Genomic DNA, 57671 nt, shown 5'->3' with positions numbered 1-57671 from the left:
ACGATCGGACAGCGTTCCCTTTACGCCAGGAGCTGCCGCAAACACCCCGCCGGCGTGAGGCTCATGTTCAAGCTGATCCTCTTTCAGGTTGTTTCGGGCGGTGGTGATATACAGTGTCCTCAAATCTTTTCCGCCGAAGACACATGACGTCACCTGGCTGGCGGGCACATCGATTTCTTCCAGCCGCTCTCCTGTTTCAGGGTTCCAGCGGCTCACCTTCCATCCCCTGAAATGAGCGATCCAAAGCATTCCTTGCGCATCAATCGTCATGCCGTCGGGACGGCCGTCATCCCCTGTAAAACGGATAACCGGACGACGGCTGGAAATCGCGCCGCTTTCTTTATCATAATCAAACGCGCTGACCTCAAGCGTCGGCGTATCAATGTAATACATTACTGTGTGATCCAAGCTCCACGCCAGGCCGTTGGATATGCTGATCTGGTCCAGTTTCTCCGTACAGGTGAAATCATGGTCCAGGCAATAGAGCGCCGCATCCCCCTGCTGTTTGGAATAAGCCATCGTACCGGCCCAGAAACGTCCGGCAGGATCGCATTTGCCGTCATTAAACCGGTTACCCGGAAGGTGATGCTCCGGGTCTGTTACTGGGGCGAATGTCTCCTGGTCAAAATCAATGTTATAAAACCCGTGCTGCATGGCTCCGATCAGTTCCGTATTTTTATGTACCACGACAGCCCCCGGCTCCTGACCGGCATTTATCGTTTGATTGTCCTGATTTTCCGGGTTATAGCGGTGGATGTTTTCTCCCATAATATCGACCCAGTATAACACATTTCCATGCTCATCCCAGGTCGGACCTTCTCCGAGCAGTGCTTTTTCATCTATAATGAGATCCGCTTTCTTGTTCATTTCCTATCCTCCCTGTATCACATGTTCCGGTGTCCGTCCTTTGACTCCGTCCACGCACTGCCGGGCCGCGTCCACGGCCATCGCATGCCTTGTTTCATGGGTCGCGGTTCCGATGTGCGGGAGTGTCACGACATTATCCATGGCCAGCAGCGGGTTTTCCGGATCGACCGGCTCCTGTTCAAACACATCCAGGCCGGCTGCGGCAATTTCTCCATCTTCGAGTGCCTGGATTAAATCTTTTTCCATCACAACCTGTCCCCGGCTTCCATTCAGAAACACAGCATGACGCTGCATGCTGCGGAATGCTTCCGCATCGATCATTCCGCGCGTTTCTTCTGTTAAAGGCGTCAACAGCATCACTATATCCGAGGACTGCAGGAGATCCGGCAGGTCCGCGTAGGACGCCCCGGTATTCTTTTCCGCTTCTGGTTTCTGACGGCGGTTGTAATACAGCACATCCATATGAAATCCGACAGACGCGCGGCGTGCCACTTCTTCGCCAATCCGTCCCATCCCGATAATGCCCAGTGTTTTATGATGCACATTGGTACCGAAATGTTCCGAGGTCAGCGGTTTTGTCCATCCGCCGTTTTTGACCATGCTGTTCAGTTCCGGTATGCGCCGTGCAGTGGCGATCATCAGGCCTGTCATCGTATCGGCCATGGTATCAATCAGCACCGATGGAGTGTGGGTCGCCGTAATGCCTCTTTTTGTAATCGCTTCCATATCAAGGTTATCATAGCCGACCGACACATTGCTGATCACTTTCAGCTTCGGCGCGTGCCGAAGCAGCTCATCATCAATGGGCAGGCCGGCACCGTATAAGGCATCTGCTTCTGCCAGCTCCTGATAAAACCTCTCTCTTTCCTTTTTCGGACGAACCACTTTCACATCTGCATGGTCCTTCATGAATGCAAGGACATCTTCCGGCGGTTCCACATACGACAAGATGACTGCCATTTCCCTCATCCCCTTCCCTGTAAACTGTCTTCTGCTTCTATTTTATCACACTTCTGCTGCGATGGGTCGGGAATAGACCGCTTTGTTTTTCCCGGAGGTTTTCGCCTGATACATTAAGGTATCCTTGTATTTTGTTTGAATCACCTCATCAACGGGAAAATCACGTACTAACATTCCTAAAGAGGTGATACAGAGATGGAAGGTAAAGAAGGCTGGAGCGACAAAATCAAAGGTGCCGTCAGTAAAGTAAAAGGAGAAGCAAAAGATCAAATCGGCAATGCAAAAGAAGATACGGAGCTTCAGGAAGAAGGAAAACGGGATAAATCAAAAGGCGACCTCCAACAGGATGTTGGTGAAATAAAAAATAACGATGAAAATAAAAAGTAACCGAAAAAACCGTCCCGCTTGCAGCCAAGCAGGACGGTTTTTTCGGTTCTATTTAAATCGTCGTGGAAGTCAGGCCGTTAATAAACGCGATGCTTTCAATCGCAATCATTTCTTTATCATTGTCAAGCACGGCGACGTGATAGCTGTCATGCATCGGAATCATCCGCTTATTTTCAGAGGAAATCGTGTAGTATATATCTTCACTGTTGGCAGGCGGTACGACATGATCCACATCGGATACAAAAATCCGTGCCGGTACCCGGATATCCATTAAACGATCACGGGTTTCCAGCATCAATGCAGAGAACTCACGGTAAGATTGGACCGGCGTTTTTTCATATACGATTTCATGCACGTTTTCCTGTTTGATGTCCGGCGGCCCTGTCTCCACAAATCGTTGATCCGGGAGCTGCTCCGGGCTGACACCGGGAATTTCAATAGCTGCATTGATCACAATAATGCCTTTTATTTCAGGGAACTGTTCCGCCAGATGAAGCGTCAGCGTTCCCCCCATTGATAAACCTGCCACATAAATATCGGTGCAGGTTTCCTTTAAAAAGTGAAATCCTTCTTCGACCGAATTACACCATTGCTGCCAGGAGGTTTGTTCCAGATCTTCCGGATGCGTGCCATGTCCAGCCAGGCGGGGGCCGAAAACGGTGAATCCCGCTTCATGAAAACTTTCTCCCAAAGGGCGCATGCTCTGGGTCGATCCCGTGAATCCATGAATAACCAGTACACCGGTGTCATTTCCTTCAAAATAGAAAGGTTCCGCCCCTTCCATGACCGGGTAGTTTTCTTCCATCTTTCTCCCCCTCCCGAAAATGGTACAATACTACTTTCCTCACAGGATAGCGTAAAACCTTCCATTTGTCATGAAAAAATGTCATCGTTCACATATTTTTTACATCACTCTCCGCCGATTTTGGGGTCAGGAATGAATGGATCGCTCGATTTTTTCCACAGTCTCCTTCGGAATATGCCATCCATGATCTTCTTTCATAGAATGAACCACCATGGCGCCAAAGGTGAGAATCACTCCTGCTCCGATCACCACAAAAGGCGGCAGCCACGGATTCTCCATCGTCAGCATAGACATCCCGAGCCCCCACCAGAACAAGCCAAATGCCATAATGAATGGCAGGATGGAAGGATTCGGCATATGGATGGCATCCACAGGAGTTGCTGCTTTCATATGGCCTTCTCCATGAACTTTTTCATAAAACCACGGATCCAGTGCTCGTACCTGGGGAACCTGCGCAAAATTGTACTCCGGCACAGGGGATGGCACCGACCACTCCAGCGTTCTTGCATCCCATGGATCTCCGGTTCTTACCCGTTCCCCTTTCCAGGCGGAATAGATAATATTGATGACGAGAACGATCACTGCCGCCGTCATTAAAAACGTCCCCATCGTTGAAATGAAATTATACGTATTCATTCCTTCCCCGTCCATGTAAGTAAAGTAGCGCCGCGGCATGCCGATGATGCCGAGAATGTGCTGTACAAAAAAGGTGACGTGAAAACCGATGTACATAAGCCAGAACATCAGTTTTCCCAGTGTTTCATTCAGAAGATGGCCGAACATTTTTGGATACCAATAGTAAAGACCGGCCAGCAGTCCGAGAATGATGCCGCCGATAAAAATATAGTGAAAATGCGCAACGACAAAATACGTGTCGTGATAGAGATGATCCACCGGTGCCATCGCCACCATCACACCGGTCACCCCGCCGAGCACAAATGTCGGAACGAACGAGGAGGCACACAGCATGGCTGTGGTAAATGTGATTTTCCCGCCCCACATCGTGAGCAGCCAGTTGAATATTTTAATGCCCGTCGGAATTGCGATCGCAAAGGAAGAAACGGCAAACACCGAATTGGAAATCGGACCGAGCCCGACCGTGAACATATGGTGCACCCACACCATAAAGCCCAGAAAGGCAATGAGAAGGACGGCAAACACCATTGTCGTATAACCAAACAGACGCTTGCGCGAAAAAGCCGGTACCACTTCTGAGATAATACCGAACGCCGGGAGTACGAGAATATAGACCTCCGGATGGCCGAATATCCAGAAGATGTGCTGCCAGAGGATGACATTCCCTCCTGCATCCACCTGAAAAAACTGCGCGCCGAACAAGCGGTCCAGCATCAGCATGGCAAGTCCGGCTGCAAGAGGCGTAAAAGCAAATACAATGAGGATGGAGACGATAAGCGTCGTCCAGCAGAACAGGGGGAGACGCATCATTGTCATCCCCGGTGCCCGCATATTAATGATCGTCACAATAAAATTGATTCCTGAAATCAGCGTACCCAGTCCGCTTACCTGCAGTCCAAGCGCATAAAAATCCATCCCGGAGGACCCGTAATCACGGGTGGATAACGGTGTGTAGGCAAACCAACCGGCATCCGGACCTCCTCCCAGGAACCAGCTAATGCTGAGAAGCAGCCCGCCGAAGAAAAAGATCCAGAACCCGAGCGCATTCAAAAACGGAAATGCTACATCCCGTGCTCCGATCTGCAGCGGTACGATATAGTTCATAAAAGCAAAAATCAGCGGTGTAACAGCCAGAAAAAGCATGATGGTTCCATGCATTGTCAGCATTTCATTGTATGTCTGTCCGGACAGAAAGGACTGTTCCGGATACATCAGCTGCAGCCTCATAAGAAGAGCCATCACTCCGGCTTTCATAAAAAAGAGGGTCCCGCCGATTAAGTACAGCACCGCTATTTTTTTGTGATCCACCGTTGTCATCCAGTCCCAAAGAACACTTTTTTTCTGATATGCTGCTTCCATCATTTATTCAACCTCCCGGATTCATTGTTTCCAACCCGGAAGACTCCTATACCGAGGCTTACATAAGAAAAACGAAACATTGTAAAGTCATGCCGGTCTCGTGTTTTTGTTCCAATTTACCCCCAGGCTCAAATCAATCTGCTGCATAAAAAACAGGCAGCTGCTTTTGCTGCCTGTTTTCCTTCATACATATAGAACAATAATATAATAGCAGTTAGGATTCCTTAATTGTCATCAGTTTTACGGAATGTGGAAATAATTCCTCTTTAACTTTATCATAAAACTTTCGCGCCTGGCTCTTGCATTCAAATGTTACTTCCTCGTTCTCGATATCTCCCGCGTAAGGCTCCAACCCTACTTCATTGCCCTGTTGATCGACAGCTACGATCAAATACTTTTCATTTTCCATTGTTCTTTCCCCTTTTCTTTACTGGTTCTTTCCACAAGTCACATACTGATTCATAAACGTTTCAATATCCGTGTGGTTCGAAGCTCCATCGTATTTGTCACGAGTTTCAGTTCCTTCCATGACATAAAGGGAAGGGAAACGGTTCACGTCGAGATATTGAATGACCTCTTCTTCCTTGGAAGAAATGATTTGAATGTTTACTTTCTCTGTGCTGCATTGATTGCTTTTATTTAACAGTGCTTTGTAATAAGGCTGCTCCGCTTCCATATTTTCATCATCAGAAAACAATAACATGGAGGTTTCCGCGTCAAGCTCCTGGAGCATAGCGGGCTGGCTTTGCGCGGCGCAGGCGGTTAACGGCAGAACCAAAAACAACAGGACGGCCGCCATCCGCGGTGCAGTGCTCGGCATATTCAAGTTCTTCCTTTCTCTCACGCCTTTTCAAAAGACCCGCATATCATAACTATTTTATCATATACCTTGTCCGGCGGGAGATAAAACTTGTTTCATGGAAACATACGATAATTTAAATCTTTCTTCCCAGGTCGATCGTTGAATAAGAATTTTTCGTTTATGATTCCAAAGACTCGGGTATATTCCAGTAAACTTGAAACCTACGTCAGGCAGCAAAGGAGAAACGTCATATGGAACACATCCAGCACCGAATATCTTCCTATTGCAACGTGGTTCAACGAGACGTTAATGTCGAGTTTTCCATCTTACTTACGGGAGGAAATCTGGAGTTCTGTACGACATGTACAGGTATTGAAGAAAAATGCCGGGAATGCCCTGTTGTTCAATATAATGAGTCCTATCCGTCTTCCATACAGAAACGGCTGCCACCAGTGTGACAACCGTTTTTTTTAATGGGGATGAGGATCTGCGAGGCTGCAGTCTTCCGCCGTGAATTCCGTTTCGATCGTAATATGCTCCAGCGGGTAGTGTCCCAATGCTTCTTTGATGGAAGATTTGACACGCATGACTTCCCCTTTGCTGATATCTTCACAGAGGACGACGTGGGTCGAGAGAACGTGCTGCTCCCCATCGAGCGACCAGATATGCGTATGATGCGTATCCTCCACATTGGGAATGCTGCGGATGCTCTGTTCGATGGCAACTGCATCCATTTCTTCCGGGACCGCGTCCAGGAAAAGGAACAGCGTTTTTTTCAGGTTCTTTAACACGTTCATCAGAATATATAACGTGATCAGAACGGACAGCAGCGGATCCAGAATCGCAGCATCCCAGAACATCATGACGACACTGACGATAAAGACCGCGACCCAGCCGAGCACATCCTCAAGAAGATGCCAGGAGACCACTTTTTCATTCATCGAATGTCCGGACTTCATTTTCAGCACAGCCGCCCCATTTACAGTCATGCCGAGCAGGGACAGCAGAAGCATCCCTCCGGCGTTCGGTGATTCCGGATTCAACAGACGGGGAACCGCCTCCGATAGAATAAACAAGGACCCCGCGGTCAGCACAAGGCTGTTAATTAAGGCGCCAAGCAGGGAAAACCGGCGGTACCCGAACGTAAACGTATCATTGCTTCGTTGTTCCGATTTATGCTGGAGAAACCAGGCTGTCCCGAGTGAAAGCGAATCACCGAGGTCGTGAATGGCGTCCGAAATGATCGCCATACTGTTTGTCAGAATGCCTCCAATCAGCTCAATAATCGTAAATCCGAAGTTCAGAAAAAAGGCGGTCTTCATGTTGGAATGGCTGTGATGATGGTGATGGTGATCGTGGCTCATCAGCTTCCGGCCTCCACAGCGGTGCTTTCGGCTTCTCGTACGGTCAGCTCCTGCTGATGGTCGCCGGCCAGCTTCACCATCTCTTCTACATGGCTGTCATCGAGCGAGTAATAAACCAGTTTGCCTTCTTTACGGTATTTTACAAGGCCGAGCTTCCGCAGATACCGCAGATGATGGGACGTAGATGCGGTAGAGGCGCCAAGCAGATTGGACGTATCGCACACGCACAATTCCCCCTCTGCCTCCAGGGCCTGAAGCACTTTCATGCGGCTCTTATCCGCCAGCCCCTTAAACATCACAGCCATCCGCTCCACCTGCTCATCATCTATGGATGCCTGCAGGCGCTTTACTTTTTCCTCGTCCACACAGGTGACGTCACATACATCGTCCCTTGCCATAGGATTCATCCCTTCTTTTCTGTCCATTTCATGCTGTCCTCATTATACTATATTCAAGTGTATATTTGAATGTCTGCTGAAAAAACAGGTTTATCTGTCCGTCAGCGCTTTGTTCAGTTTTTTCATTTCATTGTAGAAATAAATGAAGAAACTGAGCCATATGACCAAATAAATGACGAGAAACATTCCCATACCGATCATAAAGCCGGGTATAGTAAATGGAATCCACCCGATCACAAAGGAAAGGACAAAATACAGGGTGGTGACGGTTATAAAGTGAATCACCGTGCGTCCGGCGAGACTCATGTCTTCTTTCGCAAAAATAAGGGCCCCGACGCTGAAAAACCAGCCGCAGAACATGCTTCCGAGCGAATTTGTCACAAAGCTTCCTGCATCCAGCTCTTCAACACCACCGAAAAAAATGAAGCCGTAATGAATAAAAATACTGACCAATGCACCGAAGCAGATACCGATAAAACTCTGGTACAAAAAAGTTTTCATCGTTTATCCCTTTCCTTTCCATTGTATTTTTTCCTTAATGCTGTTCACATATTTTCTGGAGACATATTCTTTTTCCCCTGTGCGGAAATACACACAGAGAGACCCGCTGAACGACGCTTCAAACTGTTTTAATTCATCAAGATTCGCGATAACCGATTTGGATAACCGCGCGAACTGCCCAGCCGGAAGTTGGTCTTCCAGCTCATACAGCCGCTCTTTCATCTGAAACGTTCCTTCTTTCGTCTTTGCCATCACTGTTTTTTCAAAGGTATAAAGGTAAATAATGTCCGGCGCCCGGAAAATATGCCGTTTCTCTCCATCCATGCCGGCAAAATAGACCCGTTCCTGTTCCTTGAGCCGGCCGAGAAGCTGTTCCACTTCTTCATCCCATACATGAGACCGGATCAGCACTTCCTTTTTTTCCAGTTCTTCATCAATCTCTACACGGATTTTCAACGGTCTCCTCCTTCCTCAGCTGTTTTCAGTATATAGAAGACAATAATCATTCGTACAGCCGGTGCCGCCAAGTGGTCGCCATTCCGTTCCGTCCTGCATGAATATTTTACTGAGAAATTGGATTAATAATGGCGGGCGCAAGGGTAAAGAATAACAGTATACAAATTGGAGGGGTTGGAGAGCATGAAAGAAGTACAGGAAGACAAACACAGTGATTATGTCCTGCGGTACCTCGTGCGGCTGGCGGATAACGGAGCGGAGATGGATATCACGCTGAATGTCGGAGGCGCTACCATCACCGGGGTATTGATCGGGAATGTGAAGTATCTGGAAGAACTCGAACGCACCCTTCACCGGGGTAACAGTGACCTGGAAGGAAAGATGACAACGTTTTTTGAAAAAATGGCGGACAAGTTTCAGCGGGAAACCGACCAGGATGAATACGAAAGCGGATATCTCCACCTCCGCAAAGCAAAACTGGTTGATTCCCAAGGGAAAGTGCCGATTCACGGAAGCCTTTGGAGAGGAAAGATTTCCGACGTCAACGGCTTCAGTTTTGAATCCGTGCAGTAAAAAAAGCGGGCCGGCCGGGTCCGCTTTTTTCTGTAATCCAAAGGGGACGCGCTTTTGTAGACATTTTCGGGCGCAGAATGTCTGCAATTTCTGTATTAGAGCCATAAACCTTTACACCAGAGACGAAAATGGTTCGAACAGAGCGATACGGGACACCTCCCCCCTTTTCCAGTAAAAACCTGTCCACTACATAGGAATAGTGGACAGGTTCTGATCCAGAATGTCTTGATCCAATTAAGATTCAGCAGATCCGGCGGCGGCCTGTGCAGCTTTGGCTTCTCGCCGTCTTTTATGCAGAATCGGCTCGGTGTAGCCGTTCGGCTGGCGCCGTCCTTTCCAAATTAAGTCGCAGGCGGCCTGGAAGGCGGTGGAGTGTTCCAGGTTATCTGTCATGGGGACATACCCCTCCACTCCCTCGTTCTGTTTATCAACCACAGCCGCCATCCGTTCCATCGTTTCCTGAAGCTGTTCTTTCGAGCATATCCCGTGATGAAGCCAGTTGGCGAGAAGCTGGCTGGCAATGCGGAGCGTCGCCCTGTCTTCCATTAATGCCGTATCATGAATATCCGGAACTTTGGAGCAGCCAATACCCATTTCCACCCAGCGGACAACATATCCGAGAATGCCCTGTGCGTTATTGTCGAGCTCCTCCTGAATCTCTTCGGGGGTCCAGTCCGGATTTACGGCGGCGGGCACCTGGAGCATCTGTTCATACAGCGTATCCAGCTGTCCATTCAGCCCCTGCTGAATCTCTCTTACATCCACCTGGTGATAATGCACAGCATGCAGTACAGCCGCCGTCGGGGACGGGACCCAGGCGGTATTCGCCCCTGCATTCAGCTGTCCTGATTTCTGTTCCAGCATCGCATTCATCCGTTCCGGCATGGGCCACATTCCTTTGCCGATCTGAGCGCGGCCCTTCAGCCCCGCCTGCAGACCTTTCAGAACATTGGCCGTTTCATACGCCGTAAGCCATGTAGACGTTTTCATTTCTTCTTTTCGTATCATCGGTCCAGCTTCCATCGAGGTATGAATTTCATCCCCGGTTCTGTCCAGAAATCCGGTATTGATAAAAACGACCCGGTCCTTCACTTCCCTCAGGCAGGCCTGCAGGTTCAGCGAAGTGCGGCGCTCTTCATCCATCAGCCCGATTTTCAGGGTGCGGCGCTCAAGTCCCAGCAGATCTTCCGTCCGCTCAAACAGCCCGTTCGTAAAAGCAGCTTCTTTTGAACCGTGCAACTTCGGTTTCACAATATAAATCGAATCCGCGGCCGCATTCTTGTAACGACCGTTCTGGAGAATATCATGCTTGCCGATCAGGCTTGTTACTACCGCATCCAGGATTCCTTCCGGTATTTCCCGGCCTTCTGCATCAAGAATGGCAGGGGTTGTCATCAGGTGACCCACATTACGGATAAACATATGGGAGCGGCCGGAAAGCGTCAGCTCATCGCCTGCCGGTGTATCATAAGTACGATCCTGGTTGAGCACCCGGCTTACGGTCCGGTCCCCTTTTTGAAACGCGGCGGTCAGATTGCCTTTCATGAGGCCGAGCCAGTTCCGGTAGACCTGTACTTTGTCTTCGGCATCCACTGCCGCTACCGCGTCTTCACAATCCATAATCGTTGTCACCGCTGCTTCCAGCACCACATCTTTCACACCGGCAGCATCCGTCTGACCGATTGGATGAGACGGATCGATCTGGATTTCCACATGAAGATCGTGATGTTCGAACAACACTGCCGCAGGCGTCTGTGCTTCTCCCTGGAATCCTTTGAAACCGGAAGGATCTGCTGGTTCTGTCAGCGTTCCGTCTGCGAGTTCCACCTGCAGTCTTCCACCGGAAACGCTGTAAGCCGCTGCGTCTCTATGAGACCCGTGCTGCAGCGGCACCGTGTCATCCAGCCATGCTTTTGCCCAGGCAATCACCTTCCGGCCCCGCTCCGGATTGTACTCCTGCGTCATACTGGCTCCGCCTTCTTCCGAAATTACATCCGATCCATAGAGCGCATCGTACAGGCTGCCCCATCTGGCATTGTCAGCATTCAGAGCATATCTCGCATTATCCAGAGGCACAATCAGCTGCGGGCCCGGTTGATCCGCTATTTCTTTATCCACATTTTCGGTTGTAACCTGGATGTTTCCGGCCTCCGGCTCCAGATAACCAATGTCTTTCAGAAACGAACGGTAGGCGCCGAAATCATAGTCTCTCCTGTTCTCGCAGTGCCATTCATCGATCTGATTCTGGAGGTGCTCCCGCTTTTCCAGGAGCACCCGGTTTTCTGGCGCCATTTCTTTCACTATACGGCTGAGACCATTCCAGAAAACTTCCTTGTCCACCCTTGTACCCGGAATTGCTTCTTCATTAATAAAGGCATAAAGTTTCCGGTCCACCTGCAATTCCCCTGCCTGCACAAAGTCGTTCAATACCGTCCCCTCCTCCATCATTGTAATAAAACAGAAATTTCAGTAACCGCTCACTCTGTTTCTGTTATAGTACAGTTTCTGCCTTCCATTAAACCATTCCCTCCGTAATAATTCAATCCCTTTTTTCGATTTCATTAAAAAAGCTGCGTCGTTCCTAATCTATCAATGGTCCGCACTAGAATTGCCCGTATTTTAACCAAACACTATTCCCGGGTCGGATATGGAAAACGTTCCTATTACGAATAGAGGATAGAGGATAGAGGATAGAAAACAGAACCCAGAATTTATATGAAACATTAAATAAGTTTCCTTATGTAAATGGCAGCCTCTTTGCTGATCATGGATTGGGGCTAGAGAAGGGATCCGGAAGCGGTGTATGTGACCGATGAGGATAATGACATCTGGGACAGAAATGCCTTGAAGGTGATCGGCCGACATACATATCCCGCAACGTTAATTGATGCGGTCCATATCGTGCTGTATGGCACATTGGAGAAATGGTCGGCAGCGGAGGGCGAAGAATTGCGTTTGCAACAGCAGACCGTTCCTTTGTTCGAAGATTCGGTTTAAGAGTAAAAAGATGCAGCAGCAATGGAAAGAACAAGCATTGAAGTGGATCAGAAATATTGGGACGGCATGATTTATGATAGCTCAGGAGAAGTTGCCGGCAGCAGAAAAACTTCATTCGATACAGTGGATTGTTTACCGGATCAAAGACAGTATCCTCCAATATCCCTCTTACTTTTCCATAATTTTCTCTCCATTCCAGAATCATTTAAAATAACTCCGATTCCTCATATTCAACTTTTCTATCCTATTTCTCATACCAATTATTTCAAAACAATTAATTTTACAAAACTACGACACCTACCTTATTCAAGATAGGCGCCCGATTTTTTTAAATATAGGTAAAGACCATAATCTGTTGGTACAGAAGCATACCCCATCTGTCTTAACATAGCTGTGATATTACCACGGTGATATGTTCCATGGTTAACGACATGAGGTACTTGTTCAAACACACTAGTTTCCATAATGTCGCCATTCGGATTCTCAATTTTGAGGGGCTTATCTAAACCTTCCAATTGGCTAAGGAACGACTTATATATTTTTGATAGTTTAAGAAACTTCGCTTCCATCTCCTCCAATCCTTTTGACTCCATTTCCCCTTTTAGCTGCTCTTGTAACGTCAAAGCATGTTCCATGTTTTTACCGGAGAAAACCTCAATCCAACCAAGGTCAGACAGATAAACATGGGCCAAAACACGGGATATCGAGGAAAATACACTTTGAATTTCTTTACCATAAACATTGTTTGGAAGTTCTTTTAGTCGATTAAAAATTTGTCCATTTGCCCATTCGTTATAGTCATATAACTGTAATTCAAGTCGTTCCATTTGAGGTTTCTTCCCTTCATGTTTAATTTAGCGCCAGCCCATTTACACAATACCATTTTTATTATTAGTAACATCAAAAAGCTCTCTTTTCTTACATTTACATCATATAAAATTTTAAAAACTGCTATTTGAAGGATACATTTTCACTCGTTATACTGGGTAATATTCTTTATTAGAATGGCAATTATGTCTACTGATTTTCGTCATTTCTTTAATTTTTCTTGAATCTTTGCAGGCAATTCAGCAGATTGTACTTCTTCCCAAGTGCGGACATAGGCACCCTTCGCATTAACTTTCAAGAATGCATATTTTTTTAGTACTGCACTGGTAGAGAAAGTAATGGTTTGCTTCCCACCTTCTTTCGTATAACCTGTTAATGTATAACGATACCGGTGATCGGTATGAGTGGGTTCATCATTAATTTGCACATAGATAACTTCCTCGGAAGCCAAGGGGTTGAATCGATCCGTCATTTCCTGTGGAAGAGCATTATAGCCAATAACACCAATGATACCGACCAGTATTAAAATGATGATCACTTTAGTCATTTTCTTCATGATATCGACATTCCTTTCTCTTTTTTTATTAACGATAAATGGACCGTTTTAGATTTTTTACGTAATTCATTCGAATCACAATAAAGTAAAGCACTTGCAAGATAATACAACCAACAATGGTCAGGATGGTCGACTTTAACACGTTCCCAGTTCCCTTATCATACGCATGCAAGGCAAAGCCGGTATCCACGATGGCCAACAAAAATGGCAGGAAAAAGAGAATCGCTAATTCTATTGTCACGCTTCTAGCCATTTCTTTTTCACTGAAACCAATTTTCGCGAGCGCTTTATACTTGTCCTGGTCTTCCTGCAGATCGGAAAAAATCCGGAAGTAAAGAAAACTTGCCGCTGCAAAGAAAAATACAATTCCGATAAATAAACCGATAAACAAGCTTAAATTAGGCATTTGAACCATTGCATAATACCGCATGGCCTTTGATGAGAAATCTCCTGAAACATCTGTGCGATCACCGCTTACAAAATCCTTGATTGATTGACTTATACCTAAAGTGTTTTTCCACTGATTCAGCTGATAGCCATAGAACGTTACTTCCTGGTGTGATGATTCCAGTTGGGCAAATGTGTCAGCGTTAACTACCAGAACACTTTCAGAAAGAAGAAGCGGTTTTCGTATCGATTGTATGTCCATCGTCATGGATCCATCTATAAAATGAAATGTAGACGGCAGCGTTTCTTTGTCCTCGTATACACCTTGAAAATAAATGCCTGTACGGTTCTTCAATGAAGTCTGTTGCCATTCCGGTATGACTTTTGACAATGTTTTCTGAGGAATGACTAACATAGGCGGAACCGTACCGTTGTTTTTTTTGAAACGTACTCGAACAGCATCGATTTGATCCAGTCTATATGAAACACCGTGTTCGGCTAATTGGCTGTTGACGAATTGGACATCTTTTTGGACATCTTTTTCAGCCTCATCGGAAAAAGGCAAATACTCCATCGCGTATGCCGTTTCAGGAAAAGAGGTACTGGATTGATAAACCACCAATACACCAATTGCCGTAAAAGCAACAGCGGATACAATGCTGACGATGAAAAACAAACGGGCGTTATCTTTGATGCGATAAGCCAAATCCGAAATCCAGATCATGTTGGTTCCTTTTCGGTAAAAATGTTTGTTTTTCTTGAGCCCTTTCAGCAGCCCGATACTTAATTGACTGTAAAACAAGTAAGTGCCAATGATTGTGCAGATTAAAATGATGACGGCTGACGTCATATCAGTTCCAGATCTCATGGATAGCCCATAACCCAAAACCAAAAAGAGTAATCCTGCGATAGAGAAAAAGGTGGAGAATTTTGGCTCCTTTTTTGGAACCTGGACACCTTTCAGTAAAGCAACTGTTTTTTCGGTACGGATCATAAAAAGCGTGAACTGAGAAATAACCAAAAATAATAAGAAAAACACCACTATGGTTAAACCGAGTGCTTTCCATGGTACATACAACGCCAATGCATCCATGTCCAAAACGTTAGCACCAATCACAAAGAAGAATTTAGAAAAAATAAATCCTGCCAGAATACCTGTTAAGACAGATCCTGCGCTAATCATCAGGCTTTCAATGGTAACTAACCAGCGGATTTGCTTTGGCGAAGCGCCTTGAATGGTTAAAATCCCGAATTCTTCTTTCCTGGCTCTTAAAAATGCACTCATGGAGTAAAGAACAAAGAGAATCGAAAAGCCAAAGATAATCCACTCCGCTGCCACCATTCCTTTTTCCGCGACTTTGTTCAAATAGCCGCTTTCTAATGCCGGATGATACATAAACATGGCGAATACAAAGAAAATCATGACAGCGAAGGAGCTGCCCAAGTAAAAGGCGAGATATGCTCTTAAGTTACGAGTGATATTTTTATAAGCGACCTGTCGAAAAGTCATCAGCATTTCCTCCCAACATCGAGAGAGTGTCAATGATTTGTTGGAAAAACAATTGACGGTTTTCGCCCCGGTCAATCTGATTGTATAACTTGCCATCCTTGATAAAAATGACGCGATGGCAATAACTCGCCGCTTGTGGGTCATGGGTTACCATCAACATCTTCGTTTGTGCTTGTTCATTCATCGATGTCATCATTTCCATAACATCTCTTGAGGATTTGGAATCAAGATTGCCGGTTGGTTCATCGGCCAGTAACAAGGACGGTTGATGAATCATTGCTCTTGCAAACGCGGCACGCTGCTTTTGACCTCCCGAAACTTCATACGTACGTTTATTTAAAATAGAGGTAATCCCTAATTTTTCCCCGAACTCTTGAAGTTTTTGATCCATTACTTTTTGGCTCTTTTTTTCCAACGTTAACGGCAAAATGATATTTTCGCCGATTGTCAACGTGTTTAATAAGTTATAATCTTGGAAGACAAACCCCAATTCTGTTCTGCGGAACTTAGCCAACTGTTCTTTTTTCAGTTGGTGAGGGTGGTTCCCGTTCAGGATAACTTCTCCGGATGTCGGTTCATCTATGGTTGAAATAAGATTCAGTAAAGTCGTTTTCCCGGACCCGGACGGTCCCATAATCCCAACGAATTCTCCTTCCTCCACATCAAAAGAAACATTCGTCAAGGCTTGAAAGGAGACCTTTCCTTCATACGTTTTATGGAGGTTTTTGACTGTTAATACTTGTTCCATGCTGCTCTCCTCCCGTCTTTCTTGTTTAATATCTAGTGTAAGCCGGATGGTGTTGATTAAAAATAGCGATACCTTAAACAGACCTTACACTTTTGTAAGGTAAGAAAAACCTTACCGTTCAGATGCAAACGGTAAGGCGTCATTAAGTCTTATTGATCTTCTGGAAGATCCTTTGTGGAAAAGTAAATAGTAAAGGTTGTTCCATATCCTTCTTGAGATTCCAACTCAATCTGATGATGAAGTTTGTCCATAATTTCCTTCACCAAAAACAGACCCATGCCAGTGGATTCATGATATAGGCGGCCGTTTGCTCCTGTGAAGTAAGGATCAAATACTCTGCGCATATCCTGTGATGGAATGCCGATTCCGAAATCCTTTATTTCCAATACCGTGTCATGCGATCTTTCTTCCGTTTTAAATTCTATTTCATTGCTTTTCTCCGAAGAATACTTCACGGCATTGGATAACAACTGGCCAATGGCGAACTTCAACCATTTCTGATCCGTATAAATAGGACCTTCCGACTCAGGCATGTCTTTTTTCGGGAACACCTTGTATTGGATAAAAAGTCGTCTGTTTGCTTGAATGACCTCGTTGATAAGATCATGAAGACAGATTTGTTCAATAATGTAATCCTTTTCGAACACGGACAACCTGGAGGAATAGAGGACGGTTTGTAACCCATCCTCTAATAGATATAACTCTTTACGGATGTTTTGAAACCATTCGTCATCTTCATCTTGAATCATCAAATGGATCACGGAAATCGGGGTTTTCATTTGATGGACCCATTGATTCATGAATGTCACCTGATTATCCAGATCCGTTTGGGCCTGTTGGATGTCTTTTTCTCTCATCCGTTTAATGCGTTGCTGTTTGTCATACAGCCGTTCGGCAAACGGGGCATCTCCTAATTTCGGGATAAAGCGTTCTTCCTGCTTATCATTCAACCACTGATACATTCGGTGATCCTGTGTCCAACGGTAAAGCAAAAACAGGAGGAAAACGACAATTTGGACAAACAAGATATACAATAAATTGCCCCATGATTGAAAACCCAGGAACCAGAAATATCCCCCTACGAGAATTCCTTGTACAATAATCATAAAAAACATAGCCAGATAGGAACGTAAAAACAATTTCATGGTTTTTCCACCCATGTTGGTTTCATTCGGTACCCCGCACCACGTACAGTTTCAACGGCTCCCTCAATGCCGATTTCCGCTAATCTTTTTCTTGCTCTCGTCATGTAGACGTTTAACGTATTTTCATCAACGAAGAGGTCCGTATCCCACATCTTTTCCATTAAACGCTCACGGCTAGTGACTTTTTCCCCGCGTTCCAGCAATACTTTCAATAACAAGGCTTCTTTTCTTGACACTTCAACAGAATGGGATTGAAACGTTAACACCATTTTTTCTGGTGAAAATTCCAACCCATGAAAGGTGACAACCTGTTCCTTTTGGTCATGTGCATATTCCCCATATGCACGACGCAGGTGACTTTTCACTTTGGCAATGACGAGATCATAGGAAAGCGGCTTTGTAATATAATCATCCCCTCCGTTTTCCAGTGCCATGATTTGATCCATATCACCATCCCGAGCCGATATGAAAATGACTGGACAGGTGGAGTACTGACGTATTTGGCGGCACCAATAAAATCCATCAAAGGAAGGAAGGTTAATGTCCAATAACACCATGTCAGGTTCTGCATGTAAAAAGTCGTCCAAAGTCCGATCGAAATCATGCGGGGCTAATACTCTATATCCATATTTTTGCAGATGGTTGGATAATAACGTACGAAGGTCTACATTATCCTCAACAACTAAAATTGTATTTTTCATGCTACATCCCTCCAACCCCACTACGAAAGACTGTCAAATGAATATCTGCCTCTATCAAATGTCAGTTTTTCATTACTTATACTCAATTATAAATTATATATTAAAACAATCCTACTATTTGAGCAGATGGGACAACCAATAATAGGTTATAAAAATTCGGGTAATCGGAAAATAGTGTGGAAATGTCAGGACCATAGACTTCCTCATAGACCCATTGATAAGCAAGCGGTTGAAGATGTAATGGTTGGTCGAGCATTTTCCCGAATGAAGCATTGACATCTTTGAACTTCTTTTTCGGTCTTACAATAACCCTCTGCCAATTTTATTCGTTACCTTAATTAGATTGTTAAGAGACTCTGTATAAGCGTTTGTGATGGGTGTCTCAAAGTAATTGAATATCTCTTCTTCCCAATTAGTCATTGCCTTAATAAGTGGTTCAAAATAAGGCATTAGTTCATCCTCGCTCTCAGTCATATCTATTATTCTGTGTCCTCGAAGAAGACGTACGCAGGGAAAAGAGCTCTCTTTTCATGATTCGGTCCTTCCCATATGTCCTAGCACCACATGGTACTATGGCCGAAGCTGACTTCTGATCGTTCAGCAGTTCCTCGTGAAACTGGTTACCGCAGGCGTACTTCGTTCCGATCACCCCGGGTAAACGCACAACCTTCCTCTCCATATACCCGTCTCATTTACTAACCTTCCCTTTGGTCGTTCGGGTTTCGGCTTGTGTAGCACCCTCACCCAAGAAGGCCATCCTCCTATGAGATTCGTGTTCCTCGGATCGGAGATTTGCCTCCGGCTTCCTTCAGATTCCACCTCACGGCGGACACCCTTGCCTTTGGCTAACGGCTACAACGACCTTCGCCGTTCGGGACTTCAACCCTATAGCTTGTGCGCATGCCGGGCACAATACAGGTTCAACCCCTGGTCATCCCATCCAGTTTTTTTAATGACTGAATCGAACCATATACTACAACTGCTGAAACCGACTTTTTTATATACGTAAAAAATCATAAGAGCAGTACCGTTGTAGGAATGTTTTATGAAGAGTATGATTAAAACAGAATACACTGAGATAGGGGATGGATGAAACGATGAAACAATTGCATGCAGCAGCCGCCTTCTGTGCTTTTTCTATCCTGCTCACCGGTTGCACTTCCAACTCTTCAGCAGCAGATGACAGCGGCGGCAATCGGGAAAACAGCAGCACCCACCAGGAAAACACGCAGGAAGTCGACAGCAGTCAGGAAACGAAGGAACCTTCACAGCAGGAAACAGCATCAAGCAGCAATGATACCAGTGCCTCCTCTACAAGCAGCAGAGTTGAAAAACAAAGCTTTGACAGCCCTGAAAAAGCCGCGGCTTCCATAAGTGATTATCGTACAGTCAAACAGACGAATATTGATCTTGGCCACGGTATCACAGCCCTGCAGGATGCAGGTGCGGGTCATAAATTTATTTCCTGGAATGAGGGAAACTGGCTCATTAAAATGGATTATCCCATTCAATCAAAGTCCGCTGTAAAAAAACACCCGGATAACCGAAAGCTGGCAGAAACGATTGTAGCGTATCTCGAAAACCACTATCTACCTGCTCCTGATAATCAAGGCGTCATCAAAATCCGGGGATTCAAGGACTCTCCCAGCTCCGTCGTAAAATGGCAGGATGGTCGTGTAGTATATGAATTAAAATCTGAAAAAAATAACCCAATGGAATTGATCAAAAGAGCTGTCGAAGCGGGTAAAAACCTTTAATATCCCGATTTCCAGGCGGTAACCGACACGCACGCCTCGAACATGACGCTTGAGAAAAAGAAATCGAAAGAACCCGGATTGTACCACCTTCCTTAAGCAGTATAGAAGGCCATCGTCCGGGTTTTTATGGATATATTGTGAATGTTGTGGTGTCTTCTGATAAATCAGAGGATGCAGCGACAGAAAAACAGCCATAAAAAGAACAGACATTCCGTTTCCAGGTTTGAAACGTTTGGACCACTTTCTGAAACGAGACGATTCCGGATGCTTCAGCCTGTTCCATCCAGAATCACAAAATATTTTATACTCCCATATTTCATGGCTTGAAGCGCCTCTTTTGACAAAGTGAATTTTATTGTTTATTATATCGATAAATATAAAGATATAAAAAAATTAATGAAGGATGGTCCTAGATGAATAATGATAATGAAGCAATAAAAATATTCAAAGCACTCGGCGAACCAACCCGGTTAAATATTGTAAAGCTATTATGCGATCATAAAGAATTAAGCTGTACCGAGATTGGGGAGCATTTGGATTTTAAAGGCTCGACTCTTTCGCATCATCTAAAACAGCTTGTCGACTGCGGGGCATTAAGACTGTCACGTAAAGAAGGGACCTATCATTTTTATCAAATCAATCAGGACACATTAAAGCGTCATGTTGTGCTCGGGACAGATTGAATTTTGGATTATTGTTCGATAAATATAAACCCATTAAATTATGTTTTCAAATGAAAGAACATGCTTTCACTGTATGATCGTATCTTTTTAATTCATAATTCGATACATGTGGATGTATTAAACAAGGTTTTTCTAAGTAATAGATCGATAAAGATTGCCTTTCTTTGGGAAGAATCGGCTGAAAACATGCAACTAGGAGTTATCCATTGAAAGGGGGAATGCCAGTTCGCAGGAAGGGATTCGGCACCAAATTTCTTATCGTTTGATCAAGTTGGGGGAGTTGACTCCGTCTTCTCCCTGGCATACGGCTCCGTACTATGCGGTTCGCCTGTCTTGAGGAAGTTGATGTATCTTTAGGTTAAACTGTTGAGCCCTCGGTGGGACTATACAAACAACGATATTTCTAATTGTGAGAAAGGAAGAAGAGACATGAACATCTTAAAAGTATATACCCCCGTTTTTATACAAAACGATCAGCTGGAGGAAAGCATTGCTTTTTATGAACAATTACTCGGGGAACGTAACGATTTGCGCTTCTTGTTTCGCGAGGGTGGTTTAGAGATAGCGACAGTGAGCTCGATACTACTGGTTGCAGGCTCAGAAAGTGCAATAGCGCCTGTGAAAGAGATGAAGCTTGCACTGCTTGTTGATTCGCTCAATGAGTGGAAAGAAGAACTTATTAAGAAGGGAGCGACTATTCTTTCGGAGCCTCAAGAAGTTCCGACAGGCTATAACATGTTTGTACGACATACAGATGGCTCGCTTGTTGAGTATATTGAGTGGGTAAATGAAAAGGTAGATGCTATCAACCTCATCAAGAATAAGAGGTATTGAAGTAATAATCATCTAGGGGGTACGGCAACGATTTCTGCCTTTTTGGGCATAAGACTTTTGGGTTATTTTTCGATAAATATAAACCTATTAAATTATAGTTTTAAATGAACGAACATGTTTTCACTGTATGATCGTATCCTGTTAATCCGAAAAGGGTATGCATTTGCTAGGTAAAATGTGTTCAATAGTAGTAAATTCTTTTTAAAAAAGGAGAGGGTAACAATATGTCGGAATATCGGTTAGATATAGGGAATCGAAACATTGTATGGGGAACTCGTATGAACATCGATTCAAAGATAGGTAATTTTACTAATACTATAACACTCCAGGATAATGGAACAGTGGATTGGGATCTTCCCGCAGGTGTATATCGAGCCAAGGATATCGTAAGAGAAGCGAACGCATTGTTGAAGGCCATACTTGTTCAGCTTGGAAGGGCGGCTGACGCAGAGGCGCTGCTGTATAACCTTAAGGTTAATCTGGCGATTTCCGGAAAAGAATCGGATCTTCCGCTCGGGCAGCTCGCTCTTAAGACGAAGTCCGGCATTGAACTAACCCAGCAGGCGAAGCGTATTGGAGAAAGCATTTCCCGCTGGGCGTGCGAGTTCAACGCTAAAAAATGGGCATCCGAAACCTATGGAAGCTCTACGATTGATCACTTGCAATTCAGAAGCCAATGCGATAACCATCTCTGGACAAATCGGGTGGCTAACATGCTGATGGGGTCTGCGGGCGGTCCTGTCGTGATGCAGCTGTTCAACGAATACCTGCATCAGCTCATCTTGTTAAGAGATGCGCTCCTGCCTTTTGAAAATTGGGAGGAAGTGCCGATCGAAATACCGGTGGACAACAACCACGTCAAAGGCGTGAGATTTGTGGAACGCGGCAGGGAAGCATTTTTATCCAAGTTACTGGGTAAAAAAATGTCTCACAAGGCGATTCTACAATTTTCCCAAAGCGTACTAAGTCCGGAGCTGTCTACGGTTGGATATGGGTTTCAATACCGGCTCGGCACCATTCTTCCAGCAAGTTTGGGTACAGAACCCTTGACCGCATCCCGGTATTTGCTTCGCTGGCATCCTGTACAAACGGTGATGACTGGTAACGACGACAATCCTGCACCCGTAGCTTTAGACTATGAACACAGCGAGTATTACGTCGCACCCCGGAGTCAGACCGCCGAAGGCAGCCAGAGCGATGGATTGCAGTTGCCTGATCAGGGACTGAAAAGCATAGATGAAGCCAGGATTATTCCATCCGGCGATCAGGAGCGGGTCGTGTTGCATTACAAGCTGCATATCAACGCTGCCGAGTATACCGTGGATCTCGGCCAGGCTTTTAGAGGCCACAGGTTTATGTATCGTCCGGTGGAGCACGCAGGGTCGAATTCAGAGCGTACGGAGATCAGCAGCCACTATGCCTCTGACATTCTTAATCTGCCTGGACTGGTAACAGATGAATCGGGGACGCATTTTATTTCTGCCGATGGCAACCCTCTTGTGCAATGGGCTTTGCTGGGGAGGCTGTATCCCGAAAATGTGGTTTTATTGTCCAAAGGAGATAAGGTGGAGTTGAAAGCGGCTTCTGTTTCTGGCAAGGGGTTTGGAACGCAATTTTTAGTATTGTAAGTCCTGGGCAATAATGGCGGATCTTGATTATAGCTGTTGTGGTCAAATTAATCTAACTCTGTATTTAGTTTTTCTTTTTTAGACGTAAAATAATATCCGGGTGGCACACATGTTGGGTTTGGTCTAAAACACCACAAATCCGTTTTTCGGAAATGGAGGAACTGAACTAAAATAAGTTGAACATTTTTTACATATATCGATATATGTAAATGTATAAATTTATAGTTTGATTGAAGGAGAGAGTTGAAAATGAGCAAAAAATGGGCCATTTATTTTCTTGCTTTTGGTGGCTTTGTCATGGGATCTGCTGAATTAGGCGTATTAGGTATAATAGGAATGATTGCACAGGATACGAATGTGTCTGTAGGTGTTGCCGGGCAATTAGTAAGCGTCTATGCGATTGTATTTGCAATCGGCTCACCTATTCTTATCTCGTTGACTTCAAAAATGGAGAGAAAAAAATTACTGCTCCTTTCTTTTACGGTTTTTATGATTGGTAACTTGCTTGCTTTTTTTAGTCCTAACTTTACTGTGCTACTGATTTCCAGAATTATTCTGGCCTCAAGCCAAGGTGTGTTTACCGTAGTTGCGTTGACTGTAGGTTCCAGTCTGGTAGGAGAGGAAAAACGCGGAAGTGTTATAGGTATCATTTTAATGGGGTTTAGTTCGTCCTTGGTGCTCAGTGCCCCTCTTGGAACATTGGTGGGTGAGTATTGGGGATGGCATTGGGTATTTATGTTCATCTTTATCCTGTCTGTATTTGCGATGATTGGCACTGTCATTTCCATTCCGAAATTGGAAGGACAAAATGCTGTTTCGTTGAAAGACCAATTTACGATTTTACACGATAAACGTATCATTAGTGCGCTGCTGATTACTTTTTTTTGGATCCTTGGATATCAATTAGTCTTTACCTATATATCACCCTTTCTAAAAAGTGCTGCGTCTCTTAGCGCTGAGAAGATTAGTGTTGCACTGTTCATTTGCGGGACATTTTCAGTGATAGGTACACGATTGGGAGGTTTTGCAGCTGATAAATGGGGAATTTACCGAACGCTGCTCTGTAGTCTGTTGCTCAATGCTGCTGTGTTGTTTGTACTTCCCTGGGTGGCGACTACCCTTATAGGTGCTTTGTTTATCCTTGCCATTTGGTTCGGTTCTACCTGGTCGACAACTCCGGTTCTGCAGCACTACCTTGTATCGCTTTCTCCGAACTCCGCTGATTTAGCAATTGGCTTAAATAATTCAGTTCTTCAATTCGGAATGTCGGTAGGTGCCGGTGTAGGAGGATGGGTGATCAGCCAAACATCCATTATGAGTCTGGGCTGGGCAGGAACTATTAGTGTCATAATCGGTCTGCTTGTTACATTTTACTCGTTTTCATTAAAGAATAGAAACACGGAGCAACCGTAGCTGCGCCGGTCGATGGATTATGATATCACAGCAGACGGCGAGCCTCCTGGTTCGATCAAAGTGCTTGAAGGAGCGGATCGCTCTTTTTTTAGTACCATCGTTAAAGCGATGGACCTTTTTCGGTATTACGTGCTGTGGGTTTTGCTGCTCGAGAGAAAGAGCGCCGTCATGGCTGACATCCAGGGGTAGCAACCCTCTAAAACCTATCGTTTTTATTTCTTATACAGTCCTCTAAAACCTGAAATGAGAACACTGTATTGCCAAATGAAGAAACTGGTGACCTCTATTAGTCGTTAGAGACCACCAGCGTTATCTGATTATGGCTATTGTCTTCTATCCCCCTTTTAGAGGACAGTAGAGTGAACGTTTACTTTCGTTAATAATCCAATTCCACCCAAAGCCGCCCCGCTTAGAGGGGAAGCTTTGTATTGTTACTGCTGGAGCATGCGCTGCAGGGCGGTTGTGGCTTCGTCTGCCGTACGTTCATCCACCTCAATGATGTGATGCGGTTCCCCGCTGATAATGCTTTCCAGTGACCAGAGCAGATGCGGCAGATCGATACGGTTCATCGTTAAGCAGGGACACATATTCGGATTCAGCGACTTCACCGTCTTATTGGTTTCTTCCTGGATCAACCGGTTGACGAGATTCATTTCCGTCCCTACCACCCATGTGCTTCCGGCGGGTGCCTTCCGGATCGTGTCGATAATTTTATTCGTTGACCCTGCCGCATCTGAAGCCTGAACGACATCAAACATGCATTCCGGATGAACGATAATATTTGCGTCCGGCTCCTCTTCTCTTACCTGCCGTACGTTATCCATTGTGAATTTTTCATGAACCGAGCAGTGTCCTTTCCACAAAATCATCCGCACCTGTTCCGGATCTCCGTCGTATTCCAGCTCCTGCCTGATGGGATCCCACACCGCCATTTCTTCAAGTGGAATGCCCATGTCATACGCCGTGTTACGCCCAAGGTGCTGATCGGGCAGAAATAAAATCCGTTCTTTGCGCCGGAATGCCCACTGCAGCATGGTTTCGGCATTGGAGGACGTCAATGTCGCCCCCTCGTGCCTGCCGCAGAATGCCTTAATGGCAGCGGTACTGTTCACATACGTAAGCGGTGTGATCGTATCAGAAAAGGTATCCTGCAGTTTCTCCCAGGCTTTCTCCAGCTGTCCGATTTCGGCCATATCCGCCATGGAACAACCGGCGCGGAGATCCGGAAGCAGTACGGTTTGATGATCCTCCGATAAAATATCCGCTGTTTCCGCCATAAAATGAACCCCGCAGAACACGATATATTCCGCCTCTTTGTTGGCGGCGCCGGTTTTGGCAAGCTGCAGGGAGTCCCCGGTTTCGTCGGCAAACTGAATCACTTCGTCCTTTTGATAATAGTGGCCGGGCGTAAACAGCCGGCTTCCGAGTTCCCGCTTAATGTCCCATACCCTTTCTTCCATATCGTTCTGATTCATTGCCTGGATATGTTTCGGCAGAGATGGTGCCTGAAACTGTTCCAATACACTCATCGATGCTCCTCCTTTCTCACTTGGCGAAGTTGAAAACTAAGATCCAGCGCCTGAACCGAATGAGTGATGGCCCCTGCAGAAATGACGTCCACGCCTGTTTCCCGGTATGCCCCGATGGATTCCGGGGTGATATTTCCGGAAACTTCTGTAAGGATATGGGACGGAACAACCGCGGCCCGCTCCGCAGCCTGATCCGGGGAACAGTTATCAAACATAATCACATCAGCTCCTGCTTCAACGGCTTCTTTCACTTCATCCAGCGATGTCGTTTCGATTTCCATTTTCACCATATGGCCTGCCTTCTCTTTCACTTTCGCTGCCGCTCCAATAATGCTTCCTGCCGCAGCGATGTGGTTATCTTTGATCATAACCGCATCGTAGAGACCACCCCGGTGATTCACTCCGCCCCCGCATCGCACGGCATATTTATCAAACAGCCGGAGTCCCGGCATCGTTTTTCTCGTATCACAGACGTTTATCCGCGAATCATTCAGTGCTTCTACCGTGCGGCGGGCTGCTTCAGCGATCCCGCACATCCGCTGAACCAGATTTAACAGAACCCGTTCCCCGCTAAGTAACGCCTGCACCCGTCCCTTTACGGTCAGAAGCGTCTGTCCGGGTTCGATTCGTTCTCCTTCGCCAACGTGTACGGTGATGCGCGCCGCTTCATCGAGCATTCTCCAGCCTTCTTCAAACACAACGGCGCCGCAGAATACTCCGGCTTCTTTTGCTATCACCACACCTTCCGCTTTTTCTCCATCGGAAAAAACAGCCTCGGTTGTGATGTCGCCGCTCCCGATATCTTCCTCAAAAAACCGTTTCAATGATTCTCTAACCTGATACCGCTGCATGGCCTTCCTCCCTTGCTCCGTCCACAACAGTGAACCTGCCGCTCCTGCACGTCACCACCGTACCGCTCCATTCTTTTTTCTGATCCGGGAAATCCCGGCGGATATGAGCACCTCGGGATTCTTTTCGCAGCAGGGCAGAACTGGTCATCATCCATGCTGTTGTCAACATATTTTTCACTTCCAGCTGTTCCAGGCTCAACGCGGGATGTGCGGGGGTGAAGATGCTTTCTTCATATCGCTGGAGCCAGTTCTTCATCCGTTCCAGATTTTTTTGGTCCTTTATCATTCCGCACCACGCATCCATCTTTTGCTGCAGTTCCACCCGGTCCGGAAGCGCGTCATTCATGCCAGGCTCTATTCCGGGTAGTTCCTCCATCCGGGACGCTGTAACGTTCGTGTCCGCTGCTATCCGATCTGCAAGCAGAAGCGCTCCCGCCGCTGCTTCCAACAGAGAATTCCCGGCCAGCCTATTGGCTCCGTGCATCCCGCTGCAGGTCGTCTCCCCGATCGCATACAATCCTTCAATATTCGTCTGTCCGGCGGCATCTGCTGCAATACCGCCCATCATAAAATGAGCGCCGGGGCGTACGGGAAGAAATCCTTTTTCCGTACGAATGCCCAGTCTTTCTGCATCCCCGGCAATCCGTGGAAATAAATTGCAGAACCCAGGAATGCTTCGTATATCAAGAAACACTTCGTTCCCGGCCTCCAGCGTTTCCCAGACTACCCGCGCCGTCACCGACCGCGGCGCCAGGTCTTCAAGAGGGTGCCTTCCTTTCATAATCCTGTTCCCCTCTTCATCTATCAGTACAGCTCCTTCTCCGCGCACCGCTTCGGATATCAGCCCGCCTCCTGCCAGCATCGTCGGGTGAAACTGGAGAAATTCCATATCCTGAAGTTCCGCTCCTGCCCGAAATGCCATTCCAAATCCATCCCCGGAGGCTTCCGGAGCATTGGATGTCACTGGAAACAACTGCCCGCAGCCGCCGCTTGCCATCACCACCGCTCCGGCTGTTATGACACAATGCTCACCGGAGCTGTTCCTGCCTGTGACGCCCGCACACCGACCGTCTTTCATGATGAGATCAAAGGCAGTGAAATTCTCCATAATCCGAAGGGTTCCGGGGACATTGTTTTTCAGCTGCTTCATCATGTAATGCCCCGAGGCGTCCCCGCCGGCACGGAAAATACGACGGCAGCTGTGGGCTCCTTCCCTTGACAGCAGAAAGGTTCCTTTTTCATCACGGTCAAACGGGGTCTGCCAGGAAAAAAACACATCCATGACCGAAGCCGCTTTTTCTATAATACGGCCGGCTGCGCACACGTCATTATGCCCGTATCCGGCGGCCAGGGTGTCTTGTTTATGGGAAGCAGCAGCCGCGCCGTAAGCCGCTGCGATACCGCCCTGCGCTCTTTCCGAATTCCCTGCGCCAAGCGATGATTTTGTTAAAAGAGTCACATCGTGCGTGTCAGCCAGCTGGATGGCTGCCATTAAACCGGCCATCCCGCTTCCGATGATGATCACATCTGTCTCGAGTTTCTCTGTGTTCAAGTGGATCATCACTCCTACATTTACATGTGTCTTGACACTTATATTTACATAAAACTATACTGATTACAACCGTTTTTGTGAAATTTTGAACAAGTAAGGAGAAAAAAATGATTTATCTGGATCATTGCGCCACCACCCCGATGAGTACAACTGCACTGGAAGGCTACTGCAAAACAGCAGAGCGTTTTTACGGAAATGAACAGAGTCTGCACGACGGCGGGGAAGAAGCAGCACGCCTCGCCGCACACTGCCGGAAGCAGCTGGCCTCGATTCTTCACGGGAGCGCAGAAGGCATCTACTTTACAGGCGGCGGCTCCGACAGCAACATTACGACGCTGCTCAGCCTGGCTTACGGTAGAAAAAATGACGGACGCCATATCATCACATCTCCCTTCGAACATCCCTCTATCAGTCAGGGACTCGGCCGGTTGAAAACAGAAGGATTCACGGTGAGCATCGTAGATGTTCACCGCAATGGCGAAATCTGCCTGGATTCTCTTGCGTCCCTCCTTCGGGAAGATACGATTCTTGTTACGATCTGCCACGCTTCGAGTGAAACCGGCGTGCTGCAGCCTTTAGAAGAGATCGGCGGACTTCTCCGGAATCACCAGGCCTTGTTTCACAGTGACTGCGTGCAGACTTTCACCAAAATTCCGTTGGATGTAACGGCGGCCGGACTCGATTCGGTGTCTCTGTCCGCGCATAAGGTGCAGGGGCCGAAAAACACCGGCGCCGCCTATATCGCTCCGGGCACCAGCTGGACACCTGTCTATCCCGATGTCGCACACCAGCACGGTTTCAAGCCGGGAACCCTTGATATCCCAGGCATTGCCTCGTTCACCGAAGCTGCTGTGGAAGCTGCCTCCGCCATGGGAGAACAAAAAGACCGGTGGCGCTCCATGCAGCAGTGGCTGCTTGCCTCCCTCGATCCGGACGCCTATCAACTATTCGGTGATCGTGACAAAAGGCTTCCCAACCATCTTGCACTGCGGGCCGTTGACCGGGAAGGGCAGTGGATCATGCTGGAGTGCAGCCGGTGCGGCATCGCCGTTTCCCCGGGAAGCGCCTGCAAAACCGGATCTTCTGCACCTCCAGACAGCCTGCTTTCAATGGGGTATACCGCCGATGAAGCACACGGCCTTTTCCGCATCAGTTTCGGCCGGCACACTACTTACGCAGAACTCCGGGAAACCGCCTGTGTCCTGAACGAACTCGCAAGGGTGTAAAATTCTCCATTCTCATCTGCTGAAAAATGAACAAAATTAGAGTAAACTAAGGGGGGAAGTAATTTTCCAGAAGAGAGGGATGTCTCATGGAACTCGATCTGACGATACAACAGGCGCCGACGGGAAAAGAAAAACCCGACTACAGTGATTTGAGCTTCGGTAAACATTTTACGGACCATATGTTTGTGATGGATTACAATGAAAAAGACGGCTGGTTCGATGCGAGAATCACTCCGTATGAACCGCTCCTGATGGATCCGTCTTCGCTTGTTTTCCATTACGGTCAGGCTGTGTTTGAAGGATTAAAGGCTTACGCCGGCAGGGATGGCGGGATTCAGCTGTTCCGTCCGGAAAAAAATTTCAACCGCCTCAATATTTCCAATGAACGGATGAATATACCGGCGGTGGATCCGGACTTTTTGGTGGAAGCCCTGAAAAAACTTATACATATCGACAGAGACTGGGTGCCGACGCAGGAAGGCCAGTCTCTGTATATCCGTCCGTTTATTATTGCAACGGAGCCGGCGTTAAGCGTAAAACCGGCATCGAATTACAAATTGATGATCATTTTATCTCCCGTCGGCTCCTATTATTCCAATTCGGATCAGATGAGCCCGGTGAGCATTTATGTCGAAGACGAATACGTCCGTTCCGTCAAAGGCGGTGTTGGTTTCACCAAAACTGCCGGGAACTACGCCGCCAGCCTGAAAGCCCAGACGAAAGCGGAAGAATTCGGCTGCGACCAGGTGCTGTGGCTCGACGCTGTCGAGAAAAAATACATTGAAGAAGTCGGCAGCATGAATATCTTTTTCAAGATAAACGGTGAGATTATCACCCCTTCCCTGAACGGCAGCATTCTCGACGGGATCACCCGTGACTCTGTCATTGAGCTTCTCCGGCACTGGGGCTGGAATGTGCATGAACGCCGCATTTCCATCGATGAGGTAAAACAGGCCCATAAGGACGGTATCCTGGAAGAAGTGTTCGGCACCGGTACCGCCGCCGTCATCTCACCGGTAGGGAAGCTGAAGTGGAAGGACGATGAACTGGTCGTCAACAACAATCAGACCGGTGCTCTTTCCTATGACCTGTACGAAACCATCGCCGGCATTCAGACCGGGGAAAAAGAAGATATGCTCGGCTGGACCATTCCGCTTCAGGCACAGGAGATATAACTCCCCCTGATCCTGCAGAGCAATACGATTTACAGAAAGGGGGGAGTTATGGATGCAGCCACAGAAAAACGCCGGCCTGGCCGCTGTGCTGAGCGCTCTCTGGTGTGGACTCGGCCAGATTTACAACGGCCAGATCGGCAAAGGCGTCCTTTTTATGATCATCCAGGCAGTAAACGCATTGTTGATGTTTGTGTTAATTGGTCTCATCACCTATCCGATATTCTGGATTTACGGCATGGTCGACGCCTATAAGAAAGCCGAACAGTTTAATGAAAGAAATAACGCGGCATAGAGGAACGGATGTGCTTTTCTTACAGCCAATCCTCTGCATAAAATGTCCTCCAAATCGATTTGGAGGACATTTTTCTATAGGACTCAATATATTTTGGTTCAAAATGTGATATACGAGCCATTTTTAACTCCGGGAACGCATTTTCTGTCTCCTATCCTGACGTTACAGACAGACGTCAGTCGAAAGTGTCCATAACCTCAGGGTTCAAAAGATTCGGCGGGTACCGGCCGCTGAGAACAGCATCTACGTTTTCGGCAGCCAGAAGCGACATCTGATCTTCGGTTTCGCCGGTAGAGGAGCCGATATGCGGCGTAGTAACGACATTTTCGAGCTGCAGGAGCGGGTGGTCGGCGGGGATCGGCTCTTCCTGGTATACATCCAGGCCGGCTGCGAGAATCTCTCCGCTCCCGAGCGCTTCCACCAGTGCCTCTTCCTCCACTGTCGCTCCGCGGGAGCCGTTGATGAAAATGGCATCCTTTTTCATCTGCTGAAACTGCTTCTTCCCCATCATATGTTTTGTTTCCGGCGTTAACGGGGTCATCAGGCAGACAAAGTCTGATTCAGCAAGAAGCTCCTCCATGCTGCAGTACGACGCTTCGTACGTTTCTTCCACGTCCGGTTTACGGGACCGGTTATGGTACAGAATGTCCATATCAAAACCGAAGTGAGCACGTTTGGCAATGGCTTCGCCGATCCGTCCCATGCCGATGATACCGAGTTTCCGGTGATGCACGTCGTACCCGAATTTTTCGTCGGGCAGTTCTCCCTGCTGTTCCCACTGCCCTTCTTTCACAAACCGGTCCAGTTCCGGAATCCGACGCGCTGTCGCAAGCAGCAGGCCGAAAATCGCATCCGCTGTCGTATCATTCAGCACCTCCGGCGTATTGGTGGCTGCCACACCGTGCCGGGTCAAGGCATTTAGATCAAGATTATCATAACCGACCGACACATTACTGATGACTTTCAGATTCGGTGCATGACGAAGCAGACGATCATCCGCCTGTATCCCAAGGCCGATCAAGCCGTCTGCCTCCGCAAGCGCACCGGCAAATGTTTCATCCGACACATCCTCTTTTCCGGAAAAAACGTGCAGATCGTACGTTTCCCGCAGTTTCTGCTGCGCTTTTTCTCTGACACGCCCGTAGGCAATTACTTTCTGGCTCATTGTCGTATCATTCCTTTAGGATTCATCCAGCATCTTCAGCGCAGCCGCCGCATCGGTTACCGGCCGGCGGCACGCAAAATTCCGGCACACATACACTGTCGTCTGTCCTTCTATCTTATGGTAAGATCCCGCAAATGGAGCAGCTGCTGCCAGAACGTCGGCATCGTTGTGAATCAAATACGTCACTTCCGGATAAAACTGCCGCTTCAGTTCATTTGTCACAGCTTCGGCTTCTTCGTCCTCCCCGGTCAGCACGACAACCTCTTTCATATCACTGCACAATAGCAGATAACTCTGCAGAAAGTGCATGTGACCGTTTGGAAACTGCGTTAATTCGCGGGCAAATGCGTCCTGGGATGCCCTCGCTTTCTGTTCATACCGCATGTCGCCGGTAAAACGGGCAAGGCGCAGCAATTCACGGGCTGCCACACTGTTTCCGGACGGCATCGCGCCGTCAAACGATTCCTTCGGCCGCGCAAGCAGTTCTTCGGCATCCACCCCGTAGAAATAAAAGCCTCCGTTTGTCTCATCCCGGAACAATGCAATCATTTGATCGGCATAGTGCCTGGCTTTGCTCAGATAATCCGGGTTTAACGTGCTTTCATAAAGCTCCAGAAGCGCCCAGAGAATATTGGCATAATCATCAATAAACCCTTTATGCTTCACGTCACCTTCGCGGTACCGGACCATCACCCGGCCTTCCTGAACCAGATAGGATTCAATGAATGTAAACGCGCGTTCCGCCGCTTCCAGGTAAGACGTGTTATCAAACACTCGGCCGGCCCGTGCAAGTGCCGCGGTCATGAGCGCATTCCAGGAGGTCAGCATTTTATCATCTATATGCGGCGGGACACGGTGTTCACGAGCTTCAAACAACAGCGCTTTCGATTGTTCCAGCCGCTGCCGGACCTGCTTGGGATCGAGTTCATGACGGACCGCAAATTCTTCCGGAGCCTGCCGGATCAGGTTCGGAATGTTCGACCCTTCAAAATTCCCTTCCTCCGTGATGTCGTACACTTCACAGAAAAGAGAACCGTTTTCTTCTCCCAGCACGTCTTTGATTTCCTCCGGCGTCCACAAGTAAAATTTTCCTTCCACGCCTTCGGAATCCGCATCCTCCCCGGAATAGAAACCGCCTTTCTCATCCTGCATGCCGCGAAGCACATATTCCAGCACTTCTTCCGCTGTCTTCCGGAACCGGGGCTCTCCGGTCACCTGCCATCCTTCGGTATAAGCAATGGCCAGCAGCGCGTTGTCATACAGCATTTTCTCAAAATGGGGCACGAGCCATTTCTCATCCACCGAATAACGGGCAAACCCGCCGCCGATATGGTCATACATGCCGCCGGCCGCCATGCCGTCGAGCGATTTCAGCGCCATCTGCAGCGCCGTCTCATTCCCGGACCAGCGGTAATACCGGAAGAGATACATCAGCACGTGCGGGGTCGGAAACTTCGGCGCGCCGCCGAAACCGCCGTACGTGATATGAAACGACTGGCGGAGCTCGTTGAACCCTTTTTCCAGCACTTCTTCGGACAATCCGTTCTCTGGATCGGCAGTCTGCGGCTGTACGACATCCGCCATCTGTTCGCTCACTTCCCTGATTTTCTCCGGGTCGTCCTGATACCGGTCGTACAGCTGCGTGATGACGTCCACCATTCCCGGCATCCCGCGCATGCTCTCTTTCGGAAAATAGGTTCCCGCGTAAAACGGTTTCTGGTCCGGTGTGACAAATACATTTAACGGCCAGCCTCCGTGTCCGGTCATCGCCTGGCAGGCAATCATATAGATGGAATCCACATCCGGCCGCTCTTCCCGGTCGACTTTAATGGCAACAAACCGGTCGTTCATTAATTTGGCCACTTCTTCGTCCTCAAAACTTTCCCGTTCCATGACATGACACCAATGACAAACCGAAAAGCCTATACTAACCATCACAGGCTTACCCTCTACCCTTGCTTTTTCAAACGCTTCCTCTCCCCATGGAAACCAGTCAACTGGATTATATGCATGTTGCAATAAATAAGGGGATTTCTCGTTTATGAGGCGGTTAGGCTTCTTGTTATTATCTGAATCCATAAATACCTCCAAGGTTTTTGAATAAATTAATTCAAAACGCTCATTTTTTCAAAAGAAAAAGTTCCATTACCTTGTCTTTAAAATACTATTTCACAAGTAATGGAACAACAAAGTTCTAAATATTATTGTAACAAGTTCTTGAATTCATACGGGTGCAATGAACTTTATTTTGATTTCTTCAAGCTCATTATCTGTTTACCTCAGTTGAACAATTAGCATTTGTTTAAATATTCTACCTCCAATCATGATTAGTCAATAATTTATCTTTAGACAATTGGATAACTTTATTATCTTGAAGAAGTTTTTGTGTTTCTTTGTTGTACATGCTAATGACATCTATTGCTATAAAAACTTGTTTAGACATCGAATTATAATATTTAATTATTTGGTCAACTGCCTCTTTTTCAATATTCTTAAACAAAAAGGAATCATGTATTATGAAAGGTAGTGTAGTTAGATTAAAAATTGCTAAATCAAATATTAATAAATTTGTATAAGCTTTTCCAGTACCAGTATTATCATAGATTTTATAGTCATACGTAGCAAATTTTAATTCTAATTCAGGAGAACTTCTCTTATTTTTATGGATTATGTCATTTATTTGTTTGATTTTTTGATTGACTTTTGTATTAATTTCTGCAACTATATCTTCCTTGATTTCATCCAGTTTTTTTTCTTTATTTTTAATTTCTGATTTCAAAACAGATAACTTCGAATAATATTCATTTTCAATTTGTAAATTCTGTATTTTCGTATTGTATTCAATTAATTTATCAACAAAAACGTTAATTTCCTCATCAGGATTTAAAAGCTGTTCTTGTTTTTGATTTAACTCGTCAATTTTTCCATCTATATCTTTGATGTTTTCTTGTAATTCTTTCCTTGCTTTATCTAACTCATCAGTAAGTATTGAGCTAATTCTATCGTGAAAAGATTCTATATTACTCAATTTTTCTATGTTGACATTTGGAAAAAAATCAAAGAGTTCTTCAAAATTAGCTACATTAGATTTCCTTGATGTTCTATTAGTCCTATTGAGTCTAGACTTAAAGTATTCTCGATCCTCTAACAATTTATTTTTATCTTCTCTCACCTTTATTAATTCATCAGAGATAATATCGTTAATATTAATGGCGGGGCTATAAGCCTTTTGCCCAATCTTTTCAACTTCTTTACTAAGGCTCTCTATTTCTTTTAAATTTTTATTATAATCTTTTTTTGTAATCTTAGGGATGAATTTATATTTCCCTGCTTTATTTAATACTTCTTTTTGACTGTCTAAGTCTTTTAATTCCTTATCTCGCTCAGCAATTCTTTCATATCTATTAAATAATTTTAATAAATTCGTTACTGTCTCCTTATTCTTTTGACTGGGGTGATTATGTAGTGGTTTCTTAATATTAAGGTTAGTTTTTCCCCATACTCTTGAAAACGTGCTTATAGTAGACCTAAAGGGGAAATCTAATCTATATAATTCTTTTAATTTTTTTGTAAAATCAACTACTTTTAATTGATTTAATTCATCATAGTCACTATTAATTTCATAAATGACATCGGACTTTTTAGTGCCTCGAATGAAAAAATATTCAGTATTTCCAAATTCAAAAGTATACAAAAAATCATGGTGACCTAATTTTTCTATCATATCCTTGTTATGCGAAATGTATGATTTACCACCAAAGATAAAATCCACAATCATTAATAATGTGGACTTTCCAATAGAATTTGAACCTACATTGTCACCTAACACTACATTTAACCCCTCATGAAAATATATAGTGTCTTCTGCAAATACCTCGCTTTTAATCTTTGTCAACATATCCAACTTCTCCTTTTGCAAGATCTACAATAATAGCATCAAGTAAATAAAGAACTTCGATTGCATAAATAAACTCATCAATCTCATCAAAGTGGCCTTGTGTAACGAAGAATAATTCCTTTACAGTCATATCTTGTTTTGATAAAAGTTCAAGTATAATAATCATTTTTCCAATTATCGAATCGTTGAACCTGATTACTTTGTTAGGCACTATCATGAAAACACCTCACAATTTTGAATAAAGAAAGATATTATAATTCCACAAGCACCTAACGAGCTGTTTCCAGTCTTTTTAGAAAGCCATTCAGTGAGTTGTTCATAAATTACTTCTTGAGAAGTTTCAGTTTTGTTTAAATTATTATAAAATGAACTAACTTGTGAGGCGATTGCATTGAAAGATTTTGGATATTGACTATCCAGTTGTGAAAATAATTTTTTTATATAATAATAATAATCAGTTATCTCCATTCTAATTCTCATCTTAGATATTCTTGTCAAAGTCTCATTTGATTTTTCATCTAACTGTACTGCTTCCATTTCTAACTGTTTTATTGCATTCTCATCAAAATCTTCTACAAGCGTTGTTATAACTTCCTTGATTTCTAACTCAATTTGGTAATCATGATATCTTGATCTAGCTTCCTTTTTAGATAAAATATTTTTTTTTATGCTCAGAAAGTATCGATATTCTTCAACAGTTCTAGGATTATCGAATTTCTTATGACAATCACTACATAAAGCAATTAAATTTCTTAAGTTATTTACATCCTCATGTATTTTTTCTTCATTTTTTAATAAATCTACCTCTTCTTTTGTAGGATTAAGAGGGTATATATGAGCTCCTTCAAACAGTTTGAAGTTCCTTCCATTTTTCTCATACATGAGAACTTGTGAACATAAAGGACACATATTATCAACTTCTGATAGTAGTATTGCACTATCATTTGGACTTAACTGTTTTCTATTAGGCATAAAGGCACCACCTTATGTAACAAAGAATCTATTTAAAACTTGATTCAATGAATTCTTAATAGCCGCTCTTTTATTAATATTGTTACAATAATTGTTTTACATAATTCGAGTATAATATTAAAGTTTTAAAATACTTCCATTTAATTCTATCACTAATATAGTATATTGGTCATTTGTTTAAAATAAAAAAGAGAGACTTGCAGCCTCTCTCTTAGTTTAAAATAACCTTACCATATCTTCATAAATTAATATCAAGTTCAAAGATCAATAAAGTCCTTCTTGTACAGGTGAATTGAACCTTATTTGGATTTCAAGGATATCATCTGTTTCCCTTTTCCAAGATATATGGTCAATTATTGTTTTCAAAAACTCATTCTGTTGCTTTGAGGTTAGCTCATTACGTTGAAGTAATTCCGCTGTGTTTTTGATTTTTCGTATTTCTTCCCTAAAAGACCACTTTGCTAAATTGGCTTTCTTATGATGATAGGCTTTAATCTCTTCGTTGAGTTCATTTATTCTTATGACTTTTGTATTTTGCCTTTTAAGGTATTCCTCAACCTCATAAGCTCCTATCTCATAAGCTTCTTGTATCCTGCTTAACTGATTTTTTTCAGTTGTTTTCCGCTTTTTCATTTCACTGATATTCATGTTTATTTCTTCAATTTCTTTATTCAAATTCCTTTCCAACAACATTGATTCAAGATGGTTAATATATTTATTCATCTGCATCATAACTTCTTGAGTTAAAATACTTATTTTCCCACCCCGATTAACACATCTCTTGCTATCAATGGTGTTGTAACATGCCTTTAACTTTATTTTGTCGTTACTTTGGGAAAATGTCATAGCTCGATTACATACGCCGCACTTAATTAACCCAGAAAAAAGATATGTCCCTCGTGGTCTAGGTTTTCTCTCTTTCATTTTTCGTAATATTGCGTTATGTTCATTTTCAGATTTAACTGGCGTATGTGATCCCTCTGCGACAATCCACTCTTCTTTCTTGTTCTTTTCAACAATCGTTTTACTGTTTAATGCATTATGTTGATGATGCTTTGTCTTATTATAAATTATCTTCCCAAGGTGAACTTCATCTTTAAGTAATCTTTTTATTGTAGTGGACTCCCATTCATTTTTGCCTTTAGGTGTTAATATTCCCTTATTGGTAAGATGTTTTGCAATAGAAGTTAGTGGATATCCCTTAAAAAACATATTGATCATCTCTCGATATATATAATAATTCTCATTATCAACAATTAAATTCTTGGTATTTTTATCGTAAAAGTAAGGGAAAGGCGGTGTGCCGTTTGTCCAATTTCCCATTTTAGCTCCTACATACTTTCCCTGCTGTAAACGTTTCTTGATCATTTTGTATTCTTGTCTTGCCACAAAGCTATGAAAATCAGTATACTGTTCGTCTTGTTCAATGGATAAATCATAAATGTTATATGGATTTACGGTGACAACTTTTGTATTGGAGAACTTGAAAGTTTTGTGCAATTTATCTTGATCTCCTAAATCCCCACGACCCAACCTGTCATAATCATAAACCACAACAGCTTGATAATGATTTTGTTTAACTGCTTCCAACAGTTTTAACATTTCAGGTCTGGATGTTAGCGAATCCGCACTTCCTATCTCAGAGTAGACATCGTATTCCCAACCTTTTTCTTTACAAAGATTAACCAGCTCACTTTTGTGCTTTTCTAATACTTCCTCTCCATCGCCTCTTGACTTTCTTACATATATAGCGACCTTATTTTTACCTATCTCTGTTTCAAAGTCAGTATTCAAAACAAACCCCTCCAAATAAGGCTTTGTTATAGAATACCAAAAATCTCTTTTGATGACTATAGTCTGTAGACTGAAACTCTTCACAAAATGGAAAATACTTTCTAGGAGGGGTGTGAATTTGGAAATAGAAATAGCGTTTGGAATGATTTTAAGAGAGTATAGAAACCGGTCAGGCTACTCACAAGAACAACTAGCATTGCTTTGTGGACTGGACCGTACTTACATTGGATTATTAGAAAGAGGCAAAAGAAAACCAACGATAACAACAATCTTTAGTTTATCTTATAGTCTGAAAGTAAAACCTAATATTTTTATAAAAGATGTTGAAAAAAAACTATATTAAATTCACCACATATTTTTTTGTAATGTAGGGGGAAACATGAATAGAGAAGCCGATTATACTATCAAGGGATTTTTATATCAATTTAATGTTACCTTACTTAATATATTGGACAGTATTGAACAAGAAGAAGTAACTATTGAAGGGGTAATCGAGGATGTAGATATTACTAATGTTGATTATGTAACAGCTATACAATGCAAATATCACGAAGCTCAAAATTTTACTTTATCTATCATCTCTAAACCTTTACTACAAATGATTTGCCATTTTATACAAAATAATCATCCATCTAATAATTACATTTTGTATTCGTATTTCTCAAATCTTGAACATGGAAAATTTCCCATTGGTTACGATGATATTAAAAGTATATTGAGCACACAAAATATGGAGCTTATTAAAAAATACATATCTGTGATAAAACCACCTAATAATTACGAAATCAAAAAATTATTGACTAAAAATAAATTGACAGAAGATGAAAAGGAGAAAGTTAAAAAATACTATCGTGAATCAGATCTTGAAGAACAATTTGATATTAATGACTTTATTGAGAATAGATTTACTCTTATTGTTGGTGAATCTTATCAAAATTTATCAAAAAAAATAAAACAAAAATTAAATGATGAGGGCTTTTCAGAAAAAGATGTAGAAGAATTATTTTATCCAAATGCTATACAAAGAGTCTCTGAATTAAGTACAATTCACAATCCTGAAAATAGAAAAACCAATAAGTCTCAATTTCTCGATTTTCTTCACAAAACAAAGAAGACTGCTATTACTAGATGGACAAAAGAATTAATGACTCAAAAACAGTTACTAAAGTTAAGAAAAATGCAGATAAAAACTAATTTAAATACTAATAGCAGAAAAAGATATTTTATTATAGAGCCGACTTGTTTAGACGATTTTGATAACAATATTGTAAGCTTTATAAAAGAATATCTTGATAATTATCATTACAAAATTAAACTCCACAAAGAAACACCTATATTTTTACTTAAATGCGAAGAAAAGTATATCGAAGAACTAGAAGAAAGACTTCACACAAGGGACATTAAAATTGTAACTGGTTTGATAAATAATAACTTTTATTCAAGCCAATTTCTTAAAGAACCTAAAAAAATTATCAAAGAAAGCTGGAGAGAATTTGATTTAAGGTTAGGAGTGTTAAATTCAAATACCATCGAGTCAATCAATTTCAGTAAATGTGACGACTTATTTATCATAGATAAAAACGATAAAGAGCAGTGTACATCCATAGATTTCAAAGATATTAACGTTGAACCTTTAGAAATAAATAAATTCATCGAACTTAGATACTTACTTAATTTAGTAAAGGAGATTTAACATGCAACAGCAAATTGGAGAAGTTACGGAGAGTTCTTATAATAATATTAGTATTAAGATTGAAGATGATAAAGATTTTGAAAAACATAAGAATGAATTACAAATAGGAAGATATCTGAAAATTCAAGAAGGTAACCATGATTTTGTACTGGCAGTTATACATAGTATAAAAGTGATAAATATGGAAAATGAATTAAATAATCACTACATTATAAACACTCAACCTATTGGAACCTTAATGCAGAGTGAAGAAGTATCATTGGGCTTTAAGCAAGGGAGTGTTTCACTCCCCTCTCCTACCGAAAAAGCTTATTTAGTTGAGGAAAAAGAATATAATAGTATTTTTAAAAGCGATAAACAAACTTTTGAATTAGGTACACTAATTCAAAATAAAAATATTAAGCTGCATTTAGATGGCAATAAGTTTTTTGGCAAACATATTGCCATTGTTGGTTCAACTGGGTCAGGTAAATCAAACACTGTAGCCAAAATACTTCAAGACGTTGTAGGTATAAAGGATAGCAAAAACATATTTAAATCAGAACAAAAAAATTCTCACATAATAATATTTGATATTCACTCAGAGTATCATTCGGCTTTTAATATAAGTGAGGAAGAAAATTTTAATTTAAATCACCTAGACGTTCAAAAATTAAAATTACCATATTGGCTTATGAATTCTGAAGAACTAGAAACGCTTTTTATAGAAAGCAATGAACAAAACTCTCATAATCAAGTTTCTCAATTTAAGAAAGCTGTAATCCTTAATAAAGAAAAATATAATTCACATTTAGGAATTAAAATAACATATGACACACCTGTTTATTTTAATATCACAGAAGTGTTTAATTATTTGACCAACATTAACAATGAAGTCTACGCTCGAAATCACAACGAACCATTTAAGCCTAAATTGTTTGATGGTAACCATATTGATGATAAAAATGAGTACTTCATCGAAATTAAAAAATTCGCTGAACCTAGTTCTAAAAAAGATGATAATACCAGTAATGGCCCTTTTAATGGGGAGTTCGATAGATTTTTATCAAGATTAGAAACAAAAATCAATGATAACAGATTAGATTTTCTGCAACTTAAACAAAACAATCACACAACGGAAGAGTTTGAAACAATATTAAAACAATTCATAGGTTACTTAACTTATTCTAACATATCAATTATTGATTTAAGTGGGGTTCCTTTTGAAGTATTAAGTATAACTACAAGTTTAATTTCCCGATTAATATTTGATTTTTCTTTTCATTATTCAAAATTAAAACATAATTCTTCACAAACAAATGATGTTCCCTTTATGATTGTTTGTGAAGAAGCGCATAACTATATTCCACGTTCAGAGAGGGCAGAGTACAAAACGTCTAAAAAATCGATAGAACGCATAGCCAAAGAGGGTCGTAAATATGGACTCAGTTTAATGGTGGTCAGTCAACGCCCTTCTGAAGTTTCAGATACAATTTTTTCTCAATGTAATAATTTTGTTTCTATGAGATTAACTAATGTTCAAGATCAAAACTATGTAAAAAGTCTTTTGTCTGATAATTCAAGTTCGATAACTGATACATTGCCAACTTTAACTGCAGGAGAATGTTTAATTGTTGGAGATGCAACACCTCTACCTTCCATTGTGAAATTAGATAAACCTAATCCTGAGCCACAATCTCAAAATGTAGATGTGCATAACAAATGGAAGGAAAAATGGGTTGAAATTAATTTTGAAGATGTAATCCATATATGGAGAAATCAATCCAAGTAAGATTAAGTGACTAGGAATTGTTTCTTAATGATATAACTAACGGCCTTAGTTATTCAGGTTTTCCTTTACCTTTTCTGCAAAGTGGGTGGTGTCTGATCGTTCAGAGGTAATATCTCCTCTAACATAAAAGTTGAGGTCACGGAATATTTCCGCCAGTCTCCGTATGGATTCGTTCTCCGCGTAGTTTTCCATATCTGCCGCACCGTTCTCAAGCCCCTGCATAAGCTCGAGCACTTCTTTCAGATCCTTTTTTACCGCTTCATCTTCCGCGGCTTTCAGAGCTTGTTTGGTATACGGAATAAAACTCTCCAGCGTCTGGTTCAGATTATTATAATAGGATAATTCTTCATTATCTCCGTATTCAATATACCCATTCATCCTGTCATTACCGTCATGGATGAGCCGATCCACTTTTCTCGGAACCGTGCCGTTGTTTCCCGTAATCTCCAGAAATCTCGGATGAGGCTGCAGCCGTTTCTCTATACCTGCCTCTTCTAACGCGCTGACACTGCCAAAATAATAATTGTCATCTTTCATATGATGGTGCACCGTTACATCAATAATGTCTCCCTCGGCGCTTGAGCTTTCCATATGCTGAACCGCTATTTGAATACCATCGATAAAATAAAATTCACCTGCAGAAGGTTCTTGTTCGATAATATCTCTCATAATGTCTTCAAACGCAAATCCGGTCTCTTTCGGCGACTCCATGGAAAACTTCAGCAGTGCAGTATATTCCTCCAGCCATTTTTTATCTGCCGGTCCCGAAAGACTTGTGTACAGCGTGGTGTGCTCTCTGTCCAATAGCGCCCCCTCCGTCCTCTGTCTCATATATATTTCATCACTTATATTAACCTGTATACGGTTATCGTCTCCCTCGTACTCGGAGATATCTTCTTCGGAGAAATCGCTGTTCTGAAGAAGTGTATCAAACCGTTCTTCCATGTCCACTTGAACAAACACAACCTGTCTGATCGGACTTCCGAAAAACTCCACTACAAAAATAAACAGCCCGGCGCATCCAATAAACACCAAGGTCCGTGTCCATCCCGGGTCTTTCATCGAATCCCCCTTATACGTAAAATACTTCTCCTGTTTCCCGTTAGCCGGCTCGAGTTTCTTATTTGTTACAATCTTACATTAAAAAAAGAAAATCCTCGAATACAACACAAAAAACCGAACCCTTTTGTCCGGATTCGGATTGGTTACTGCCTGTTTATCTATATGGGTGTCAGTCCCTCAGGTTTTCCTGTTCGTGTTTGTCGGTGCATCCATCGTACCGCAGCTTTGGAGGTTCTGTCTTTTTATACACATGCATGGATTTTTTTCTATGGAATATGCAATTTCAGAGATGCGTATACACTCCCAACCTGACCAATCATACGCTCACCTATTTCCTTTCTACTCATTCTCTTGATTCTTTATAAATCCATAGACTGCTCCTAATAAATTCGCATTTTGCCGAAATTGGCAGCTTGCAATTTGAGGCGTAATTTTTGCTAAGTTGATCGATTCCATAATAAGGTTTAATTTGTTTTGAATGTTCTCTATTAAATTTTTTCTAGCGCTGATTCCGCCTCCTATTAATACGATTTCCGGATCGTATATGTATTGCAGGTTATAAATTCCTACTGCTAATAAATGATAAAATTCTTCTATCGTTTCGATGCAAACTTCATCACCGGCATCCGCCCATTCAAAAATTTTTTCGCCGGTAAGCTCGTCTTTGTGCATGCCTTTTTCTTGAGCGGTCTTTTTTACTAAAGCATTTGTCGAAGCCATTCTACTCCAAATTCCATTGTTATTGGGATGATTACTGTCCAGGAGCATGTAACCAAATTCTCCCCCGTGAAGGTTAGCTCCTTTGTGCACCTCACCATTTTTAAAAACAGCACCGCCGATTCCTGTCCCAATAACAACTATGAGTACATCCTGTTTTTCTTTGGCAGCTCCATTCCAAACCTCTGCATAACCAGCACAATTTGCATCATTTTCTAAATAAACAGACATGCCGGTTTTTTCAGAAATCAGCTGACTTATACTAGGGCCGTGCAGGTAGGGGATCGCGCTTGATCCATATATTATTCCTTCATCCGAAACAGCACCAGGTGCGCTGATAGCAATTCCTTCATATTCGTTATTTGCTGTAGAAATTTCAGATATAATCGTTATTAGTTCATTAAGACTTTCGGGGGTTTTTACTTTATTAGGGGCTATTATGGTGGAATCTTCTTTGACTGCTGCGTGTTTAATCTGGGATCCGCCAATATCAAATGCTGCATATTGTTTCATTCTATCACCTCCAGTCCTTTAAAGGTTGTTGTAGTAAGTTGTCGACGGAACTCCATTCCGCCGACGATTTATTTCTGCTGTTTTCACTTATAAATTCCTTCATCGTTTGCCTCAAACGTTTTTGTCTCGATGACGTTTTTATACCAATATGCTGACCTTTTCAAAGCCCGGTTTCTATTATCTTCGAGTTTAATTTCTACTAAGCCATATCTGTTTTTAAAAGCATTCATCGGGGAAACATTATCTGTAAAAGCCCAAAGCATGTATCCTTTACAATTAGCCCCCTCTTCAACAGCCTTCAAAAGCCATTTCAGGTGGTCACTGATAAACTCGATACGGTAGTCATCTTCAATCATTCCGTCCTTATTCTTAAAACGCTGTTCATTTTCAACGCCCATCCCGTTTTCCGTAATAAGCCATTCGATATTGCCATAGTCTTCTTTCATCCTCATAGCCATATCATACATGATTTGAGGAAATATTTCCCAACCTCGATATGGATTCATCTTTTTACCGGGCAAATCAAATTTTTCGTAATACCTTCCCGGATGAAAAGGAATTGCCTCGTTCCAAGCTGAAGTGCGTGCTTTCACCCGATTAGGAAAATAAAGGTTCAAACCGACATAATCGACCGTATTTTCCTGAATAATTTCTCGCTCTTTGTCGGTTGATTCAAATAAGATATCATGTTTTTTCATAAGCTCATATAATTCTTCCGGGTATTCTCCTTTAATAGATGGGTCCAAAAATACACGATTAAAAAACAAATCATATATTCTTGCAGCTTCTTGATCATGCTCTGCTGTTGAGCGGGCATAGGTGACCTCAGGATTCAGAATAACTCCGATTTTAGCCCCGTTTTTCTCTTTCAATCCTTTTTCTTTAAATAATTTAACGACCCTTGCGGTTGCCAGTGCTTTATTGTAATTCCACTGCATCCATTTTTTCGTGTTTTGTTCGAATGGATAACGGATCGCATCGAGATATACACGGGTTTGAGAAACGATAGGTTCATTAAAAGTAAACCAATGCTTCACCTTGTCTCCGAAGCGTTCAAAAACTTTTTCAGCATATTTCACGAATAGCTCAAGAACATGCTTCGAAGCCCAGCCTCCGTACTCTTCAAATAACACAGCCGGAACTTCATAATGCTCGAGGCAGAGCATCGGCTCCACTCCATTATCCAGCAGCTCGTCGATCATGTCATCGATAAAAGCGGCATAGTCTTCATCTACCACTGCATTTTCGTAATCCGTTAAGAAGCGCGACCAATTGATGGAAGTGCGGAAGTGAGTAAGACCTATTTCTTTCATGTAACCGATATCTTCTTTGTATCTGTTTCTGAAGTCCGTCGCTACAGCCGGGCCGTATCCGTTATGCCAGACATGCTTATTATTCTTATACCACAGGTCGAGATAGGAATCCTGAAAGTCTTTCTTCCCGGACCAGCCTTCAGACTGCCAGGCTGATAATCCTGCTCCGAGTATAAAATTATCAGGCACTTTCCAAGTTTTTGTATGCATATAATAAACTCCTCTCTATTCTGTCTATCCTTTGACAGCTCCCTGGGTCATTCCTTCTACAATTTGTTTTTCCATAATGAGATAGAAAATGATCGTCGGGATAAGAACAATAGTTAAACCAGCCATTTGAGCCGGATAGTTTGTCGTATAAGCTCCTGCAAAATTAGCCAAACCTAATGGCAAGGTTTGTAAAGCTTCGTCACTGATTAATACCAGCGCAAAGGAGAATTCATTCCAGTTATTAATGAAATTAATGACAACTGCTGTGGCAATAGCTGGCTTTGTCATGGGCAGAATGATAGACCAAAATATACGAAACATCCCCGCGCCATCCATAATAGCTGATTCTTCAATTTCACCAGGGAAAGTACTCATAAAACTTGTCAAAAGGAAAATCGTAATTGGCAGATTAAATGCTACATATGGGAAAATAAGAGCCCAATAAGTGTTCAACATTCCAAGGTTCTGCATCAAAATATACATAGGTACCAAGGTGGAATGTATCGGGATTAATAATCCAATAACCAGGAAACCATATAAAAACTTTTTCCCTTTAAATTGAAAACGGGATAAAAAGAAGGCTGCCAACCCACCTGTAACTACTGCGATAAGGACGGAAACCAAACCTACAAAAACACTATTGAAAAAATATGTTCCGATATTAGCTGTGAACCAGGCTTCCCTGAAATTTGTGAATACCCATTCCATTGGCAAACCGAATGGGTTTAATGAGAACTCCTGGCTTGATTTAAAGGAATTCATTACCATCCAAATGATAGGATATCCATTGATAAGGGAGAAGAGAATCAGCACCACGTAAATTAAAATTCTCCTCGACTTCTTTTTTATTGCCGCCCTATCCGGATCCATTGATACATTTGTATTGCTTTTTTGAGTCTGCACTCTGATAACCACCTTTCTAGTACTTACGAAATCAGTCGCCAATTAAAGGGGTTCTTTCAAATAATTATTCTTGTCGAATGCGTATAACTTTGGTTGCTATCATGACAAGAATCAAGCTGAACACTAAAATTAACACTGATATTGTACTGCCATATCCATAATTAAGTCCTGAAAATGTTTCACTGTACATATAGGTAGCCATAACCTCTGTGGAGTGCGCAGGCCCACCGTTTGTCATAACATAGATTAAATCAAATGTTTTTAAGCTGCCGCTGATACAAAGCACAATGGAAACAAGTATGACATTTTTGATTGCAGGAATTGTGACGTAAAATGTTTTTTTCAACTCGGAGGCACCGTCTAATACCGCTGCTTCCAGAATTTCTTTAGGGACGGTCTGTAATGCAGACAAAAAGATAATGAAATAAAGACCGATAAATTGCCAGATAACGGTGACAAGGATGGCGTACATCGAAGTGTTTGGATCACCCAACCAATTTTGAGCCAAAAAATCCAGTTGCAGTATTTCTAAAAAATTATTAAGCATGCCATCTTCAGAATTGTATATCATTCTCCACGTGATGGAGATAACGACAGTGGAAATGACAACCGGTAAAAAACCAATGGTACGAAAGAATTTTCCTCCTTTAAGTTTTTGATTTAAAAGAAGAGCCAATGTGAGACCAATTGAAATCTGACCGATAACCGAAGCCAGCACTACCATAATATTGTTTTTGACCGATCTCCAAAGTGTTAAATCCTGAAAAGCTTCAATATAATTCTGAAACCCTATAAACTGCATATCAGAAAACCCATCCCAGGACATGAATGAATAATAAATCGATATAAAAATAGGGATTATACTGAAAACCAAATATATTAAAAGAGGTGGTATCAACCCTATTGCCATTTTCCATGGACTTTTTAATAAATGCATGTCATCACTCCTTCATCAAAGAAACCGTTTTCACGTAATAATTATAAAACGATCCTCAGGAATGAAGAATCTTCTTTTTTCAGATTATATCTACTTATTTATTCAAAGTGATTGGTGTTTAAATTTCTATAGTGGGTAGGTGTAATTCCCATATGCTTTTTAAATACTTTCACAAAGTATTTATATTCTTTGTATCCTACATATTCAGCTATTTCAAAAACCCTGTTGGAAGTGTTCACAAGAAGTTCAGCCGCTTTCTTAATACGGAGTGAATTGAGATATTCAGAAAAACTAAACCCTGTTTCCTGCCTGAAAAGTAAACTGAAATAATTAGGTGTAATGAAATGATTTTCGGCAACCTGCTGTGCTTTAATATCTTTTTGAAAATTTTCATGAATATAGTGGATCGTATTGTCTATAATCCAATTTTTTTTACTGCGTTGATTTAATGTATTAGATAATTCAATAAGGTCGGCATGTAAAAAAAGGCGCAGCGCTTCGAATGTATTGTAAATCTTCAAATCAATATCTTTTTCCAGTTGAAAAGATCGATTAAGGTCCTGCGCTTTTACAGTAAGATCTTGTACATTGTTCAAAATAATAATTTCCAGTTCTCGAATAGCCTGCAAAGATTCATGTAAGGAGAAATCTTCTTGTGTTAAATAGTCAAATAATTCCGTTAATAAATATTCCAACTGTTCTTTTCTATCATTTAACACTGCGTCTTGTAATTGTTTTCCTATTTCTCGTGTGCTCGGATAAGAAAAATTATGCTCTTCATCATTTTTATATATGGATATAAGTTTAGTTTTCCCTCGATTTTGAGCCAGTGCTGCATTTGCTTCTATATATAAATCATGAGTGGCCGCTGCTTTTGAACGAATGGAAGAGATTCCATGTTGCAATAGAAAGTCATATGAATTATTCATTTCCGCACAGAGCGTTTCTATGAAAGAAATCATATGAATTTTTTCTTTTGAATCACTATAAAATATAGTAATCACTTCATTACGATGATTGGAGATTAATACATACCGCATATTTTCTATGGCGCACTTATTTTGCAGAAAAGTGTTCCATTCCTCTTTCCATGTAACCTTTTGGTCCTCTTCGTTTGAGCAAGAACCGGAGTAATCTGCCATTTCACTTACCAGGACTCCGTAATCATAATCATTCAACCAAGTTTTATCCCTCATATCATGTGATAGAGGGGATTGATATATATAATATTTGACCCACTGGGAAATGAGATGATGCCTTTCCATATCTTTAGGTTGTTCTTCAGGATGTTTTTGCTGAATTTTTGTCTTGATGGCAGTGACTAACTGAAAAAGCTCATCGATATCCACCGGCTTCAGCATATAGTCATTAACCCCGAGCCGGAGGGCTTGACGTGCATATTCAAATTCATCGTAGCCACTGAACATCACAATTTCAATTTCCGGATAATCTTGAGATAAATATTCAGCAAGAGCTAATCCATCCATTTCAGGCATACAAACATCGGTCAGGACGATATCAACACTCTCGTTATGGATAATATCTACTGCTTCTTTGCCATTATAGGCTTTCCCGATTATTGATATGCCTATATCCTCCCAGGAGATGGTAGAAGCTAAACCTTCACATATCATTGGTTCATCATCTACAATAAGCATGTTAATTTTCTTCATCACGCTTTTCTCCTTCTAATAATAAATTGAGTTGCTCTTTTCCATATATGAAAGGTGCTTTAAGACGAACGCAGGTGCCGGCTTTTCGTGGATGCTCCATAGCCTCCAATCCATAAGAGGGACCGAATGCCTTCGTTATCCTTTCGTGAATATTTTTTAATGCAATTCCTTCATTTTCATTGGTTTCAGAGGTGAAAAGAGCATTCATTTCATTGATATTAACCCCTTTTCCGTTATCCATCACATCAATAATAATCTCATCAGAATCCGAACGGAAAGCACGAATATAAATAGCGTTTTCTTTGTGATGTCTTGTAAAACCATGTTTAATACTATTTTCTACAAGAGGTTGAAGTATAATTTTCATTACCAAAGTTTCATCGATGCCGGCTTCTATAAAAATATGATAGGACAGACTGCCGCCTAATCTTCTTTTTTGAAGTTCAAGATAACTTTGAACATTTTTTATCTCTTCTCTTAAACTGGTCCATAATTTCCCGTCATTGAGACTTATACGAAAAATTCTTGATAAATCTTCAATACTCTTCCCAGTCTCTGAAGCTTTCTCCATTCGGGCAGACCAGCGGATCATATCAAGAGTATTGTATAAAAAGTGAGGATTAATTTGGCTTTGCAGAGCCTTCATTTCAGATTCTTTGTTACGGAGCTCTAATTTGTATTTGGTGTCTATAAGAAATTGGACTTCTGACACCATCTGGTTAAATCGGGAACCGAGTTTACCGATTTCATCATTGGACCGCACCTTAACTCTGGCTTTGAAATCACCTTTTTCCACACGTTTTGTTTCCCTGATTAATTCAATTATCGGTTTCAAAACGGTTATAAAAAAACCAATAATGGCAGCAGCCCCCAGAATAATAGTAGCTATAACTATGGTTTCCATTGTGTTTCTTATGTCTGATAATTCTTCAAGTACAAATTTTTCTTTTACGACTGATACTAAATAAAAATCTCCTACTTTTTCAGAAATGACATGTGATTGTTCACCGTTTAAAGTATGTTGAAATATTTCACCTTCTGTATCAGTTATTTTATTTATAAATGAATCGTTAACTAGTGTTCCGATTCGATCTTCATTTTCGTGTGATGCTATAACTCCGTTTTCACGAAGCAGGTATAGTTCATGATTCTCATCAATGGCTTCATTTCGTATAAAGTTAAACAGTTCCCTTTCGTTCAGCCTGATTTTCACTTCACCGATTGACTCGGTCGGGTTAATTTTACTGTTGATGACTCGAAAAAGAGAAAGAACTCGTGTACTCTCAGATGGCCAGCCGGTTGTGATCTGATAAGGGGGCGTCCAAAGAATACTTCCATTTAAAGCTCTAGCTTGATTCATCCATTTTTGTTCACTGTTCTGTACGACTTCTCCTTTGTTTATAGTGAGCCCATTAGATCCTTCGACGGTTACAGAATTAAAATATGGTTTATTTGATAAATGAAATGTAAAAAAACCTTGCAAAGAATCATTTAATTGATTTATTTCTCCCTGGCTGATGTTATCTTGCGGTAAGGTCATATAACGATGAAATTCGTCACTGAAAATAATATATTCTGATATATCCTCCACGTCTTGAATAATGGACTCAAAATTAGATGTCATAACATTTAAATTACGATAGGACGTATCAACCACCTGCTGCTGATGAATATTGTTTGACTGGTAAAAAAACATCGCACTTACAGAAACAATTGGCAAAATGGTGATAATTGATAAAATAATAATTGATTTCCATTTCAAACTCCAATCTTTCAATCGAAAATGTTTCTGCATAACCTGCTCTCCCATACCATTTTGAGAAAAAAAGAGGGCGACCACGAAGGATCACTCTCTGCAAAACTTTCTTTCAATCATAAACATATGAGGGGGATTCGTCTACTGGATTATTTTATTCCTCGACTTCAACTTCTGCCTGCACTTCTTCTGCGACCTCTTCTGGAGTAGACTCACCAATCGTAATCGATTGAAGTCCGTTTTGCATTGTATCGATCAGTCCTGTAGGTAATACCGCGTCATAAACAGGGGCGGGCTTAGATTCCTGGGTGATTTCAATCATTTCCAAACTCAGTGGTTCGAGTTCATCCTCAGGAATTTCGATATCAGAAGGAACCGGTACTCCTAACGATAGAAACCCTTCAAAAACTTCTTTATCGTATACTTCTTTCAAAAACAATTCTGCCGCTTCTCTTTTTTCGCCGGATAAATCACTGTTGATGGCGCTCACTGTGCCCATTGTTGTAGGGATGCTGTTTGTATCACCAAGCGGCATAGAAGTTATACCAATATTTTTATCCTCTGGTTTATTTTCAGCAACCGTAGACGCGGACCAATTCCCGTCAATCATCATTGCCGAATTTCCCTGCAAGAATTTATCGACCATCTGCTCGTTATCTATTGTGTTAAAATCTTCATTAAAAGCGTCTATTTCAACTAATTCTTCAACAATTTCCAGTGCATCAATAAACTCCGGATCTGTAAATGATCTTTCTCCGCTCATCACTTGATTGAGAAAGTCGCTGCCCGTAAATCGATCGGCAAATCCTGATATATACACGGATTGTAATACCCAGGGAGAGGAATTACCAAGCGATATTGGTGTAGTACCGGCTTCATTTAAATCATTTATCAATGCTATAAATTCATCATAGCTCTCCGGAAACGTATCATAACCAACTTCAGCCAGCATATCCTCATCATAATAAATAAACTGAGTAGGAGTGGTACTAAGTGGAAGAGCATAAGTGCTGCCGTCCATAGTAAATTCATCAAACGATTCTTCTGTCAGGAGGCCATTGTCAATCCAGTGATCTTTAATATTATCTATGGAACCAGCACTCCCACTTTCCACAATATTTTGTAAAGCTGATATAGGTGTAATCTGAAACATATCAGGCAGCTCCCCGCCGGCAGCCTGTGTCGTTAATCGAGTAGAATAATCATTATGTGCTACGCTTTCAATCTGTAAATTGATATCAGGATGATCTTGATCAAATTGTTCTACTGAATCCATAAACACTTCATAATCCGGGTTCCCTTCTTCAGAGGCTATAAAATATTCCAAGTTCACGGCGCCTTCTGAATTTTCTCCCCCCGCTTCATCTGAACTATCTGAATTTCCGCCGCAAGCGGTTAATGTAACAACTGATGCTGCAAGCACAAAAGTACTATACACTGATTTTAATTTTGTATTACTCATTAAAACCCCTCCTATTCCGAATTCTTGAGTTAACATTTTCAAAAAGCATATTAACCATTTTCTAACCTCTTTTTTGCAATCGCTTACAAATAAATTTATCATATTAACGAATGAGATAGGATACCATAAATCTCAGAAAACACCTACTATTTTAATTAATATTAATAATTGATTCCAGTGCCCTGGAAAAATAAAGAACTCCATCACAAACAATCAGTGATGGAGCTCTTTATTACTCCTGCATGTCTTCCTCGTGATGTTCCATTTCTCCTTCTTAACAGTTTTCTCCGGTTATTCTAAACGATGGATCACGTTCCGGATAGAACGATTGAGCTCTTCTTTTTCCAGCGGATCCGGATTTCTTGTTCCAAGCGAAAAATCCTCTTTGAGGCGGAGAATTCTCGTGACACTTTCATCGATGCTTTCTTTCGTTATTTCTTCGTCTTCCACCGCCTGGATCAGGGCATACTGCACCTCTTCAAACGTCCCGTTCCCGGCGTCGGCCGTCATGACCATGTCCGCACCGGCTTTCACCGACTGAACAGCCGCTTCGGCCATACCGTAACGGTTCGTGATGGCTCCCATCGTCATGTCATCGGTCACAACAACGCCGTCAAAATTCAGTTCTTCCCGCAGCATACCTGTTATAACGGCCTTAGATAACGAAGCAGGGTATTTTTCATCCACGTCAGGAAACAGCAGGTGCCCCGTCATAACCATGTCCGCCCCCTCTGACACAGCCTGCCGGAATGGAGCCAGTTCCAGGTCCTCCACCTCTTCTCTTGTTTTATCGACGACCGGCAGCTGCACGTGTGAATCTGTCGCGGTATCGCCGTGGCCGGGAAAATGTTTCACCACCGGGATGACATTCTCCTCTTTCATTCCCTGCATGACAGCTGTCCCAAGACGGGTGACTATGTCAGGGGAGGAGCCGTAGGAACGGTCGCCGATGACCGGATTATCCGGATTGCTGTTCACATCGAGAACCGGGGCAAAATTCATATTAAATCCATACTGTTTTACTTTTTCCGCGAGCAGCCGGCCGATCTCCCCGGCTGTTTTTTCATCCGCAGCGTTTCCGATAACAGCGGCCGCCGGCATATTTTCTATCGTATCGGGAATCCGGCTGACCCTCCCTCCTTCCTCATCTACTCCGAGAAAAAGCGGGATGTCCGTTTTCGCATCCGTCTCTTTAATATCGTTCATGTACTGCTGCAGCTGCTCTTCGTTTTCGATGTTGCCGCCGAGAAGAAACACGCCGCCGGCTTCTGCTTCAATCATGGATTTTTCTTCTTCAGACAGCGATGTCCCCTGAAGTCCGACATACAGAAGCTGGGACACCTTTTCTTCCATCGTCATACTATTGACTTGCGCTTCCACCGGATCGGGCGCTTCCTTCTGCCCAGCGCTTTCCGTTCCGTTCTTGGAGGGTTGCGCTTCAGGCGGCGGATAAGATTCCTGCATACACCCCGTGAGAACTGCTGTAACAAGGAACAGCAGCCATATGTAAAGTTTCATGGAAACCTCCCTATGTTTTTTTATTAATTCAAGGTGGAATACACCCTCTGCCGGATTTTTTCCCGGCCTGATTATCAACTTCATTTAAAGGCGGAATACATGTCAGGAGGTACTAAAATGACAACGTATACCCATTATATCAACGGTACTTGGAAAACATCAGAGCACAACGGCACAATCCCGATCGAGAACCCCGCCACGAAAGAAACCATCGCAACGACCCCGGCCGCTTCCAAAGAAGAAACCGACGAGGCTGTACAAGCTGCTCACCGCGCCTTTAATGGTTGGAGCCGGACCCCGGTGGCAGAACGAGCCGGCTTTTTAACGAAAATCGCGGATCTGTTTGAACAGAACAGAGACCATCTGGCCCGCAGCCTTACTGAAGAAAATGGAAAAGTACTGGCGCTGTCCGAAGCAGAAGTCGATACAGCGGTGGACTATTTCCGGTACATGGCAGGCTGGGCACGGAAGTATGAAGGCGAAATCCTGAACAGCGACCACCCGAATGAAAATATCTTTATCATGAAAAAACCGATCGGCGTCGTCGGCGGCATTATTCCGTGGAACTTCCCGATTTTCATCTTTGCCCGCAAAGTCGCCCCGGCTCTCTTGACCGGATGCACAGCTGTGATCAAACCAGCCCAGGCAACCCCGGTAACAGCCGGAGAGATGATAAAACTTATTCATCATATCGGTCTTCCGGATGGTGTTCTGAACATTGTGTACGGAAAAGGTTCCACAGTTGGAAACATTCTGGCCAAACACGAAAATATCGGCATGGTGTCCATGACAGGAAGTAAACCGGCCGGAACCGCCGTCATGGAAGCAGCCGCCCAGACAATGACCAAAGTGAACCTGGAACTCGGCGGTAAAGCCCCGGCGATTGTAACCAAACACGCCGATCTTGATACAGCCGTGGAAAACATCTATCAGTCCCGCACCATCAATAACGGACAGGCGTGCACCAATGCGGAGCGTGTGTATGTGCATGAAGAGGTCGCAGAAGAATTCACGAAACGTATCACGGAAAAAATGAAGCAGGCCACGTACGGCAACCCGCTGCAAGACAACGATGCGGATATCGGTCCGCTGGTTGGGCAGGAACAGCTCGACAGCGTCACAGAAATGGTTAATGAAGCGGTAAAAGCCGGCGCTCACGTCGAAACAGGCGGAACTCCCGCCGAAAATACAGACGGCTATTACTTCGAGCCGACCGTTCTCACGAATGTTACTCAGGACATGAACGTCATCCAGCAGGAGATTTTCGGACCGGTTCTCCCGATCATGACGTTCCAGACGATGGACGAAGTCATCGAAAAATCCAATGACACCGAATACGGACTTTCTTCTTCCATCTTCAGCGAGAATATGCATGAAGTGATGAAAGCCGTGAACGGCCTGGCTTTCGGTGAAACATTTGTGAACCGCGAAAACTTTGAAGCCATTCAAGGGTTCCACGCCGGGCGCAAACAATCAGGCATCGGCGGGGCCGACGGACGCCACGGCCTCGAAGAACACCTCGAAACCCACGTCGTGTATATGCAGTATAAAGAAGATATTCAGTAAGAACTATGATGATTAAGGAAAAAGAGTCGGAGACGGTTGAAAACGTAAGTACGTATGACTTCTCCATACGTACGTTTTTTCCATGCGGGGGAGGAAAAGTGCCACCGGGAAATGGACCATTATCACCATCGGTCATCGATCTCATTTAAGAACATCATTAACCCTTACAAACAAAGAAGAAAATAGATCTTTACCAGGATATATTCAAATAATGAAAGTCCAGGTGTTGGGTACCGCGCCCCGAGTCCAATGAACCAATCAGGCCTGGAGCGCTCATATCACGAGGGTGTCTCTTAAGTAATACTTTTGAGACATCCTTATTTACAACGAGTCTTTACCTTTACTTACTTTTATTTATATCCATAAATGTTCTGTTTTCGTCAAAATGCTTGTAGTTTCCATCTGTAGAGGCATCGCTGTTAACAGTGGTTTGTTCTATCGACCCATCCCCTAACTGCAAATAATAATAAACAACACCGGACTCATCTTGGAATTCCACGCCTACTCTAATTCCTTTATAACCACCCTTTGTAAACTTCCTATCCACCAATTCAAAATCCTCACGTTCATAGTCTTTTTCTTCTGTTAAATATTGAGCTGTATTATCTTCTACTTTCAGATAAGGAGGAAGCCACCAGAATCGATAAACCCCGTACCCGGCCATGAGCAATACAAACACAACCACCGCTGCTATTTTGAGTATCTTCATAAGAACACCTCCGAGGTCTATTCATATCCTTTATGACGGGTGCCGTTTATTTTTTATACTCCCTTCCTTTTGGCAAATGAAAAAATGATTAAACAATTACCATATTCATTAATGAAATCTTTACACTCCGAAAGTTAATATTCCAATAACATGATACAATATTGGAAACAGGAACATTATTATATTGAACACAATACCAATGAGAGACGATGTATCCTTGTAAAGTCTGTACGAAATAACACCTATTATTGTTCCGAATGGACAAAGAATAATTGGCAGGATTAGTGGCAGCCCCTCAATTTTATTAATAGGTACCAATCCGGAAAAAAAGTTTATAATTAAAATAAGCAGTAGAAAAGGAATTAAAGTTGATATAATACCTGGAAGACTTTTTTGCAACATTAAACCTCCCTAAACGTTCAGAACACAATATATCCTGCTTTATATTCATGATTAAGCGTTCTTTCGTCTTGTTCTTCCTTATCAGCAAACCATTAGATCCAAAATAACGCAATGAATGGCAAGATCCAATCAAATATTTCAAGTCCATCCGACTTCCATGAAATAAACGCAGCTATGGTTATGGTTAGTAAAATAGACACAGAGACTTTTTTAAAAAGCTATATGTGTAATCCAAATTTATTCCTCCACTTTAAAAAGTTACCTGAATTGTTAGGTAACCAATAATTTTGATAGACGTTTCTTGTATAACTGTTTATCTATTCTCTTACAAACTGTCGCATTAGGAATATTACTACCACCCCCATTTGATATAGCTAATTTGCGTCCATCATTTATTATAACCTGACCATATGTTGCTTCTTCTATGGTACAGACGTAACAATGACATAATTTCCCATCAAGAATAATATCATCCCATAGTACAACACTCATAGCTACTGCATCAGGCAAATCAACAAAATGCTCTCCTCTTGCTTGTAGGTTGTAATCTAAAAGGGACCGATTACATTGAACAGCAAACACAGCTTCTTTCTTTTGGCTTCCCATTAAAAATTTCATATCTTCTCTATTCCAAGCTGCCTCACCTAAACAAACATCAAAACCGATTATTGTAATAGGAATCCCTGATTTCATCATAATGCTATAAGATTCTGCATC

The 57671-nt window shown here is 42.8% G+C and carries 53 protein-coding genes and 1 pseudogene (2 of these 54 running past the window's edge); 16 read left to right on the top strand and 38 right to left on the bottom strand.

Translation table 11 applies throughout. The features are described from left to right. Both ACW9JV_RS02650 and ACW9JV_RS02645 read right to left on the bottom strand, forming a co-directional pair. Nucleotides 1-867, bottom strand: the 5' portion of a protein-coding gene (locus ACW9JV_RS02650; RefSeq protein ID WP_457331078.1) for an SMP-30/gluconolactonase/LRE family protein. The gene continues 12 nt to the left of window position 1, outside the view; only the first 867 of its 879 coding nucleotides appear in the window; the start codon lies at nucleotides 865-867; its stop codon lies beyond the left edge, outside the window. Nucleotides 868-870: 3 nt separating this feature from the next. Continuing rightward, the gene (locus ACW9JV_RS02645) at nucleotides 871-1827 is read right to left on the bottom strand and encodes a 2-hydroxyacid dehydrogenase (RefSeq protein ID WP_457331076.1); all 957 of its coding nucleotides are present in this window, start codon (nucleotides 1825-1827) and stop codon (nucleotides 871-873) included. 195 nt (nucleotides 1828-2022) lie between these two features. Between ACW9JV_RS02645 and ACW9JV_RS02640 the strand changes: the two genes are divergently transcribed. Next, nucleotides 2023-2214, top strand: a complete 192-nt coding sequence (locus ACW9JV_RS02640; RefSeq protein ID WP_457331074.1) for a CsbD family protein — start codon at nucleotides 2023-2025, stop codon at nucleotides 2212-2214. 52 nt (nucleotides 2215-2266) lie between these two features. Here the strand turns inward: ACW9JV_RS02640 and ACW9JV_RS02635 are convergent, their stop codons facing one another. The 8 genes from ACW9JV_RS02635 to ACW9JV_RS02600 all read right to left on the bottom strand — a co-directional run bounded on the left by ACW9JV_RS02635 (nucleotide 2267) and on the right by ACW9JV_RS02600 (nucleotide 8535). Continuing rightward, complete coding sequence (locus ACW9JV_RS02635) at nucleotides 2267-3019, bottom strand: alpha/beta hydrolase (RefSeq protein WP_457331072.1); 753 nt, start codon at nucleotides 3017-3019, stop codon at nucleotides 2267-2269. A gap of 126 nt (nucleotides 3020-3145) precedes the next feature. Then, a complete protein-coding gene (gene ctaD, locus ACW9JV_RS02630; protein WP_457331071.1) occupies nucleotides 3146-5017 on the bottom strand; it encodes a cytochrome c oxidase subunit I in 1872 nt (623 codons plus the stop codon). Nucleotides 5018-5228: 211 nt separating this feature from the next. Then, nucleotides 5229-5423: a hypothetical protein gene (locus ACW9JV_RS02625; protein ID WP_457331069.1), complete on the bottom strand. Its 195-nt coding sequence runs from the start codon at nucleotides 5421-5423 to the stop codon at nucleotides 5229-5231. An 18-nt stretch (nucleotides 5424-5441) separates the two neighbouring features. Further along, complete coding sequence (locus tag ACW9JV_RS02620; RefSeq protein WP_457331067.1) at nucleotides 5442-5834, bottom strand: hypothetical protein; 393 nt, start codon at nucleotides 5832-5834, stop codon at nucleotides 5442-5444. A gap of 452 nt (nucleotides 5835-6286) precedes the next feature. Next, a complete protein-coding gene (locus ACW9JV_RS02615; protein ID WP_457331065.1) occupies nucleotides 6287-7180 on the bottom strand; it encodes a cation diffusion facilitator family transporter in 894 nt (297 codons plus the stop codon). After that, on the bottom strand, nucleotides 7180-7605 hold the full coding sequence (locus ACW9JV_RS02610; protein WP_457331063.1) for an ArsR/SmtB family transcription factor: 426 nt from the start codon (nucleotides 7603-7605) through the stop codon (nucleotides 7180-7182). The genes ACW9JV_RS02615 and ACW9JV_RS02610 overlap by 1 nt, the downstream gene beginning before the upstream one ends. A 63-nt stretch (nucleotides 7606-7668) precedes the next feature. After that, on the bottom strand, nucleotides 7669-8079 hold the full coding sequence (locus ACW9JV_RS02605; RefSeq protein ID WP_457331061.1) for a DUF3021 domain-containing protein: 411 nt from the start codon (nucleotides 8077-8079) through the stop codon (nucleotides 7669-7671). Between the two features lie 3 nt (nucleotides 8080-8082). Then, complete coding sequence (locus tag ACW9JV_RS02600; RefSeq protein WP_457331059.1) at nucleotides 8083-8535, bottom strand: LytTR family DNA-binding domain-containing protein; 453 nt, start codon at nucleotides 8533-8535, stop codon at nucleotides 8083-8085. 183 nt (nucleotides 8536-8718) lie between these two features. Here ACW9JV_RS02600 and gvpU point away from each other — a divergent pair, with 183 nt between their 5' ends. Beyond that, nucleotides 8719-9108 carry a gas vesicle accessory protein GvpU gene (gvpU, locus tag ACW9JV_RS02595; RefSeq protein ID WP_457331057.1) on the top strand — a complete coding sequence of 130 codons (390 nt, stop codon included), beginning with the start codon at nucleotides 8719-8721 and terminating at the stop codon, nucleotides 9106-9108. A gap of 234 nt (nucleotides 9109-9342) precedes the next feature. On the opposite strand, the gene ACW9JV_RS02590 is transcribed toward gvpU, so the two are convergent. After that, on the bottom strand, nucleotides 9343-11535 hold the full coding sequence (locus ACW9JV_RS02590; RefSeq protein WP_457331056.1) for a malate synthase G: 2193 nt from the start codon (nucleotides 11533-11535) through the stop codon (nucleotides 9343-9345). Nucleotides 11536-11913: 378 nt separating this feature from the next. Between ACW9JV_RS02590 and ACW9JV_RS02585 the strand changes: the two genes are divergently transcribed. Continuing rightward, nucleotides 11914-12105 carry a hypothetical protein gene (locus ACW9JV_RS02585; protein ID WP_457331054.1) on the top strand — a complete coding sequence of 64 codons (192 nt, stop codon included), beginning with the start codon at nucleotides 11914-11916 and terminating at the stop codon, nucleotides 12103-12105. A 302-nt stretch (nucleotides 12106-12407) separates the two neighbouring features. Here the strand turns inward: ACW9JV_RS02585 and ACW9JV_RS02580 are convergent, their stop codons facing one another. The 7 genes and pseudogenes from ACW9JV_RS02580 to ACW9JV_RS02550 form a co-directional block, all read right to left on the bottom strand. Further along, on the bottom strand, nucleotides 12408-12932 hold the full coding sequence (locus ACW9JV_RS02580) for a DinB family protein (protein WP_457331052.1): 525 nt from the start codon (nucleotides 12930-12932) through the stop codon (nucleotides 12408-12410). Between the two features lie 203 nt (nucleotides 12933-13135). Then, on the bottom strand, nucleotides 13136-13489 hold the full coding sequence (locus ACW9JV_RS02575) for a YxeA family protein (protein ID WP_457331050.1): 354 nt from the start codon (nucleotides 13487-13489) through the stop codon (nucleotides 13136-13138). Between the two features lie 28 nt (nucleotides 13490-13517). Then, nucleotides 13518-15386, bottom strand: coding sequence for an ABC transporter permease (locus ACW9JV_RS02570; protein WP_457331048.1), 1869 nt, complete (start codon nucleotides 15384-15386; stop codon nucleotides 13518-13520). Beyond that, the gene (locus ACW9JV_RS02565) at nucleotides 15361-16134 is read right to left on the bottom strand and encodes an ABC transporter ATP-binding protein (RefSeq protein WP_457331046.1); all 774 of its coding nucleotides are present in this window, start codon (nucleotides 16132-16134) and stop codon (nucleotides 15361-15363) included. Before ACW9JV_RS02565 ends, ACW9JV_RS02570 begins: the two co-directional genes overlap by 26 nt. Nucleotides 16135-16283: 149 nt before the next feature. Further along, nucleotides 16284-17279, bottom strand: a complete 996-nt coding sequence (locus ACW9JV_RS02560; RefSeq protein ID WP_457331044.1) for a HAMP domain-containing histidine kinase — start codon at nucleotides 17277-17279, stop codon at nucleotides 16284-16286. Next, nucleotides 17276-17980 (bottom strand): response regulator transcription factor, encoded by a 705-nt coding sequence (locus ACW9JV_RS02555; protein ID WP_457331042.1) that lies wholly within the window; start codon nucleotides 17978-17980, stop codon nucleotides 17276-17278. Before ACW9JV_RS02555 ends, ACW9JV_RS02560 begins: the two co-directional genes overlap by 4 nt. 309 nt (nucleotides 17981-18289) lie before the next feature. After that, nucleotides 18290-18436: pseudogene (locus ACW9JV_RS02550) on the bottom strand (transposase); the annotation flags it as partial. A 641-nt stretch (nucleotides 18437-19077) separates the two neighbouring features. Between ACW9JV_RS02550 and ACW9JV_RS02545 the strand changes: the two are divergent. From ACW9JV_RS02545 to ACW9JV_RS02520, 6 genes are all read left to right on the top strand, one after another. Further along, a complete protein-coding gene (locus ACW9JV_RS02545; protein WP_457331040.1) occupies nucleotides 19078-19737 on the top strand; it encodes a hypothetical protein in 660 nt (219 codons plus the stop codon). 413 nt (nucleotides 19738-20150) lie between these two features. Continuing rightward, a complete protein-coding gene (locus tag ACW9JV_RS02540) occupies nucleotides 20151-20420 on the top strand; it encodes an ArsR/SmtB family transcription factor (protein WP_457331038.1) in 270 nt (89 codons plus the stop codon). A gap of 429 nt (nucleotides 20421-20849) precedes the next feature. Beyond that, nucleotides 20850-21254, top strand: coding sequence for a VOC family protein (locus ACW9JV_RS02535; protein ID WP_457331036.1), 405 nt, complete (start codon nucleotides 20850-20852; stop codon nucleotides 21252-21254). Between the two features lie 278 nt (nucleotides 21255-21532). Continuing rightward, on the top strand, nucleotides 21533-22882 hold the full coding sequence (locus tag ACW9JV_RS02530) for a hypothetical protein (RefSeq protein ID WP_457331034.1): 1350 nt from the start codon (nucleotides 21533-21535) through the stop codon (nucleotides 22880-22882). Between the two features lie 249 nt (nucleotides 22883-23131). Continuing rightward, nucleotides 23132-24295: an MFS transporter gene (locus ACW9JV_RS02525; RefSeq protein ID WP_457331032.1), complete on the top strand. Its 1164-nt coding sequence runs from the start codon at nucleotides 23132-23134 to the stop codon at nucleotides 24293-24295. A gap of 12 nt (nucleotides 24296-24307) precedes the next feature. Continuing rightward, on the top strand, nucleotides 24308-24484 hold the full coding sequence (locus tag ACW9JV_RS02520) for a hypothetical protein (protein WP_457331030.1): 177 nt from the start codon (nucleotides 24308-24310) through the stop codon (nucleotides 24482-24484). A gap of 242 nt (nucleotides 24485-24726) precedes the next feature. Here the strand turns inward: ACW9JV_RS02520 and nadA are convergent, their stop codons facing one another. The 3 genes from nadA to nadB are packed head-to-tail and all read right to left on the bottom strand — an operon-like array spanning nucleotide 24727 to nucleotide 28227. Continuing rightward, on the bottom strand, nucleotides 24727-25824 hold the full coding sequence (gene nadA, locus ACW9JV_RS02515) for a quinolinate synthase NadA (RefSeq protein ID WP_457331028.1): 1098 nt from the start codon (nucleotides 25822-25824) through the stop codon (nucleotides 24727-24729). After that, nucleotides 25821-26675, bottom strand: a complete 855-nt coding sequence (gene nadC / locus ACW9JV_RS02510; protein WP_457331026.1) for a carboxylating nicotinate-nucleotide diphosphorylase — start codon at nucleotides 26673-26675, stop codon at nucleotides 25821-25823. Before nadC ends, nadA begins: the two co-directional genes overlap by 4 nt. Beyond that, entirely contained in the window at nucleotides 26656-28227 is a 1572-nt protein-coding gene (nadB, locus tag ACW9JV_RS02505; RefSeq protein WP_457331024.1) for an L-aspartate oxidase, read from the bottom strand. Before nadB ends, nadC begins: the two co-directional genes overlap by 20 nt. A 107-nt stretch (nucleotides 28228-28334) precedes the next feature. Here nadB and ACW9JV_RS02500 point away from each other — a divergent pair, with 107 nt between their 5' ends. The 3 genes from ACW9JV_RS02500 to ACW9JV_RS02490 all read left to right on the top strand — a co-directional run bounded on the left by ACW9JV_RS02500 (nucleotide 28335) and on the right by ACW9JV_RS02490 (nucleotide 30920). Beyond that, nucleotides 28335-29453: an IscS subfamily cysteine desulfurase gene (locus tag ACW9JV_RS02500; RefSeq protein ID WP_457331022.1), complete on the top strand. Its 1119-nt coding sequence runs from the start codon at nucleotides 28335-28337 to the stop codon at nucleotides 29451-29453. 86 nt (nucleotides 29454-29539) lie between these two features. Beyond that, entirely contained in the window at nucleotides 29540-30628 is a 1089-nt protein-coding gene (locus tag ACW9JV_RS02495; RefSeq protein ID WP_457331020.1) for a branched-chain amino acid aminotransferase, read from the top strand. Between the two features lie 52 nt (nucleotides 30629-30680). Further along, a complete protein-coding gene (locus tag ACW9JV_RS02490; RefSeq protein ID WP_457331018.1) occupies nucleotides 30681-30920 on the top strand; it encodes a hypothetical protein in 240 nt (79 codons plus the stop codon). Between the two features lie 175 nt (nucleotides 30921-31095). On the opposite strand, the gene ACW9JV_RS02485 is transcribed toward ACW9JV_RS02490, so the two are convergent. The 6 genes from ACW9JV_RS02485 to ACW9JV_RS02460 form a co-directional block, all read right to left on the bottom strand. Then, the gene (locus ACW9JV_RS02485) at nucleotides 31096-32085 is read right to left on the bottom strand and encodes a 2-hydroxyacid dehydrogenase (RefSeq protein WP_457331016.1); all 990 of its coding nucleotides are present in this window, start codon (nucleotides 32083-32085) and stop codon (nucleotides 31096-31098) included. Nucleotides 32086-32100: 15 nt separating this feature from the next. After that, on the bottom strand, nucleotides 32101-34164 hold the full coding sequence (locus ACW9JV_RS02480) for a thioredoxin domain-containing protein (protein ID WP_457331014.1): 2064 nt from the start codon (nucleotides 34162-34164) through the stop codon (nucleotides 32101-32103). Between the two features lie 232 nt (nucleotides 34165-34396). Beyond that, the gene (locus ACW9JV_RS02475; protein WP_457331012.1) at nucleotides 34397-35983 is read right to left on the bottom strand and encodes a DUF2326 domain-containing protein; all 1587 of its coding nucleotides are present in this window, start codon (nucleotides 35981-35983) and stop codon (nucleotides 34397-34399) included. Beyond that, nucleotides 35967-36200 carry an ABC-three component system middle component 7 gene (locus tag ACW9JV_RS02470; RefSeq protein WP_457331010.1) on the bottom strand — a complete coding sequence of 78 codons (234 nt, stop codon included), beginning with the start codon at nucleotides 36198-36200 and terminating at the stop codon, nucleotides 35967-35969. The genes ACW9JV_RS02475 and ACW9JV_RS02470 overlap by 17 nt, the downstream gene beginning before the upstream one ends. Continuing rightward, nucleotides 36197-36955: an ABC-three component system protein gene (locus ACW9JV_RS02465; protein ID WP_457331008.1), complete on the bottom strand. Its 759-nt coding sequence runs from the start codon at nucleotides 36953-36955 to the stop codon at nucleotides 36197-36199. Before ACW9JV_RS02465 ends, ACW9JV_RS02470 begins: the two co-directional genes overlap by 4 nt. Nucleotides 36956-37219: 264 nt before the next feature. Further along, nucleotides 37220-38749: a recombinase family protein gene (locus tag ACW9JV_RS02460; protein WP_457331006.1), complete on the bottom strand. Its 1530-nt coding sequence runs from the start codon at nucleotides 38747-38749 to the stop codon at nucleotides 37220-37222. Between the two features lie 118 nt (nucleotides 38750-38867). Between ACW9JV_RS02460 and ACW9JV_RS02455 the strand changes: the two genes are divergently transcribed. Genes ACW9JV_RS02455 through ACW9JV_RS02445 form a run of 3 tightly spaced genes read left to right on the top strand, consistent with a single transcriptional unit; the run spans nucleotide 38868 to nucleotide 42213 of the window. Continuing rightward, complete coding sequence (locus ACW9JV_RS02455; protein ID WP_457331004.1) at nucleotides 38868-39092, top strand: helix-turn-helix domain-containing protein; 225 nt, start codon at nucleotides 38868-38870, stop codon at nucleotides 39090-39092. A 36-nt stretch (nucleotides 39093-39128) separates the two neighbouring features. After that, a complete protein-coding gene (locus ACW9JV_RS02450; protein ID WP_457331003.1) occupies nucleotides 39129-40442 on the top strand; it encodes a hypothetical protein in 1314 nt (437 codons plus the stop codon). Between the two features lies 1 nt (nucleotide 40443). Then, on the top strand, nucleotides 40444-42213 hold the full coding sequence (locus tag ACW9JV_RS02445) for an ATP-binding protein (RefSeq protein ID WP_457331001.1): 1770 nt from the start codon (nucleotides 40444-40446) through the stop codon (nucleotides 42211-42213). 45 nt (nucleotides 42214-42258) lie between these two features. Here ACW9JV_RS02445 and ACW9JV_RS02440 read toward each other — a convergent pair whose 3' ends face one another. From ACW9JV_RS02440 to nagZ, 9 genes are all read right to left on the bottom strand, one after another. Further along, on the bottom strand, nucleotides 42259-43275 hold the full coding sequence (locus tag ACW9JV_RS02440; protein WP_457330999.1) for a hypothetical protein: 1017 nt from the start codon (nucleotides 43273-43275) through the stop codon (nucleotides 42259-42261). 339 nt (nucleotides 43276-43614) lie between these two features. Then, nucleotides 43615-44505 (bottom strand): ROK family protein, encoded by an 891-nt coding sequence (locus ACW9JV_RS02435; protein WP_457330997.1) that lies wholly within the window; start codon nucleotides 44503-44505, stop codon nucleotides 43615-43617. Nucleotides 44506-44588: 83 nt separating this feature from the next. Then, nucleotides 44589-46028: a glycoside hydrolase family 1 protein gene (locus tag ACW9JV_RS02430; protein WP_457330995.1), complete on the bottom strand. Its 1440-nt coding sequence runs from the start codon at nucleotides 46026-46028 to the stop codon at nucleotides 44589-44591. A 24-nt stretch (nucleotides 46029-46052) separates the two neighbouring features. Next, a complete protein-coding gene (locus tag ACW9JV_RS02425; protein ID WP_457334541.1) occupies nucleotides 46053-46898 on the bottom strand; it encodes a carbohydrate ABC transporter permease in 846 nt (281 codons plus the stop codon). A 97-nt stretch (nucleotides 46899-46995) separates the two neighbouring features. Beyond that, a complete protein-coding gene (locus ACW9JV_RS02420) occupies nucleotides 46996-47868 on the bottom strand; it encodes a carbohydrate ABC transporter permease (RefSeq protein WP_457330993.1) in 873 nt (290 codons plus the stop codon). A gap of 98 nt (nucleotides 47869-47966) precedes the next feature. Then, entirely contained in the window at nucleotides 47967-49541 is a 1575-nt protein-coding gene (locus ACW9JV_RS02415; RefSeq protein WP_457330991.1) for a response regulator transcription factor, read from the bottom strand. Next, complete coding sequence (locus ACW9JV_RS02410; RefSeq protein ID WP_457330989.1) at nucleotides 49528-51336, bottom strand: sensor histidine kinase; 1809 nt, start codon at nucleotides 51334-51336, stop codon at nucleotides 49528-49530. Before ACW9JV_RS02410 ends, ACW9JV_RS02415 begins: the two co-directional genes overlap by 14 nt. 115 nt (nucleotides 51337-51451) lie before the next feature. Further along, nucleotides 51452-52759: an ABC transporter substrate-binding protein gene (locus ACW9JV_RS02405; RefSeq protein ID WP_457330987.1), complete on the bottom strand. Its 1308-nt coding sequence runs from the start codon at nucleotides 52757-52759 to the stop codon at nucleotides 51452-51454. Between the two features lie 291 nt (nucleotides 52760-53050). Then, nucleotides 53051-54277 (bottom strand): beta-N-acetylhexosaminidase, encoded by a 1227-nt coding sequence (gene nagZ / locus ACW9JV_RS02400; protein WP_457330985.1) that lies wholly within the window; start codon nucleotides 54275-54277, stop codon nucleotides 53051-53053. Nucleotides 54278-54394: 117 nt separating this feature from the next. Here nagZ and aldA point away from each other — a divergent pair, with 117 nt between their 5' ends. Beyond that, a complete protein-coding gene (gene aldA, locus ACW9JV_RS02395; protein ID WP_457330983.1) occupies nucleotides 54395-55843 on the top strand; it encodes an aldehyde dehydrogenase in 1449 nt (482 codons plus the stop codon). A 340-nt stretch (nucleotides 55844-56183) separates the two neighbouring features. Here aldA and ACW9JV_RS02390 read toward each other — a convergent pair whose 3' ends face one another. Together ACW9JV_RS02390 and ACW9JV_RS02385 are read right to left on the bottom strand one after the other, a co-directional pair. Next, complete coding sequence (locus ACW9JV_RS02390) at nucleotides 56184-56552, bottom strand: hypothetical protein (RefSeq protein ID WP_457330981.1); 369 nt, start codon at nucleotides 56550-56552, stop codon at nucleotides 56184-56186. 672 nt (nucleotides 56553-57224) lie between these two features. After that, a protein-coding gene (locus tag ACW9JV_RS02385; protein WP_457330979.1) for a nucleoside hydrolase crosses the window boundary here: on the bottom strand, nucleotides 57225-57671 show its final stretch. 507 nt of this gene lie beyond the right edge of the window; only the last 447 of its 954 coding nucleotides appear in the window; its start codon lies off the right edge, out of view — the gene reads right to left on this strand; its stop codon occupies nucleotides 57225-57227.

Source organism: Salibacterium sp. K-3, assembly GCF_054052005.1.
Note: the sequence above shows the minus strand (reverse complement) of the source record. Positions and strands in the feature narration are given on the sequence as shown.

What these genes read in the sequence shown, in the direction of transcription:
- ACW9JV_RS02645 (WP_457331076.1), bottom strand. Translation starts at nt 1,827, where the DNA reads ATGGCAGTCATCTTGTCGTATGTGGAACCGCCGGAAGATGTCCTTGCA.
- ACW9JV_RS02640 (WP_457331074.1), top strand. Translation starts at nt 2,023, where the DNA reads ATGGAAGGTAAAGAAGGCTGGAGCGACAAAATCAAAGGTGCCGTCAGT.
- ACW9JV_RS02635 (WP_457331072.1), bottom strand. Translation starts at nt 3,019, where the DNA reads ATGGAAGAAAACTACCCGGTCATGGAAGGGGCGGAACCTTTCTATTTT.
- ctaD (WP_457331071.1), bottom strand. Translation starts at nt 5,017, where the DNA reads ATGATGGAAGCAGCATATCAGAAAAAAAGTGTTCTTTGGGACTGGATG.
- ACW9JV_RS02625 (WP_457331069.1), bottom strand. Translation starts at nt 5,423, where the DNA reads ATGGAAAATGAAAAGTATTTGATCGTAGCTGTCGATCAACAGGGCAAT.
- ACW9JV_RS02620 (WP_457331067.1), bottom strand. Translation starts at nt 5,834, where the DNA reads ATGCCGAGCACTGCACCGCGGATGGCGGCCGTCCTGTTGTTTTTGGTT.
- ACW9JV_RS02615 (WP_457331065.1), bottom strand. Translation starts at nt 7,180, where the DNA reads ATGAGCCACGATCACCATCACCATCATCACAGCCATTCCAACATGAAG.
- ACW9JV_RS02610 (WP_457331063.1), bottom strand. Translation starts at nt 7,605, where the DNA reads ATGGACAGAAAAGAAGGGATGAATCCTATGGCAAGGGACGATGTATGT.
- ACW9JV_RS02605 (WP_457331061.1), bottom strand. Translation starts at nt 8,079, where the DNA reads ATGAAAACTTTTTTGTACCAGAGTTTTATCGGTATCTGCTTCGGTGCA.
- gvpU (WP_457331057.1), top strand. Translation starts at nt 8,719, where the DNA reads ATGAAAGAAGTACAGGAAGACAAACACAGTGATTATGTCCTGCGGTAC.
- ACW9JV_RS02580 (WP_457331052.1), bottom strand. Translation starts at nt 12,932, where the DNA reads ATGGAACGACTTGAATTACAGTTATATGACTATAACGAATGGGCAAAT.
- ACW9JV_RS02575 (WP_457331050.1), bottom strand. Translation starts at nt 13,489, where the DNA reads ATGAAGAAAATGACTAAAGTGATCATCATTTTAATACTGGTCGGTATC.
- ACW9JV_RS02570 (WP_457331048.1), bottom strand. Translation starts at nt 15,386, where the DNA reads ATGACTTTTCGACAGGTCGCTTATAAAAATATCACTCGTAACTTAAGA.
- ACW9JV_RS02565 (WP_457331046.1), bottom strand. Translation starts at nt 16,134, where the DNA reads ATGGAACAAGTATTAACAGTCAAAAACCTCCATAAAACGTATGAAGGA.
- ACW9JV_RS02560 (WP_457331044.1), bottom strand. Translation starts at nt 17,279, where the DNA reads ATGAAATTGTTTTTACGTTCCTATCTGGCTATGTTTTTTATGATTATT.
- ACW9JV_RS02555 (WP_457331042.1), bottom strand. Translation starts at nt 17,980, where the DNA reads ATGAAAAATACAATTTTAGTTGTTGAGGATAATGTAGACCTTCGTACG.
- ACW9JV_RS02545 (WP_457331040.1), top strand. Translation starts at nt 19,078, where the DNA reads ATGAAACAATTGCATGCAGCAGCCGCCTTCTGTGCTTTTTCTATCCTG.
- ACW9JV_RS02540 (WP_457331038.1), top strand. Translation starts at nt 20,151, where the DNA reads ATGAATAATGATAATGAAGCAATAAAAATATTCAAAGCACTCGGCGAA.
- ACW9JV_RS02535 (WP_457331036.1), top strand. Translation starts at nt 20,850, where the DNA reads ATGAACATCTTAAAAGTATATACCCCCGTTTTTATACAAAACGATCAG.
- ACW9JV_RS02530 (WP_457331034.1), top strand. Translation starts at nt 21,533, where the DNA reads ATGAACATCGATTCAAAGATAGGTAATTTTACTAATACTATAACACTC.
- ACW9JV_RS02525 (WP_457331032.1), top strand. Translation starts at nt 23,132, where the DNA reads ATGAGCAAAAAATGGGCCATTTATTTTCTTGCTTTTGGTGGCTTTGTC.
- ACW9JV_RS02520 (WP_457331030.1), top strand. Translation starts at nt 24,308, where the DNA reads ATGGATTATGATATCACAGCAGACGGCGAGCCTCCTGGTTCGATCAAA.
- nadA (WP_457331028.1), bottom strand. Translation starts at nt 25,824, where the DNA reads ATGAGTGTATTGGAACAGTTTCAGGCACCATCTCTGCCGAAACATATC.
- nadC (WP_457331026.1), bottom strand. Translation starts at nt 26,675, where the DNA reads ATGCAGCGGTATCAGGTTAGAGAATCATTGAAACGGTTTTTTGAGGAA.
- ACW9JV_RS02500 (WP_457331022.1), top strand. Translation starts at nt 28,335, where the DNA reads ATGATTTATCTGGATCATTGCGCCACCACCCCGATGAGTACAACTGCA.
- ACW9JV_RS02495 (WP_457331020.1), top strand. Translation starts at nt 29,540, where the DNA reads ATGGAACTCGATCTGACGATACAACAGGCGCCGACGGGAAAAGAAAAA.
- ACW9JV_RS02490 (WP_457331018.1), top strand. Translation starts at nt 30,681, where the DNA reads ATGCAGCCACAGAAAAACGCCGGCCTGGCCGCTGTGCTGAGCGCTCTC.
- ACW9JV_RS02485 (WP_457331016.1), bottom strand. Translation starts at nt 32,085, where the DNA reads ATGAGCCAGAAAGTAATTGCCTACGGGCGTGTCAGAGAAAAAGCGCAG.
- ACW9JV_RS02480 (WP_457331014.1), bottom strand. Translation starts at nt 34,164, where the DNA reads ATGGATTCAGATAATAACAAGAAGCCTAACCGCCTCATAAACGAGAAA.
- ACW9JV_RS02475 (WP_457331012.1), bottom strand. Translation starts at nt 35,983, where the DNA reads ATGTTGACAAAGATTAAAAGCGAGGTATTTGCAGAAGACACTATATAT.
- ACW9JV_RS02470 (WP_457331010.1), bottom strand. Translation starts at nt 36,200, where the DNA reads ATGATAGTGCCTAACAAAGTAATCAGGTTCAACGATTCGATAATTGGA.
- ACW9JV_RS02465 (WP_457331008.1), bottom strand. Translation starts at nt 36,955, where the DNA reads ATGCCTAATAGAAAACAGTTAAGTCCAAATGATAGTGCAATACTACTA.
- ACW9JV_RS02450 (WP_457331003.1), top strand. Translation starts at nt 39,129, where the DNA reads ATGAATAGAGAAGCCGATTATACTATCAAGGGATTTTTATATCAATTT.
- ACW9JV_RS02445 (WP_457331001.1), top strand. Translation starts at nt 40,444, where the DNA reads ATGCAACAGCAAATTGGAGAAGTTACGGAGAGTTCTTATAATAATATT.
- ACW9JV_RS02440 (WP_457330999.1), bottom strand. Translation starts at nt 43,275, where the DNA reads ATGAAAGACCCGGGATGGACACGGACCTTGGTGTTTATTGGATGCGCC.
- ACW9JV_RS02435 (WP_457330997.1), bottom strand. Translation starts at nt 44,505, where the DNA reads ATGAAACAATATGCAGCATTTGATATTGGCGGATCCCAGATTAAACAC.
- ACW9JV_RS02430 (WP_457330995.1), bottom strand. Translation starts at nt 46,028, where the DNA reads ATGCATACAAAAACTTGGAAAGTGCCTGATAATTTTATACTCGGAGCA.
- ACW9JV_RS02425 (WP_457334541.1), bottom strand. Translation starts at nt 46,898, where the DNA reads ATGGATCCGGATAGGGCGGCAATAAAAAAGAAGTCGAGGAGAATTTTA.
- ACW9JV_RS02420 (WP_457330993.1), bottom strand. Translation starts at nt 47,868, where the DNA reads ATGCATTTATTAAAAAGTCCATGGAAAATGGCAATAGGGTTGATACCA.
- ACW9JV_RS02415 (WP_457330991.1), bottom strand. Translation starts at nt 49,541, where the DNA reads ATGAAGAAAATTAACATGCTTATTGTAGATGATGAACCAATGATATGT.
- ACW9JV_RS02410 (WP_457330989.1), bottom strand. Translation starts at nt 51,336, where the DNA reads ATGCAGAAACATTTTCGATTGAAAGATTGGAGTTTGAAATGGAAATCA.
- ACW9JV_RS02405 (WP_457330987.1), bottom strand. Translation starts at nt 52,759, where the DNA reads ATGAGTAATACAAAATTAAAATCAGTGTATAGTACTTTTGTGCTTGCA.
- nagZ (WP_457330985.1), bottom strand. Translation starts at nt 54,277, where the DNA reads ATGAAACTTTACATATGGCTGCTGTTCCTTGTTACAGCAGTTCTCACG.
- aldA (WP_457330983.1), top strand. Translation starts at nt 54,395, where the DNA reads ATGACAACGTATACCCATTATATCAACGGTACTTGGAAAACATCAGAG.
- ACW9JV_RS02390 (WP_457330981.1), bottom strand. Translation starts at nt 56,552, where the DNA reads ATGAAGATACTCAAAATAGCAGCGGTGGTTGTGTTTGTATTGCTCATG.